The organism is Nocardioides sp. 31GB23 (assembly GCF_040012395.1).
GTDB classification, from domain to species: domain Bacteria; phylum Actinomycetota; class Actinomycetes; order Propionibacteriales; family Nocardioidaceae; genus Nocardioides; species Nocardioides salarius.
This window is the reverse complement of sequence record NZ_JBDYKJ010000037.1, coordinates 1-44,967: the sequence shown is the minus strand read 5'-3', so window position 1 is coordinate 44,967 and position 44,967 is coordinate 1. Positions and strand designations below refer to the sequence as shown.

47 protein-coding genes and 1 tRNA gene are annotated in these 44,967 nt (G+C 73.9%); 18 read left to right on the top strand and 30 right to left on the bottom strand.

Features of this window, described 5'->3' with window-relative positions; all coding sequences use genetic code 11:
* Window positions 1-881 (bottom strand): methyltransferase domain-containing protein (locus tag ABKW28_RS13330; RefSeq protein WP_348610380.1); only part of this gene is annotated, 881 nt, incomplete at its 3' end.
* 168 nt (window positions 882-1,049) lie between these two features.
* Window positions 1,050-1,421, bottom strand: a complete 372-nt coding sequence (locus ABKW28_RS13325) for a LysM peptidoglycan-binding domain-containing protein (protein ID WP_348610377.1) — start codon at window positions 1,419-1,421, stop codon at window positions 1,050-1,052.
* A 323-nt stretch (window positions 1,422-1,744) separates the two neighbouring features.
* On the opposite strand from ABKW28_RS13325, the gene lexA reads away from it, so the two are divergent.
* The 3 genes from lexA (at window position 1,745) to ABKW28_RS13310 (ending at window position 5,597) form a co-directional block, all read left to right on the top strand.
* Window positions 1,745-2,479 carry a transcriptional repressor LexA gene (lexA, locus tag ABKW28_RS13320; protein ID WP_341231710.1) on the top strand — a complete coding sequence of 245 codons (735 nt, stop codon included), beginning with the start codon at window positions 1,745-1,747 and terminating at the stop codon, window positions 2,477-2,479.
* Window positions 2,480-2,586: 107 nt separating this feature from the next.
* Complete coding sequence (locus tag ABKW28_RS13315) at window positions 2,587-4,284, top strand: alkaline phosphatase D family protein (protein ID WP_348610374.1); 1,698 nt, start codon at window positions 2,587-2,589, stop codon at window positions 4,282-4,284.
* Entirely contained in the window at window positions 4,284-5,597 is a 1,314-nt protein-coding gene (locus ABKW28_RS13310) for an alkaline phosphatase family protein (RefSeq protein ID WP_348610371.1), read from the top strand. The genes ABKW28_RS13315 and ABKW28_RS13310 overlap by 1 nt, the downstream gene beginning before the upstream one ends.
* A gap of 87 nt (window positions 5,598-5,684) precedes the next feature.
* On the opposite strand, the gene ABKW28_RS13305 is transcribed toward ABKW28_RS13310, so the two are convergent.
* The 5 genes from ABKW28_RS13305 to ABKW28_RS13285 form a co-directional block, all read right to left on the bottom strand.
* Window positions 5,685-6,308, bottom strand: a complete 624-nt coding sequence (locus tag ABKW28_RS13305; RefSeq protein ID WP_348610368.1) for a DUF305 domain-containing protein — start codon at window positions 6,306-6,308, stop codon at window positions 5,685-5,687.
* Window positions 6,309-6,398: 90 nt separating this feature from the next.
* Window positions 6,399-6,875 (bottom strand): DUF6153 family protein, encoded by a 477-nt coding sequence (locus ABKW28_RS13300; RefSeq protein WP_348610365.1) that lies wholly within the window; start codon window positions 6,873-6,875, stop codon window positions 6,399-6,401.
* A gap of 85 nt (window positions 6,876-6,960) precedes the next feature.
* Complete coding sequence (locus ABKW28_RS13295; protein WP_348610362.1) at window positions 6,961-7,614, bottom strand: hypothetical protein; 654 nt, start codon at window positions 7,612-7,614, stop codon at window positions 6,961-6,963.
* Entirely contained in the window at window positions 7,614-9,524 is a 1,911-nt protein-coding gene (locus ABKW28_RS13290) for an ATP-dependent DNA helicase (RefSeq protein WP_348610386.1), read from the bottom strand. The genes ABKW28_RS13295 and ABKW28_RS13290 overlap by 1 nt, the downstream gene beginning before the upstream one ends.
* Before the next feature lie 227 nt (window positions 9,525-9,751).
* Window positions 9,752-10,462, bottom strand: a complete 711-nt coding sequence (locus ABKW28_RS13285) for an SGNH/GDSL hydrolase family protein (protein ID WP_348610359.1) — start codon at window positions 10,460-10,462, stop codon at window positions 9,752-9,754.
* A gap of 155 nt (window positions 10,463-10,617) precedes the next feature.
* On the opposite strand from ABKW28_RS13285, the gene ABKW28_RS13280 reads away from it, so the two are divergent.
* Window positions 10,618-12,084 carry an alkaline phosphatase PhoX gene (locus tag ABKW28_RS13280; RefSeq protein ID WP_348610356.1) on the top strand — a complete coding sequence of 489 codons (1,467 nt, stop codon included), beginning with the start codon at window positions 10,618-10,620 and terminating at the stop codon, window positions 12,082-12,084.
* Window positions 12,085-12,108: 24 nt separating this feature from the next.
* On the opposite strand, the gene hflX is transcribed toward ABKW28_RS13280, so the two are convergent.
* Complete coding sequence (hflX, locus tag ABKW28_RS13275) at window positions 12,109-13,617, bottom strand: GTPase HflX (protein ID WP_348610354.1); 1,509 nt, start codon at window positions 13,615-13,617, stop codon at window positions 12,109-12,111.
* 83 nt (window positions 13,618-13,700) lie between these two features.
* Between hflX and ABKW28_RS13270 the strand changes: the two genes are divergently transcribed.
* A complete protein-coding gene (locus ABKW28_RS13270; RefSeq protein ID WP_348610351.1) occupies window positions 13,701-14,333 on the top strand; it encodes a nucleoside/nucleotide kinase family protein in 633 nt (210 codons plus the stop codon).
* A gap of 84 nt (window positions 14,334-14,417) precedes the next feature.
* Here ABKW28_RS13270 and ABKW28_RS13265 read toward each other — a convergent pair whose 3' ends face one another.
* From ABKW28_RS13265 to miaA, 7 genes are all read right to left on the bottom strand, one after another.
* On the bottom strand, window positions 14,418-15,098 hold the full coding sequence (locus tag ABKW28_RS13265) for an alpha/beta fold hydrolase (RefSeq protein ID WP_341231350.1): 681 nt from the start codon (window positions 15,096-15,098) through the stop codon (window positions 14,418-14,420).
* Window positions 15,099-15,171: 73 nt separating this feature from the next.
* Window positions 15,172-15,948, bottom strand: coding sequence for an SDR family NAD(P)-dependent oxidoreductase (locus ABKW28_RS13260; protein ID WP_193670126.1), 777 nt, complete (start codon window positions 15,946-15,948; stop codon window positions 15,172-15,174).
* A 106-nt stretch (window positions 15,949-16,054) separates the two neighbouring features.
* The gene (gene dapF, locus ABKW28_RS13255; RefSeq protein ID WP_348610348.1) at window positions 16,055-16,927 is read right to left on the bottom strand and encodes a diaminopimelate epimerase; all 873 of its coding nucleotides are present in this window, start codon (window positions 16,925-16,927) and stop codon (window positions 16,055-16,057) included.
* Window positions 16,924-17,574 (bottom strand): MSMEG_1061 family FMN-dependent PPOX-type flavoprotein, encoded by a 651-nt coding sequence (locus ABKW28_RS13250; RefSeq protein ID WP_348610345.1) that lies wholly within the window; start codon window positions 17,572-17,574, stop codon window positions 16,924-16,926. The genes dapF and ABKW28_RS13250 overlap by 4 nt, the downstream gene beginning before the upstream one ends.
* Before the next feature lie 23 nt (window positions 17,575-17,597).
* The gene (gene ggt, locus ABKW28_RS13245) at window positions 17,598-19,427 is read right to left on the bottom strand and encodes a gamma-glutamyltransferase (RefSeq protein ID WP_348610342.1); all 1,830 of its coding nucleotides are present in this window, start codon (window positions 19,425-19,427) and stop codon (window positions 17,598-17,600) included.
* Between the two features lie 96 nt (window positions 19,428-19,523).
* Window positions 19,524-20,066, bottom strand: coding sequence for a dihydrofolate reductase family protein (locus ABKW28_RS13240; RefSeq protein ID WP_348610339.1), 543 nt, complete (start codon window positions 20,064-20,066; stop codon window positions 19,524-19,526).
* Entirely contained in the window at window positions 20,063-21,046 is a 984-nt protein-coding gene (miaA, locus tag ABKW28_RS13235) for a tRNA (adenosine(37)-N6)-dimethylallyltransferase MiaA (RefSeq protein ID WP_348610336.1), read from the bottom strand. Before miaA ends, ABKW28_RS13240 begins: the two co-directional genes overlap by 4 nt.
* Before the next feature lie 47 nt (window positions 21,047-21,093).
* Here miaA and ABKW28_RS13230 point away from each other — a divergent pair, with 47 nt between their 5' ends.
* The 5 genes from ABKW28_RS13230 to ABKW28_RS13210 are packed head-to-tail and all read left to right on the top strand — an operon-like array spanning window position 21,094 to window position 22,625.
* The gene (locus ABKW28_RS13230; protein ID WP_193670130.1) at window positions 21,094-21,357 is read left to right on the top strand and encodes an antitoxin; all 264 of its coding nucleotides are present in this window, start codon (window positions 21,094-21,096) and stop codon (window positions 21,355-21,357) included.
* On the top strand, window positions 21,354-21,527 hold the full coding sequence (locus ABKW28_RS13225; protein ID WP_193670131.1) for a hypothetical protein: 174 nt from the start codon (window positions 21,354-21,356) through the stop codon (window positions 21,525-21,527). The genes ABKW28_RS13230 and ABKW28_RS13225 overlap by 4 nt, the downstream gene beginning before the upstream one ends.
* The gene (locus ABKW28_RS13220) at window positions 21,524-22,081 is read left to right on the top strand and encodes an NUDIX domain-containing protein (RefSeq protein WP_348610333.1); all 558 of its coding nucleotides are present in this window, start codon (window positions 21,524-21,526) and stop codon (window positions 22,079-22,081) included. The genes ABKW28_RS13225 and ABKW28_RS13220 overlap by 4 nt, the downstream gene beginning before the upstream one ends.
* Window positions 22,078-22,347 carry a hypothetical protein gene (locus ABKW28_RS13215; RefSeq protein ID WP_341228766.1) on the top strand — a complete coding sequence of 90 codons (270 nt, stop codon included), beginning with the start codon at window positions 22,078-22,080 and terminating at the stop codon, window positions 22,345-22,347. Before ABKW28_RS13220 ends, ABKW28_RS13215 begins: the two co-directional genes overlap by 4 nt.
* Window positions 22,344-22,625 (top strand): hypothetical protein, encoded by a 282-nt coding sequence (locus ABKW28_RS13210; protein WP_348610330.1) that lies wholly within the window; start codon window positions 22,344-22,346, stop codon window positions 22,623-22,625. Before ABKW28_RS13215 ends, ABKW28_RS13210 begins: the two co-directional genes overlap by 4 nt.
* 62 nt (window positions 22,626-22,687) lie before the next feature.
* Here ABKW28_RS13210 and ABKW28_RS13205 read toward each other — a convergent pair whose 3' ends face one another.
* A complete protein-coding gene (locus ABKW28_RS13205; protein WP_348610327.1) occupies window positions 22,688-23,587 on the bottom strand; it encodes a DUF559 domain-containing protein in 900 nt (299 codons plus the stop codon).
* Window positions 23,588-23,644: 57 nt separating this feature from the next.
* Window positions 23,645-25,150 (bottom strand): tRNA (N6-isopentenyl adenosine(37)-C2)-methylthiotransferase MiaB, encoded by a 1,506-nt coding sequence (miaB, locus tag ABKW28_RS13200; RefSeq protein ID WP_348610324.1) that lies wholly within the window; start codon window positions 25,148-25,150, stop codon window positions 23,645-23,647.
* Between miaB and ABKW28_RS13195 the strand changes: the two genes are divergently transcribed.
* The 5 genes from ABKW28_RS13195 to ABKW28_RS13175 all read left to right on the top strand — a co-directional run bounded on the left by ABKW28_RS13195 (window position 25,149) and on the right by ABKW28_RS13175 (window position 30,192).
* Window positions 25,149-26,816, top strand: coding sequence for a CehA/McbA family metallohydrolase (locus tag ABKW28_RS13195; RefSeq protein WP_348610316.1), 1,668 nt, complete (start codon window positions 25,149-25,151; stop codon window positions 26,814-26,816). The two genes, miaB and ABKW28_RS13195, sit on opposite strands and share 2 nt — an antisense overlap.
* Window positions 26,817-26,919: 103 nt before the next feature.
* A complete protein-coding gene (locus tag ABKW28_RS13190) occupies window positions 26,920-27,648 on the top strand; it encodes an amino acid ABC transporter ATP-binding protein (protein WP_193670205.1) in 729 nt (242 codons plus the stop codon).
* A gap of 61 nt (window positions 27,649-27,709) precedes the next feature.
* Window positions 27,710-28,588 carry a glutamate ABC transporter substrate-binding protein gene (locus tag ABKW28_RS13185; protein WP_348610313.1) on the top strand — a complete coding sequence of 293 codons (879 nt, stop codon included), beginning with the start codon at window positions 27,710-27,712 and terminating at the stop codon, window positions 28,586-28,588.
* An 81-nt stretch (window positions 28,589-28,669) separates the two neighbouring features.
* On the top strand, window positions 28,670-29,311 hold the full coding sequence (locus ABKW28_RS13180) for an amino acid ABC transporter permease (RefSeq protein ID WP_348610310.1): 642 nt from the start codon (window positions 28,670-28,672) through the stop codon (window positions 29,309-29,311).
* Window positions 29,308-30,192, top strand: coding sequence for an amino acid ABC transporter permease (locus ABKW28_RS13175; RefSeq protein WP_348610307.1), 885 nt, complete (start codon window positions 29,308-29,310; stop codon window positions 30,190-30,192). Before ABKW28_RS13180 ends, ABKW28_RS13175 begins: the two co-directional genes overlap by 4 nt.
* Before the next feature lie 27 nt (window positions 30,193-30,219).
* On the opposite strand, the gene ABKW28_RS13170 is transcribed toward ABKW28_RS13175, so the two are convergent.
* From ABKW28_RS13170 to ABKW28_RS13155, 4 genes are all read right to left on the bottom strand, one after another.
* Window positions 30,220-30,678 carry a hotdog fold domain-containing protein gene (locus ABKW28_RS13170; RefSeq protein WP_348610383.1) on the bottom strand — a complete coding sequence of 153 codons (459 nt, stop codon included), beginning with the start codon at window positions 30,676-30,678 and terminating at the stop codon, window positions 30,220-30,222.
* A 156-nt stretch (window positions 30,679-30,834) separates the two neighbouring features.
* Window positions 30,835-31,140: a metal-sensitive transcriptional regulator gene (locus ABKW28_RS13165; protein ID WP_348610304.1), complete on the bottom strand. Its 306-nt coding sequence runs from the start codon at window positions 31,138-31,140 to the stop codon at window positions 30,835-30,837.
* A 69-nt stretch (window positions 31,141-31,209) separates the two neighbouring features.
* Complete coding sequence (locus ABKW28_RS13160) at window positions 31,210-31,596, bottom strand: VOC family protein (RefSeq protein WP_348610301.1); 387 nt, start codon at window positions 31,594-31,596, stop codon at window positions 31,210-31,212.
* Window positions 31,596-32,402 carry a methyltransferase domain-containing protein gene (locus ABKW28_RS13155; RefSeq protein WP_348610299.1) on the bottom strand — a complete coding sequence of 269 codons (807 nt, stop codon included), beginning with the start codon at window positions 32,400-32,402 and terminating at the stop codon, window positions 31,596-31,598. The genes ABKW28_RS13160 and ABKW28_RS13155 overlap by 1 nt, the downstream gene beginning before the upstream one ends.
* A gap of 138 nt (window positions 32,403-32,540) precedes the next feature.
* Between ABKW28_RS13155 and ABKW28_RS13150 the strand changes: the two genes are divergently transcribed.
* Complete coding sequence (locus ABKW28_RS13150; protein WP_341228758.1) at window positions 32,541-33,026, top strand: MarR family transcriptional regulator; 486 nt, start codon at window positions 32,541-32,543, stop codon at window positions 33,024-33,026.
* A gap of 34 nt (window positions 33,027-33,060) precedes the next feature.
* On the opposite strand, the gene ABKW28_RS13145 is transcribed toward ABKW28_RS13150, so the two are convergent.
* The 9 genes from ABKW28_RS13145 to ABKW28_RS13105 all read right to left on the bottom strand — a co-directional run bounded on the left by ABKW28_RS13145 (window position 33,061) and on the right by ABKW28_RS13105 (window position 41,583).
* Window positions 33,061-34,854: an ABC-F family ATP-binding cassette domain-containing protein gene (locus tag ABKW28_RS13145; protein WP_348610296.1), complete on the bottom strand. Its 1,794-nt coding sequence runs from the start codon at window positions 34,852-34,854 to the stop codon at window positions 33,061-33,063.
* The gene (locus tag ABKW28_RS13140; protein WP_348610293.1) at window positions 34,854-35,762 is read right to left on the bottom strand and encodes a 4-(cytidine 5'-diphospho)-2-C-methyl-D-erythritol kinase; all 909 of its coding nucleotides are present in this window, start codon (window positions 35,760-35,762) and stop codon (window positions 34,854-34,856) included. The genes ABKW28_RS13145 and ABKW28_RS13140 overlap by 1 nt, the downstream gene beginning before the upstream one ends.
* On the bottom strand, window positions 35,759-36,661 hold the full coding sequence (gene rsmA, locus ABKW28_RS13135; protein WP_348610290.1) for a 16S rRNA (adenine(1518)-N(6)/adenine(1519)-N(6))-dimethyltransferase RsmA: 903 nt from the start codon (window positions 36,659-36,661) through the stop codon (window positions 35,759-35,761). The genes ABKW28_RS13140 and rsmA overlap by 4 nt, the downstream gene beginning before the upstream one ends.
* A 30-nt stretch (window positions 36,662-36,691) precedes the next feature.
* A complete protein-coding gene (locus ABKW28_RS13130) occupies window positions 36,692-37,843 on the bottom strand; it encodes a transglycosylase family protein (RefSeq protein WP_348610287.1) in 1,152 nt (383 codons plus the stop codon).
* A gap of 316 nt (window positions 37,844-38,159) precedes the next feature.
* On the bottom strand, window positions 38,160-39,053 hold the full coding sequence (locus tag ABKW28_RS13125; protein WP_348610284.1) for a TatD family hydrolase: 894 nt from the start codon (window positions 39,051-39,053) through the stop codon (window positions 38,160-38,162).
* A complete protein-coding gene (locus tag ABKW28_RS13120) occupies window positions 39,050-39,898 on the bottom strand; it encodes an alpha/beta fold hydrolase (protein ID WP_348610281.1) in 849 nt (282 codons plus the stop codon). Before ABKW28_RS13120 ends, ABKW28_RS13125 begins: the two co-directional genes overlap by 4 nt.
* Window positions 39,895-40,746 (bottom strand): 16S rRNA (cytidine(1402)-2'-O)-methyltransferase, encoded by an 852-nt coding sequence (gene rsmI / locus ABKW28_RS13115; protein ID WP_348610278.1) that lies wholly within the window; start codon window positions 40,744-40,746, stop codon window positions 39,895-39,897. Before rsmI ends, ABKW28_RS13120 begins: the two co-directional genes overlap by 4 nt.
* A gap of 1 nt (window position 40,747) precedes the next feature.
* Window positions 40,748-40,820: transfer RNA gene (locus ABKW28_RS13110), tRNA-Thr, on the bottom strand.
* Between the two features lie 49 nt (window positions 40,821-40,869).
* Window positions 40,870-41,583: an SDR family oxidoreductase gene (locus ABKW28_RS13105; protein ID WP_193670146.1), complete on the bottom strand. Its 714-nt coding sequence runs from the start codon at window positions 41,581-41,583 to the stop codon at window positions 40,870-40,872.
* Between the two features lie 75 nt (window positions 41,584-41,658).
* Between ABKW28_RS13105 and ABKW28_RS13100 the strand changes: the two genes are divergently transcribed.
* Both ABKW28_RS13100 and ABKW28_RS13095 read left to right on the top strand, forming a co-directional pair.
* Window positions 41,659-43,557, top strand: a complete 1,899-nt coding sequence (locus ABKW28_RS13100; RefSeq protein WP_348610275.1) for a glycoside hydrolase family 13 protein — start codon at window positions 41,659-41,661, stop codon at window positions 43,555-43,557.
* A 23-nt stretch (window positions 43,558-43,580) separates the two neighbouring features.
* Window positions 43,581-44,828, top strand: a complete 1,248-nt coding sequence (locus ABKW28_RS13095) for a DUF4032 domain-containing protein (protein ID WP_348610272.1) — start codon at window positions 43,581-43,583, stop codon at window positions 44,826-44,828.
* The last annotated feature ends 139 nt before the right edge of the window (window positions 44,829-44,967 follow it).

Genomic DNA, 44,967 nt, shown 5'->3' with positions numbered 1-44,967 from the left:
CCCCCCCCCCCCCCCCCCCCCCCCCCCCCCCCCCCCCCCCCCCCCCCCCCCCCCCCCCCCCCCCCCCCCCCCCCCGGTCGTGCCGGGCGCTGCGCGACGACCTGCCACAGCGCGCCGAGCCGGAGGAACGGCTCCTGGTCGCACAGCGCGAGCTCGAGGCGCTCCAGCGCCGCGAAGTAGACCGGGTCGGCCTTGAGGGTGTCGTCGGCGAGGTAGTCGTTGGCGACGCGAGCGGCGTACCGCCCGACCACCTCGAGCCCGGCGTCCACCAGGAGGCCCTCGACCTCCTCGGGGGGCACCGCCCGGGCGGTGGTGGCGAAGGTGGCCGACTCCATGTCGTCGCGCTCGAGCTGGTCGAGCGCCGCCTCCGGGCCCTCGCGCACCAGCCGGCCGAGCACCCGGGCGGCGGGGTTGGGCGCCATCACCGAGACCCGTCCGCCGGGGCGCGCCGCCCCCGCCAGACGTCGCACGTCGGCAGCGCCGGTCTCGGCGGGGCGGTAGTGCACCACGAAGTGGCACAGCACCAGGTCGAAGCCGCCGCCGACCGCGCCCAGGTCGTCGATGGACCCCTCGACGGTCACCAGCCACTCCCCCACCCCGGCCGACTCCGCACGCGAGCGGGCCTCGGCGAGCCAGGAGGCCGCGGGGTCCAGGACCGTCACCTGGTGACCCATCCGGGCCAGCGCGACCGCGTCGCGCCCGTCGCCGCCGCCCACGTCGAGCACCCGCAGCCCACCGTCGGTCCCACCCAGCGCCTGGGCCTGGCGGCGCAGCGTCTCGCGCACCACGCTGAACCGCAGCCGGCCCCACGGCGCCTCGCACCAGGCCTGCCACTGCGCCAGTCGTTCCTCGAACACGTCGTCGTCGCGAGCCGCACCCATGCCCCCACCCTGACCGAGGCGCACCCGGACATGGCGCGAGGGGCGGGCCCACTGCGGGCCCGCCCCTCGTCTTTCCCCTGGTTTCGCCGGCCGGGGTCGAGGCGACCGGCGAAAATCGTGGGCGGCCAGGTGGCCGCCGTGCCCGGACCTCACGCCCGGGCGTCCGGCTCAGCCGGCCGGGACGACCAGCCGCTGACCGGTGACCACCAGGCCACCGTCGAGGGAGTTGAGCCGCTGAATGCGCTCGATGACCTCACGCACGTCGCCGGCCTCGGCACGCTCGGCAGCGATCGCCCACAGCGTGTCGCCCGTGCCGACGGTGATCATCTCGGTCGCCGGGGTGGGACCGGACTCGCTGGTGGCCACCGAGCCGCCGGCCAGGACGACGCCCACCAGGGCGACGAGCAGCAGGCCGAGCGCCAGCACCACGAGCCGGCCGCGGCGGGTCAGCCGGACGGGGGCAGGGGTGGTGGCAGGGGTGGTGCGGGCCGGGCGCAGGCGGAGCTGGGCCGGGGTGGCGGTGAGGGTCATCGTGCTCATCTGGACCTCCTGGGGAAGGGGGTGGTCGGGTGGTCGATCGCTGCGAGGTGATGTCTACCGACGACCACCGACAGTCCCGCTCGAACCGGCCATCAGGCACCGGATCGACCAGGTGTTCGATCGAACACATGAGCGAGACTAGATCAGGTGTTCGACGCACGCAAGGGGTCTGGTGAACAATTGTTCGAGACGGTGAGGGCGGCCCGCAGCTCGCGACACGCAGTCGAACAGATGTTTGAAGTCGGACGCGTGCGGCGATAACGTGGCCCCACGACCATCCGAGCGGACTCCCCGGCTCGGGCCTCGCGCACGAAAGGCACACGATGGCGACCAAGGACGGCGGCCCCCGCAAGCGGGGCGTCGCAGAGCTGCCCGACGGGCCCCCCGACGCGACCGGCCTGACCCCGCGTCAGGTCAAGGTGCTGGCCTGCATCAAGGAGGCCATCGAGACCCGCGGCTACCCGCCGAGCATGCGCGAGATCGGCCAGGCCGTCGGCCTGACCAGCACGTCCAGCGTCTCCCACCAGCTCAAGGTGCTCGAGGAGAAGGGCTTCCTCAAGCGCGACCCCCACCGCCCCCGCGCCCTCGAGGTCTTCCTGCCCGAGCTGATGGCCCGGCGCAAGGCGATCTCCTCGGCCGACGAGAGCTCGGTCGACGAGACCGACATCGGTAACACCATGCCGGCGGCCTCCTACGTGCCGGTCGTGGGCCGGATCGCCGCCGGTGGCCCGATCCTGGCCGAGGAGCGCGTCGAGGCGGTCTTCCCGCTGCCGCAGCAGCTCGTCGGCGACGGCCAGCTGTTCCTGCTCGAGGTCTCCGGCGACTCGATGATCGACGCCGCGATCTGCGACGGCGACTACGTGGTGATCCGCCAGGAGCAGACCGCCAGCAACGGCCAGATGGTCGCCGCCCTGATCGGCGAGGAAGCCACCGTCAAGACCTTCCAGCGCAAGGACGGCAAGGTCTGGCTGCTGCCCCACAACGACGCCTACGAGCCCATCGACGGCACCCACGCCTCGATCCTGGGCGTCGTCACCGCCGTGCTCCGCAGCGTCTGAGCCCCACCACCGACCCGCCACCGACCCGCCGTCGAACCGACGGTGAACAGTGGGTGTCGACACCCCCGTCCGCGTCACGCGGGCGGGGTTTCGTCGTTGGATGAGGCGTGACCCCACCCCAGAGCCCGACCTCGACCTCGCTCGCCCGGCGTACCGTGCTGGCCGCCGGAGGCGCCGGCAGCGTCGCGATCGCCGCCGGCAGCGGCGCCCTGCCGGCCGCCCAGGCGGCCCGGGCCCGCCACGACGTCTTCGCCCACGGGGTCGCCTCGGGCGACCCGCTGCCGCGCGCGGTGCTCATCTGGACCCGGGTCACCCCCACCCGCGCCGCCACCCCGGGCTCCGGCAAGGGCCCGCGGCTGGGGGTGCGCTGGGAGGTCGCCACCGACCGCCGCTTCCGCGACGTGGTGCGCCGCGGCCGCTTCGTCACCAGCGCCGCGCGCGACCACACCGTCAAGCTCGACGTGCGCGGCCTGCGGCCCGCGACGACCTACTACTACCGCTTCACCGCTCGCGGCCAGCGCAGCCCCGTCGGCACCACCCGCACCGCCCCGGCCAAGCGCGCCACGCCAGCCAACCTGCGCTTCGGCGTGGTCTCCTGCGCCAACCTGCAGGCCGGCTGGTTCAGCGCCTACCGGCTGCTCGCCGAGCGCGACGACCTGCACGCGGTGCTGCACCTGGGCGACTACCTCTACGAGTACGCCCCCGGCCAGTACGGCATGGGCCAGGACAACGTCGACGTCCGCGCCCACGACCCGGCCCGCGAGATGGTCTCGCTGTCCGACTACCGCCGCCGGCACGCGCAGTACAAGACCGACCCCGACCTGCAGGCGCTGCACGCGAGGTACGCCTGGATCGTGACCTGGGACGACCACGAGGTCACCAACGACCAGTGGCGCAAGAACGCCGAGAACCACGACGACAGCGAGGGCGACTACCTCAAGCGGCGCGCCCGCGCCCACCGCGCGTACGACGAGTGGATGCCGGTGCGCATGGACGGCACCGCCTCGCTGGGCGACGGCGCGCGGCTCTACCGGCGGCTGCGCTTCGGCGACCTGGCCGAGATCAGCATGCTCGACCTGCGCACCTACCGCTCCCAGCAGGTCGCCACCCCGGTCGTCGACGCCGAGGTCAACGACCCGTTGCGCACCATCACCGGCAACCGGCAGATGGAGTGGCTCAAGGACTCCCTGACCCGGGGCGACCACGCCCCGCAGTGGAAGGTGATCGGCAACCCGGTGATGATCGCGCCCGTCACCTTCGCCGACCTGCCCAACGAGCTCATCGACCCCGTCAACAACGTCACCGGGCTGCTGCCGCAGGACGGCGCGCCGTACAACGTCGACCAGTGGGACGGCTACACCGCCGACCGGCGCGAGGTCTTCGCCCACATCCGCGACCACCAGGTCAAGGACGTGGTCTTCGTGACCGGCGACATCCACTCCGGCTGGGCCTGCGACCTGCCGCTGGACACCTCGGCCTACCCGGTGCTCGGCGACTCGGTCGGCGTCGAGCTCGTCTGCTCCTCGGTGACCTCCAACAACCTCAAGGACATCACCGGCCAGCCCGCGCTGACCCCGGTGGTGGAGGCCGCGATCCAGGCCAACAACCGCCACATCAAGTACCTGAACTTCGACGACCACGGCTTCTCGGTGCTCGACATCACCGCCGAGCGCACCCAGATGGACTGGTTCGTGATCGGCGCGCGCGACGACAAGCAGACCACCGCGACGCACGACGCGTCGTTCGAGACCCTCGCCGGCACCAGCACGGTGCGGCGCGTGGCGACCCCGGTCGGAGACCGCTGATGTGCGAGCCCAGCACGCCCCGCCGCACCGACGGCCAGGCACCCTTCGACCGTGGGCTCGGCGAGATCCGCGCCGGGCGGCGTACGGTCCTGACCGCCGCGGCCTCGGGCCTGGCGTTCTCGACGCTCGCCGGCATTGACCCGGCCGTGGCTGCCGGCCCCGCGACCCGCAAGCGCGCCTACGTGCTCGTCGTCGACGGCTGCCGGCCCGAGGAGATCGACAGCGGCCTGACGCCCAATCTGCTGGCGCTGCGCGAGGGCGGCGTGCACCACCCGCGGGCCACGTCGATGCCGGTGATGGAGACCATCCCCAACCACACGATGATGATGACCGGGGTGCGGCCCGACCGCAGCGGCGTGCCGGCCAATGCCGTCTACGACCGCGAGCTGGGCGACGTCCGCACCCTCGACCGGCCCTCCGACCTGCGCTTCCCCACCGTCATCGAACGCCTCAACCGGCGCGGACTGCGCACCGGCACGGTGCTGAGCAAGGAGTACCTCTACGGCATCTTCGGCGAGCGGGCCACGCACCGCTGGGAGCCGTTCCCGATCGTGCCGATCTCGGGGCACGCCCCTGACGAGTTCACGATGCGCGCGACGCTCGACATGGTCGAGACGTTCGACCCGCACCTGGTCTTCGTCAACCTCGGCGACGTCGACCGGCTCGGGCACACCGACCTCACCGGGCCCACCACCCTCGAGGTCGCGCGCCGGCTCGCGCTGGTCAACACCGACCGGCTCGTGGGCGACTTCGTGGCCGAGCTGAAGAGCTCGGGGCGCTGGGAGCACTCGATCGTCATCGTGCTGGCCGACCACTCGATGGACTGGTCCTACCCCGACCGCATCGTCTCGCTGCAGGGGCCGCTCTCCGAGGACCCGTTCCTGGCCGGGCGCTTCGCGATCGCCGACAACGGCGGCGCCGACCTCGTCTACTGGACCGGCCCGCGCGCCCAGCGCGACAAGGCCGTACGCCGCATCCGCCGCATCGCCTCCGACGTGCCCGGCGTGCTGAAGGCCTGGGACCGCCGCGCCGACTGGCTGCGCCTGGGCCCCGAGTCGGGCGACGTGGTGGTCTTCTGCCGGGCCGGCTGGCGCTTCAGCGACCCCGACGTCTTCTCCAACCCCATCCCCGGCAACCACGGCCACCCCGCGACCCGCGCCATCCCGTTCTTCATCGGCGGCGGGCACCGCTCGGTCACCCCCGGCACGGTCTCCCCACGCCACGCCCGCACCACCGACGTCGCCCCCACCGTCGGGGCGTTCTTCGGGCTCAAGCCGCCGCGGGGCGGGTACGACGGGCGCTCTCGGCTGTAGGCCGGCACAGCAGCGGGGCGAGCCGCGGGACGTCATACCTCCCGCGGCTCGCTGACGTCCCGCCCGTATGACGTCCCGCGGGGCCGGTCAGCCGAGGAGGCCGCGCATCGTCTCGATCTCGACGCCCTGGCTCTCCTCGATCTCGGCGGCGAGCTCGACGGCCGGCCGGTAGCGGCCGTCCTCCTGCTCGGTGCGGGCCATCTCGACCGCGCCCTCGTGGTGCTCGATCATCATCTCGAGCCACATCGTCTGGAAGTCACCGGCGCCGGCGTCCTGCAGGGCGTCCATGTCGGCGCCCGTCATCATGCCGGGCATGGCGTCGTCCATGCCCTCCATGGTCTCGGACATGTCACCGGAGCCGTGGCCGGCGTTGGCGTGGTCGAGCATGGTCGGCGGGACCTCCTCGTCCCAGTCGCCCAGCCAGTCGCTGAAGGTCTCGATCTCGGGGACCTGGGCGTCGCGGATGCCCTCGGCCAGCTGCGCGACCTCGGGGTCGAGGTCGCGCCCGCGGGTCAGGTCGACCATGGCCACCGCCTGGGCGTGGTGCTGGACCATGTCGCGCGCGAAGGCGACGTCGGCGTCGTTGTGCTCGGTGGCCGAGAGCTCGGTCGTGGTGGTGCCGGCCTCCTCGCCGCCGCAGGCGACCAGAGAGGTCGCGAGAGCGGTGACGAGCAGGCTCGCGCCCAGGGCGCGGGTGAAGCGGTGGGACATGGGTGTCTCCTGGTGTCAGGTGGTCCGGGGATCGTGCGGGGCGGCGGTGCCGCGCGGAGCCGACGTACGTCGGGCGCGGCGCGGCGCTGCTCAGCACCTGACGACGGAGAACTCCCACACCGCTGGTGGACCCGTGCCTCCCGGCCGGTCGCGGGAGGTGACCCTCAGGGCCAGCGCGGCGCGCAGCTCGGCCCACACCGGCGGTGCTCGGTGCCGCAGGCCGGCCAGGGCCAGGAGCATGCCGGCGGCGGCGGCCAGCATGGCGGCGCACAGCACCACCATCTCCGCGGCGCCGTGCTGGAGGCCGTGGCCCTCGTCCGCCGCGGCCTCGCTGCCGTGGTGGGCACCGTGCTCTGCAGCCGTCCCGGTCGAGTCAGCTGCCGGGGCGACGGAGGCCCCCGAGGCCGGGGCGCCGTGGCTGACGCCGACGCCGTGCAACCCGAGCGCGTGCATGCCCAGGATTCCGAGCACGAGGGCGGCGACGGCGACCAGCAGGCCGACACCCACGGGCGCGGTGCCACGGCTCCGGGCCACCTGGGCCGTCGGCGTCGAGCTCACCACCTGCACGCCCCCAGCCTACGAGCGGGTCCCCCGGACGTCATACGTCGCTGGGCTCGCTGACGTCCCGCCTGTATGACGTCCCGGCGAGGTCTCAGGCCTGGCCGGGCGGCGCTTGGACCGTCTCGCCGGTGATGGTCCACCACACTCTCGGGTGCGGGGTCACGATGGCGACCTCCAACCGGGTGGCGAGCCTGCTGGGTGGGACCTCGACCTGGACGACCCCCTCCTCGTCCACCCGCTGCATGGCCGGGAACACCAGGTCGACATCGATCCAGACGGTCGTGGCGGTTTCGACGATGTGTCGGACCTGCTCGTCGCTGATGCCGACGAACTCCGCACGCACGGGCTCGGTGCGCACCAACAGGCGCTCCTCGCGCAGCTGATCGGCCAGCGTCACGAACTGGTCGCAGACCTGGCACGAGCCGTTGCGCAGCTCGGGGTCGGCGATCGAGGTGCGCAGGGCGTAGGTCAGCTCCTCGGCCAGGTAGTCGGCGTACGCGCGGGCGTAGGCGACGTCAGGCTCGCCGTCGAGCGGGACGGCCGGAGCCACGGGCTCGCCGAGGTCGAGCTCCTCGAGCACCTCGACGGTCGGCCAGCCGCGCTGTTGGCTCGACGAGGCGGTTGATGGTGAGGTGCCTGCCGCGGTGGTGTCGCCGTTCTCGCCGCTCGCTCCCCCAGAGCAACCGGCCAGCAACCCCGCCAGCAGCAGCGCTGCGACGACGGCACCCGAGGTGGCGCGACGCATCACACGTCTTTCGCGGAGGAGGCGAGCCGCGCCAGCGCCTTGCGGACCACGGCGGGGTCGGTGGTGGTCCACATCGGCGGCAGGCTGGCCTTGAGGAACGAGCCGTAGCGCGCGGTCGCCAGCCGGGGGTCGAGGACGGCCACGACGCCGCGGTCGGAGGTGGTGCGGATCAGCCGGCCCGCGCCCTGGGCCATCAGCAGCGCCGCGTGGGTGGCCGCGACCTGCATGAAGCCGTTGCCGCCGGCCTTGTCGGCCGCCTTCTGCCGCGCGCTCATCAACGGGTCGTCGGGGCGCGGGAAGGGGATGCGGTCGATGAGCACCAGCTGGCAGGTGTCGCCGGGCACGTCGAGGCCCTGCCACAGCGAGAGGGTGCCGAAGAGCACCGTGTGGGGGTCCTCGACGAACTGCTTGGCCAGCTCGGGCAGCTGCGCGTCGCCCTGGGCCAGGATCGTCAGGTGCGGCAGCCGCTCGCGCACCGCCTCGGCCGCGGCCTCGGCGGCCCGCCGCGAGGAGAACAGCCCCAGCGCGCGGCCGTCGGCGGCGTCGACCAGCTCGACGATCTCGTCGAGCTGGGCCTTGACCAGCCCGTCGCGACCGGGCTGCGGCAGGTGCCGGGCGACGTAGAGGATCGACTGCTGGCCGTAGTCGAAGGGGCTGCCCACGTCGAGGCCGCGCCAGGGCAGCACCCCGTCGCCCGGCGCGATCTCGCGCCCGACCCCGACCCGTTCGGTGGGCTTGAGCCCGACGCTGGTGGCCACCGACGCGAAGTCGCCGCCGAGCATCAGGGTCGCCGAGGTCAGCACCACCGTCTTCTCGCTGAGCAGCTTGTCGCGCATCGGCCCCCACACCGCCAGCGGGGCGACGTGGAGCCGGGCAGGCATCCGCTCGCGGGCCTCGCCCAGCCACAGCACGTCGGACTCGAGGTCGGCGGCCATCCGCTCGGCGACCGCGAAGACGTCCTGCACCATGCCCTTGGACTGCTGCTTGCCCGGGTCGCCCTCGCCGTCCTTCGGGTTGTCCTTGGGGTACGCCGACACGCACGCGCGGGCCGCGTCGCGCACCAGCTGCAGCGCGTCGCCCAGGTGCACCGGCAGCCGCTCGAACCGGCCCGCGTCGGACTCGGCCATCGCGTCCCGCAGCGCGTCGGCCGCATCGGCCAGGTCGTCGGCCTCGGAGCCGTCGACGTGGCGCTGGGAGCGCTTGGCGGCGCGCTCGACGTCGAGCGCCGACAGCTCGTCGGTGGCGGCCTGGGTGACCCGCGCGGTCAGCTCGTGGGCCTCGTCGATCACCACGGCGTCGTACTCGGGGATCATCGGCACGCCCTCGATCGCGTCGATCGCGAGCAGCGAGTGGTTGGTGACGATCACGTGGGAGCGGTGCGCCTTCTCGCGCGCGACCTCGGCGAAGCACTCCTGGCCGAAGGGGCAGCGCGCGGCGCCGAGGCAGTCGCGGTGGCTGACGCTGACCTGGCGCCACTCACGGTCGGTGTGGCGCGGGGCCGAGTCGCGCTCGCCGGACCCGCCGTCCTCGGCCTGCTTCTCCGCCCAGGAGCGCAGCTCGAGGACCTTCTGGCCCATCGACCCCTCGGGCATCTGCACCAGCGCGCCCTGGTCGTCGGGCACGCCCTCGCGCACCCGGTGCAGGCAGGCGTAGTTGGAGCGGCCCTTGAGCACCGCGAAGGAGGTGTCGACGTCCTTGCCGGCGCTGGAGGACTCCACCGCCTTCATCAGCCGCGGGATGTCGCGCTCGACCAGCTGGTGCTGCAGCGCCAGGGTCGCGGTCGCCACCACGACGCGCTCGCGGTGCAGCAGCGAGGGCACCAGGTAGGCCAGCGACTTGCCGGTGCCGGTGCCGGCCTGCACCAGCAGGTGCTCCTCCTCCACGAACGCCCGCGCGACCGCCTCGGCCATCTGCACCTGCCCCGGCCGCTCGGCACCGCCCAGCGCGCTCACGGCCTCGCCGAGCAGGCGCGTCACCGGCCCGACCGGCGCGTCGCTGAGCAGCGGCGGGGTCGCGGCGTCGGTCGCGGCGTCGGTCGCGGCGGGTGAGGACGTCTCAGGCACCCGAGCACCCTAGCCGCGCCCGCCGACACCTCCCCGGGCCCGGGCCGGGGGCTGTGGAGGGCGGGTGCCGCGGGTCACGGACGCGCCGCGCCACGCACCCCCGCCGCCACCCAGTCGCCGAACGCGGCGTGCGCGGCGGGCGTGAGGTGCAGCCGGTCGTCGAGGTAGTCGAGGTCGACGTCGAGCGCCGAGAGGTAGGCGACGTCGTGGCGCGCGGACAGCTCGGCGAGCAGCGCGTCGACCCGCCCGACGTACGCCGCCCGCGACGGCGCGCCGGCGGGCCCGACGACGACCACCCGGTGGCCCGCGACGGTGGAGAGCAGGTCCTCGAAGCCGGTGGTGATCTCGTCGGCGGAGCGGTCCCAGTCGTTGAGGCCGCCCTCGACGACCACCAGCGTCTCGGCGGGCAGCGCGCCCAGCGCGACGGGCGCCCTGGTCGCGAAGGAGACGTCGCCGCAGCCCGAGGCGCGCGCCGAGAAGCCGGAGCCCGAGAAGCCCGCGACGTGCACCCGACCATCGAGCCGCGCGGGCCACGAGGCCGTCGGGTCGGCCAGGCCGAGACCGACGCTCCACGAGTCGCCCACGACGAGCACCGGTGCGCCGGTGCCGCTCACGGCCGCGGCACGGGCCTCGGCGTCGACGGCGAACCGCTCGCAGCGCTCGGCGTACGAGCCGGTGGCCCGCTCGGGGGCCAGCACCACGAGCACGGCCGCGAGCGCGACGAGCAGCGCGACGGGCGCGAGCAGGAGCAGACGCCGCCGCGGCACCGAGAGCGGACCGAGCACACCACCATGGTGCGCCCGCGCGCGCCCGGGCGCAGCGGTTCGGGGCGGGTCGTGACCCTCCCGTGCGGAGACCGTGACCTCCTCGGCGAGGGATGACGTGCAGTGTGACCTGGCTTACGTTGGACGGCACACCCAGCACAGCCCCAGGAGGCCCGATGTCCCTCGACCGCCGCGCCCTGATCCGCACCGGCGCCGCCGGTGCCGCCGCCGGCCCCTTCGCCGGGCTGGTCACGATGCCCGCCGAGGCCGGGCGCGGCCGACCACCCCGCTCGGTCGAGCTGGTGCCGGTGCGCGACCTGCGCGACGGCACGGTGCGCCTGCACCTGCCGCGCGGCTTCCGCTACCGCTCGTTCCACGACACCGAGGGCCCGGTGGTGCTCACCGACGGCACCGCGCTGCCGGGTCGCCACGACGGCATGGGCGCCTTCCGCGGCCCCCGCGGCACCACGGTCCTGGTGCGCAACCACGAGGTCAACAACCCCCAGCCCGCCTTCGGGCCCGGCGACCCGTACGACGAGATGGCCGGCGGGGGCACCACCACGGTCCAGGTCGACCGCCGCGGCGGGGTGCTCGGCTCGTTCACCAGCCTCAACGGCACGATGATGAACTGCTCGGGCGGGCAGATGCCGTGGGGCTCCTGGATCACCTGCGAGGAGACCGTCAACGGCCCCGACGTCGAGGCCGACTTCACCGGCACCTCCAACGTGCCGCTGACCCAGCCGCACGGCTACGTCTTCGAGGTGCCGGTCAGCCACCAGCCCGGCTCGGGCCAGTCGAGCCGCCGGCCGATCCGCTCGGCCGGCCGCTTCGCCCACGAGGCCGTCTCCTTCGACCCCCGCCGCGGCCACCTCTACCTCACCGAGGACGACTTCGGCTTCGCCTCCGGCTTCTACCGCTACCGCCCGCCGGCGCACCCGATGAAGGTCCGCGAGCTGCGCGACGGCGGGCGCCTGCAGATGCTCAAGGTCAAGGGCGTCGACAACGCCCACCTCGAGGCCCACCAGGAGCAGGGTGCGACCTACGACGTGGAGTGGGTCGACATCGCCGAGCCCGACGCCACCTACGACTACACGCCCGGCGAGCCGGCGCCGACCGAGCAGAGCACCGCGCTGACCCACGTGGCCAGCCAGGGCTGGGCCCGGGGCGCGGCGTACTTCTCCCGGCTCGAGGGCCAGGTCCACGACCGCGGCACCATCTACTTCACCTCCACCCAGGGCGGCGGCGCGGCGATGCCCGGCACCGAGGGCCCCTCGGGCTACGGCAACGGCTCGGGCCAGGTGTGGGCCTACGACACCCGGCGCCAGCAGCTGCGCTGCGTCTTCCAGTCGCCCGGCCCGATGGTGCTCGACCTGCCCGACAACATCACCACCTCCAAGCAGGGCACCCTGGTGGTGTGCGAGGACTCCAGCGGTGACAACTACCTGCGCGGGCTGACCCAGCGCGGCCGGATCTGGGACATCGCCCTCAACCGGCTGCGCAGCAGCAGCGGCGACGAGCGCTTCGGTGACGAGTTCGCCGGCTCCACGTTCAGCCACGACGGGCGCACGCTCTACGTCAACATCCAGTCGAGCCGGGGCATGACGTTCGCGATCTGGGGGCCGTGGGGCCGGATCGGCGTCTGACCCCGCGCCGGGCGCGCCCGGGGGCTACCCCCGGGCGCCGCCCTCGACGGCGCTGGGCTGCACGGCGTACGACGCGAGCTCGCCGGCCAGCGACTCGTTGGCGCGTCCGCGCACCAGCGAGCCGTCGGCGGTGTGCTCGATGCTGTCGATCTCGCCCTCCTGGTGCAGCCGGTTGACCAGGTCGCCGCGGCTGTAGGGCAGCAGCACCTCGATCTCGACCGCGGGGCGCGGCAGCTCGGACTCGATCACCGCGAGCGCCTCGGCGATGCCCTCACCGGTCCTGGCCGAGACCACGACCGAGTGCGGCTCGCGGGCCTGCAGCCGCGAGATCACCAGCGGATCGGCGGCATCGGCCTTGTTGATCACCACGAGCTCGGGGATCTTGGCCGCGTCGACCTCGGCGAGCACCTCGCGCACCGCGCTGAGCTGGCCCTCGGGGTCGGGGTGCGAGCCGTCGACGACGTGCAGGATCAGGTCGGCGGCGGCCACCTCCTCCAGCGTCGAGCGGAACGCCTCGACGAGCTGGTGGGGCAGGTGGCGCACGAAGCCGACGGTGTCGCTCATCGTGTAGACCCGGCCGTCGGCGGTCGTCGTACGCCGCGTCGTGGGGTCGAGGGTCGCGAAGAGGGAGTCCTCGACCAGCACCCCGGCGCTGGTGAGCCGGTTGAGCAGGCTGGACTTGCCGGCGTTGGTGTAGCCGGCGATCGCCACCGAGGGCACCTCGTTGCGGGCGCGGCCCGAGCGCTTGGCCTCGCGGGTGACCTTCATCTGCTTCAGGTCGGCGCGCAGCTTGGCGATCTTGGTGTTGATGCGGCGGCGGTCGGTCTCGATCTTGGTCTCACCGGGTCCACGGCCGCCGATGCCGGCGCCGCCGGCCACCCGGCCACCGGCCTGGCGCGACAGGTTGCCGCCCCAGCCGCGCAGGCGCTGCTTCATGTAGGACAGCTGGGCCAGCTCGACCTGGGCCTGGCCCTCGCGCGACTTGGCGTGCTGGGCGAAGATGTCGAGGATCAGCGCGGTCCGGTCGACGACCTTGACCTTGACCTTGTCCTCGAGGTTGCGCAGCTGGCTCGGGGCGAGCTCACCGTCGCAGATCACGGTGTCGGCGCCGGTGGCGGCGACGATCTCGGCGAGCCCCTCGACCTTGCCGCGGCCGATGTAGGTCGCGGGGTCGGGCTTCTGGCGGCGCTGGTAGAGCGCCTCGAGCACCTCGGAGCCGGCGGTCTCGGCGAGCAGGGCGAGCTCGGCCATCGAGTTCTCGGCGTCCTGCACGCTGCCCTCGGTCCACACGCCCACCAGCACCACGCGCTCGAGGCGCAGCTGGCGGTACTCGACCTCGGTGATGTCCTCGAGCTCGGTGCGCAGGCTCGCGACGCGGCGCAGCTGGTGGCGCTCCGCGAGCTCCATCGCGCCGACCGTGGGGTCGTCCTCGGGGTCCGGTTCGTCGGCGTAGCCGGACTCGACGTCGTCGTCGTCCCACGCGTCGGTGGCCTCGAGCTCGTCGTCGAGTGAGAAGTCAGGTGCGTTCGTCATATGCCTCCAGGGTATGCCGGGTTCAACGCCGGCACGAACGACTTTCATCCCACCGGGTGGCGCAGGGGTGGCAGCATGGCGGCGTGGTCCGCCGACTCAGCGCCCCCGACCCCGCCGCCCTGGCCGGCGAGGCCCGCGGACGGGTGCTCGGCCTGACCGGCTCCCCCGGCGTCGGGAAGTCCACGTGGGCCGCGGCGCTGGTCGAGGCCTGGGGCGAGTCCTCTGGCGGTTCCCGGAGCGCGGTGCTGGTGCCGATGGACGGCTTCCACCTCGCCGACGTCGAGCTGCGCCGGCGCGGGCTGCTGGAGCGCAAGGGCGCGCCCGAGACCTTCGACGCCGAGGGGTACGCCGCCCTGCTGGGCCGGGTGCGCCGGCGCGAGCCGCTGGTGATGGCGCCCGCCTTCGAGCGCGACCTCGAGCAGCCGCTGGCCGGGGCGCTGGCGGTGCCGGGCACGGCCGACCAGGTGGTGACCGAGGGCAACTACCTGCTGCTCGACGAGCCCCGCTGGCGCGCGGTGCGCGAGCAGCTCGACACCGTCTGGCACCTGCACGTCGACGACGACCTGCGCCGCGAGCGGCTCGTGGCCCGCCACGTCGAGTTCGGCAAGACCCCCGACCAGGCCCGCGCCTGGGTCGCACGCGTCGACGACGCCAACGCCGCGCTCGTCGAGGCCGCCGCGCAGCGGGCCGACCTGGTCGTCGACCTCACCCCCTGACGCGAGCCGGCGCCACTTCACCGCGAGCCGGCGCCAGTTCCTGGAATTCACGCCGGCTCGTGCGGAACTCGCGCCGGCTCGCGGTCAGGCGGTGACCCAGGACTCACCGGCCAGCACCGAGGCGACCGGCCCGGAGACCTCGACACCGTCGGCGCCGAGCAGGCTGGCGGCGCTGAACTGGGCGGCGTACGCGTCGAAGGAGCGGCCGTGGCGCAGCATCGCGTGCTTGCCGTCGGGGATGCGGATGAAGCCGACGCCGGTGTGGGCCGCGATGCGGCGCGCGACGGTCTCGGCGCGGCCCGCCGGGGCGATGCGGTCGCGCATGCCGTGCACCACCAGCACGCTGCGACCCGGCATCGGCACCCCGTCGGTCGGGTAGACCCACGGGTTGAGCGCCACGACCGAGCGCACCGGGTCGAGCCCGCCGGCGAGCAGGGCGGCCCGCCCGCCGAGCGAGTGCCCGACGAGGCCGACCGGGCGGTCGCCGTACCGCTCGCGCACCTGCTCGAGCGCCCAGGCGACGTCGTCGACCGGCGTGTGGTGGGTGTCCCAGCCGCGTCGGGTGTTGAGCAGGCGGTGCACCGCGAGGCGGCCGCGACCGGCGCGGGCGACGGCCTTGGCGACCGGGATCATCCGCAGCACCGAGAGCTGCGTGGGGCTGACCCCGGGGCTGTCCTGGCGGTCGGCGCCGCCGTGCAGCACGAGCACGACCGCGCTCGGGTCGGCGGGGGTGACGGTGTCGATCAGACGGGGGGCGAGGTCCACGCGTCGAGTGTTGCAAATGCGTCGTGCCCCTGAGGGTGACCCGGGGGCCACGCCCAGGGGCACGAGACGACTTCTACTTGGGGGGCATCCGGATGCCGCCGTCGACGCGGATGACCTCGGCGTTCATGTAGGAGTTGGTGATGGTCTCGACCACCATCGAGGCCAGCTCGTCGGGGTTGCCGAGCCGCTTGGGGAACAGCACGCTCTCGCCCAGCTTGGCCTTGAACGCCTCGGCCTGCTCGCCCTCGCCGTAGATCGGGGTGTCGATCAAGCCCGGCGCGATGGTGTTGAGCCGGATGCCGGCCGCCGACAGGTCGCGCGCGACCGGCAGCGTCATGCCCACGACGCCGCCCTTGGAGGAGGAGTACGCCGCCTGGCCGATCTGGCCGTCGAAGGCCGCGACCGAGGTCAGGTTGGCGATCGCGCCGCGGCAACCGTCGGCGTCGGGCTCGTTGCGGCTCATCGCGGTGGCCGCGAGGCGGGTCACGTCGAAGGTGCCAATCAGGTTGATCGCGATCACCTTCGTGTACGCCGCCAGGTCGTGCGCCGAGTCGAAGTCGCCGTCGCGCCCGATGGTGCGCTGGGCCCAGCCGATGCCGGCCGAGTTCACGACCGCGCGCAGCGGCGCGATCTCGGCGGCGGCCTCGACGGCGGCCTTGATCTGGTCGGTGTTCGTCACGTCGACCTGGGCGAAGACGCCGCCGATCTCGGCGGCCAGGGCCTCGCCCTTCTCGGCCTGCAGGTCGGCGATGACCACGGTCGCGCCCTTGGCGGCGAGCTGGCGGGCGGCGGCGGCGCCGATGCCCGACGCGCCGCCGGTGACGATGGCAGATGCTCCGGAGATGTCCATGGCGCGCAACCTATCGTCCGGCCCCGACCGCCTCGCGCGGGAGTGACTGGTCGGTGGTGCACCACTGACCGGTCGATGGTGCAGAAGTGACTGCTCGGCCCGCGGGCTACAGGTCGGTGGTGCCGCGGGCCACGACCACCGCGGGGCCGGTCATCAGCACGTGGCCGGCCGCGTCGAGGGCGATGGTGAGGGTGCCGCCCGGCAGGTCCACCCGGTACGCCGCCCCCGCGGCGCCCTCGACCCCCTCGGCACCGAGCGCCCCGTCGGCCTCGGCCGCGGCCACCATCACCGCGCAGGCGCCGGTGCCGCAGGAGGACGTCTCGCCCGAGCCGCGCTCGTGCACCCGCATCGCGACGTGCCGCGGGCCGCGGCGCACCACGAACTCGACGTTGACCCCGTCGGGGTAGACCCCGGCGTCGTGGCCGGGCGCCTCGAGCAGCGACCCGGCGTCGTCGAGGGAGTCGACGAAGGCGACGGCGTGCGGGTTGCCCATGTCGACGTGGCGCGCGGGCCAGGCGCGCTCCCCCACCGACACCTCGGTGCGACCGACCAGGCGGGGCGCGCCCATGTCGACGGTGAGGCCGTCCTCCGGGGCGCCGCCGGCGGGGGTGACGACCTTGACGCCGTCACGGGTGCCGACCGGGATCGGCGTACCGGCCTCGACCAGGCCCTCCTGCAGCAGGTGCAGGGCGAAGACCCGCACGCCGTTGCCGCACATCTCCGAGACCGACCCGTCGGCGTTGCGGTAGTCCATGAACCACTCGACGCCCTCGGCGAGCGCCGCGGCGTCGGGGTCGGTGGCGGCCAGCGCGGTGGTGCGCACCACGCGCAGCACCCCGTCGCCGCCGATGCCGGCGCGGCGGTCGCAGAGGGCGCGCACCCGCTCGACGTCGAGGGCGCCGTGCACGGAGCCGTCGTGGTCGGGCAGCAGCACGAAGTCGTTGCGGGTGCCGTGGCCCTTGAGGAAGGGGTAGGTCATCGGTAGAGCCCTTCGGCGTAGCCGGGTCCGTAGTACTCGTCGAGCTCGGCCACGCTGCGTCCGCTCGGCTCCACCTCGGCGGCCACCACGGCACGCCGGGGCACCCGCGCCTCGGGGTCCCAGCTCTTCGGCTCCCACAGCCGGGAGCGCAGGAACGCCTTGGAGCAGTGGAAGAAGACCTCCTCGACGTCGACGACGAGCGCCAGGAGCGGCCGGTGCCCGCGCACCACCAGCTCGTCGAGGAAGGCGGCCTCGCGCACCAGCCTCGCCCGTCCGTTGACCCGCAGCGTGTCGCCGCGCCCGGGGATCACGAACTCGATCCCGACGTGGGGGTTGGCCAGCACGTTGCGGTAGCCGTCGGCCCGCCGGTTGCCGGGGCGCTCGGCGATCGCGATCGTCGTCTCGTCGAGCACGTGCACCAGGCTCCCGGCCGGGTCGCCCTTGGGCGAGACGTCGCAGCGGCCCTCCGCGTCGGCGGTGGCCAGCACGCAGAACGGCGAGGCGGCCAGCCAGTCGCGGTCGACGTCGAGCAGCGCGTGCCGCACCTTGTCGCGGGCCCGCTGCGCCGGCTCGCCCAGCAGCTCGACGAGCTCGTCGACGTCGGCGACCTCGCGCCAGGCGCTGCGGTCGAGGGGTGCGCTGCTCACGCCGCCACGGTACGCCGCCGCGCTCAGGGCCGCGGCTCGAGCACCCGCGCGTCACCCCCGCCCCGCCGCTGCGGCTCGGCCACGGCGGTCAGCAGCCGACCGGGCCCGAAGCCGATCGCGGTCGCGGCCCCGATCTCGGCGGCGCTGGTGAACGCGTCACCGGCCGGGCGCAGCTCGTGGCCCAGGGCGCGCAGCCCCTCGCCGTACGCGTCGATGAACGCGGGCTCGGCGGTGACCGCGGCGGTGTTGCGCTGCGAGCCGCGCGGGTCGGCGACCGCGGCCGGCAGGTCGAGCCCGCGGTCGAGGTGGTCGACGAGCAGCTGCAGCACCGTGGTGATGATCGTCGAGCCGCCGGGCGAACCGAGCGCGAGCACGGGCGTGCCGTCGGGCTCGGTGACGATGGTCGGCGACATCGAGCTGCGCGGGCGCTTGCCCGGCTCGATGCGGTTGGGGTCGTCGGCGTCGTAGGTGAGGCTGAAGTCGGTCAGCTCGTTGTTGAGCAGGAACCCGCGCCCGGGCACCACGATGCCCGACCCGCCGGTCTGCTCGATGGTCAGCGTGTAGGACACGACGTCGCCCCAGCGGTCGGCGACGGTCAGGTGGGTGGTCTCGACGTTCTCGGTGTCCTGGGCCGTGGCGCCCCGCGGGCGCGGACCCTCGTCGCAGGCCCCGTCGGCCTCGTCGACGTCACCGGCGGCGATCGGCTTGGTGGCGGCCTGAGCGGGGTCGACGAGGCAGGCGCGCTCGGCGGCGTACGTCGCGGAGAGCAGCTGCTCGTCGGGCACGTCGACGAACGCGCGGTCGCCCAGGTACGCCGCCCGGTCGGCGAAGGCGAGCGCGCTCGCCTCGAGCAGGTGGTGCAGCACCTGGGTCTCGCTCATCGCGTCGAGGTCGAAGGTGTCGAGGATCTGCAGGGTCTCGCCCACGGTGCTGCCGCCGCTGGAGGAGCCGCCCATCCCGTGCACCCGCAGGCCGCGGTAGTCGGCGGTGACCGGGTCGGGCTGCAGGGTGCGGTAGCGGCGCAGGTCGCGCGGGCGCATGTGGCCGGCCGGCACCGGCAGGTCGGTGTCGCGCACCACCGGTGGCTTGCGGGTGGTCCTGGCGATCCGGGCCGCGAGCCGGCCGCGGTAGAAGGGGCCGGTGCCCTTGCGCCCGACCAGCTCGTAGAGGCGTGCCAGGTCGGGGTTCTCGAAGACGCTGCCGACCGCGGGCGGCTCCCCGCCGGGCAGGAAGAGCCGTCGCGAGCTGCGGAAGGCCGCGAACCGCTCGGCGTTGTCGGCCGTCTGGTCGTGGAAGGTCTGGTCGACCACGAACCCGCGGCGCGCGAGCGTGGCGGCCGGCGCCAGCGAGCGGCGCAGGGAGCGGGTGCCCCACTCGCGCAGCGCCGTCTCCCAGGTGGCCAGGGTGCCGGGCACGCCGACCGACACGCCGCTGGTGACCAGCTCGGGGGTGAACGGGTAGGGCTCGCCCGTCTCGGGGTCGATGAACGCGTCGCGCGGCATCGCCGCGGGCGCGGTCTCGCGGCCGTCGATGGTCGAGACCTCGCCGGTGCGGCCGTCGAGGTGCACCAGGTAGCCGCCACCGCCGACCCCGGCGGAGTAGGGCTCGGTCACCCCGAGCGCGGCGGCGGTGGCGACGGCGGCGTCGACCGCGTTGCCGCCCCGGCGCAGCACGCGCAGGCCGATGCGGGTGGCCTCGGGGTCGACCGAGGTCACGGCGCCGCCGGTGCCGACGGCGGTGGGGAACTTGTCGGGCGGGCGGGTCTCGCCGGCGCCCGCGGGAGCGGCAGCGGCGAGCAGCGAGAGAGGGAGCAGGGTGGCGGTCGTGGCCGCGAGCAGGCGGGTGGGGCGCATCGTTCCTCCGAGCAGGACGAGCAGGACGAGGGGGCCTCCACGGTGCGCCCCTCCCCCCTCGGCGTCAATGCCCGCCAGGGGTGCGGTGCGGGTCCCTCAGCCCGTGGGGCGCACGACGTCGTAGCGGGCGCACGCGAAGTCGCCGTTGCGCGCCAGGTCGACCAGGCGCAGGTCGAACGCCTCGGTGAGCAGCGGTCGCCCGGAGCCCAGCGCGACGGGCGCGATCGACACGATGACCTCGTCGAGCAGCCCCGCGGCCGCGACCTGCGAGGCCAGCCCGCCGCCGCCGACCACCCACACGCCGCTGCCGCCCGCGGCCGCGAGCACCTCGGGCCACACCTCGGCCACGTCGCCGCTGGCGAAGCGCAGGTCGGCGCCCTCGATGCGCGGCAGGTCACGGTGGGTGAAGACCCAGCAGGGCTGCTCGTAGGGCCACCCGCCGGCGACGTCGTCGTGGGTGCGCACCCACTCGTAGGTCGTCGACCCCATCAGCAGCGCGCCGATGCCGGAGATGAACGCGGGGTAGCCCATCGGGCCGTCGTCGTCGATCTGCTGGCGGAAGAGCCAGTCGAGGGCGTCGTGCTCGTCGGCGATGAACCCGTCGAGCGTCGAGGCCACGTAGTAGGTCGTGCGGGTCATGGACCGATGCTGCCACCGACCGCCGACACGCGCTCGACGGCGGCCAGCGCGAGGTCGACGCGCGCCGGGTCGTCGTGGTCGACCCACACGATGCGCGGGTCCTTGCGGAACCAGGAGTCCTGGCGCCGCGCGAAGCGCCGGGTCGCCACCACGGTGCGCTCACGGGCCTCGTCGAGGCCCAGCTCGCCGCCGACGTACGCCGCCACCTCGCGGTAGCCGATGGCGCGCGAGGCGGTGCGCCCCCGGGCCAGGCCCGCCGCCAGCAGCCGCTCGACCTCGGCGACGAAGCCGTCGGCGAACATCTGCTCCACGCGCTGCTCGATGCGCGCGTCGAGGGTCGGCCGGTCGATGTCGACGCCGATCTGCACGGTGCGCGGGTCGGTGTAGACCAGGCGCGGCAGGGAGGCGCTGAAGGGTCGCCCGGTCAGCTCGACCACCTCGAGGGCGCGCACCACGCGGCGGGTGTTCTCGGGCTCGATGCGCGCGGCCGCCTCGGGGTCGAGCGTCGTGAGCCGGTCGTGCAGCGCGGCGCTGCCGTGCTCGTCGGCCTCGGCCTCGAGCCCGGCGCGCAGCGCCTCGTCGGTGCCAGGGAACTCGAACTGGTCGAGCACCGCGCGGGTGTAGAGCGCCGACCCGCCCACCAGCACCGGCGCCCGGCCGCGCCCGCGCAGCTCGGCGATGCAGCCGCGCGCCTGCTCCTGGAACTGAGCCACGTTGGCCGGCTCGCCCACCTCGAGCAGGTCGAGCAGGTGGTGCGGCACGCCGCGCCGCTCGGCGAGGGGCAGCTTGGCGGTGCCGACGTCCATGCCGCGGTAGAGCTGCATCGCGTCGGTGTTGACCACCTCCCCGCCGAGCCGCTCGGCCAGGTCGAGGGAGAGCCCGCTCTTGCCCGACGCGGTCGCGCCGACGACCGCGACCACCACGGGCACGGAGGCGGGGTCGTTCCCCATCCCCTCGGGCGTCCCGGCCGACTGCGACATGTGACTAGTGTGGCAACGACCCCAGCCGCACCGACCAGGAGGCCGAGATGGGTTTCTTCGACAAGCGCAACATCGACAAGCTGCGCGGCAAGGTGACCGACGCCGTCGACAAGCACGGCGACAAGATCTCGGACGGGATCGACAAGGCCGCCGCGGCCGCCGACAAGCGCACCGGCGGCAAGCACAGCGACAAGATCGCCAAGGGCGTCTCGAAGGCCAAGGACGGCCTCGACCGGCTCGACGGCAAGAACGACGACATCCCGCCCGACAACCCGCCCACCACCTACCCCCGGACGGAGGACACGCCGTGACCGCACCCGTGCCCGAGGAACGCCACGAGAGCCCGCTGCCCACCGAGGAGGACCCGCCCGGCGAGCACGAGGGCGAGCTGCCCGGCGACGACGCCGAGCGTCCGGTCGACCCGGCCCCGGCCGAGCACGAGCGCAACGCCGAGACCTCCGAGGACCAGCCCAGCCAGTGACCAGCCCCGTCAGCACTGTCAGCACCGACACCGACCCGCACCACGGGCGGTTTGTGGTGGTGCCCGCCGCCTACGTCTTCCTGCTCCGCCAGGGCGAGACGGGGGTCGAGGTGCTGCTCCAGCTGCGCCGCGGCACCGGCTACATGGACGGGCACTGGGCCGCGGCCGCCGCCGGCCACGTCGAGCGCGGCGAGACGGCGTACGACGCGGCGCACCGCGAGGCGCGCGAGGAGATCGGGGTCGGCGACCTCGACCTCGAGTTCGTCACCGCCATGCACCGCACCCGCGGTGGTGAGCCGATCGACGAGCGCATCGACTTCTTCTTCACCGCCTCGACCTGGAGCGGCGAGCCGCGCGTGGTCGAGCCGGAGAAGTCCGCCGGGCTGCGCTGGTGCGCCCTCGACGGGCTCGACGCGCTGCCCAACCCGGTGGTCCCCCACGAGCTGGCGGTGTTGGAGAGCCTCCGGCGGGGTACGACCAGTCCCTACAGCACCTTCGGCTTCGACGCTGCCACGCGCACCGCCGAGGCCCCCGAGGAAGGACGCAGCAGATGAACGACGAGAACAGCAACGACGAGGCGACAGACCTCGGTCCGATGCCGACACCGCAGGCCGAGGAGCCCCAGCTGGTGCCCGGCGGGGTCGACGCGTTCGGGGAGCTCTCACCCGAGCCGGTCGTCCCCGACCTCTCCGCGAGCGCCAACCCCGCCACGGAGGACGCCCCCGCCGAGACGAGCGAGGGCGAGGACACCAGCACCAAGGCCACCGACGCCGAGGCCGACGCCGAGGCCGTGGAGCCGAGCGACGAGGCCCCGGTATGAGCCGGCCCACCGACCCCCGCACCGGTCGCGAGCCCGACGACCCGCGCCACTCCAACGACGAGCTCGCCGGCGACATGGGCGTCAGCAGCGAGCGCGAGGGCCCCACCGGCTCGAGCCGGCAGGCGACCGACGGCGTCAAGGACACCTCGCTCTCCGACGAGCACGGCGTCCCCGACCCCGACAAGCCCGAGAAGACCCGGGGCGGCGAGGAGCCACAGCCCGAGGGGATCACCCCGAAGGCCGGCTACTCCTCCATCGACCCCCGCAGCAAGGACTGACCCCCGGCCCCGTCGTAGTCGAACGGGCACAACGCGGGCCCCTGCCCGAGCGGGCCGCGGCACTACGCGGTGCGGCAGCCCGGGCACCTCTGTTGTGCCCGTTCGACTACGACCGCCCTCAGCACAGCGGCTACCCGGTCCGCGTGCAGCATCACCTCTTCCCACGAGAAGCGCAGCACCAGCCACCCCGCCGCCACGAAGGCGTTGTAGCGACGCGCGTCGCGATGCAGGGCTGCGCGGTCCCCGTGCCACTCGAACGAGTCGGCCTCCAGCGCGACCTTGAGCCGCTCGTCCACCAGGTCGGGGCGCCCCAGCCAGTTCGGGTCCCGCACCGGGACCTGGGCACGGACGACCAGGCCCTCGACCGAGAGGCAGATGGCTCGCAGGGCCGACTCGAACGGGTTCGCAGCCGCAGCGTCGGCCCGTTCCGCCACGCGTCGGACCTGCCGCCCGCCGGGGCCCCGGACGTCGGGCGCAAGCGTGCGTAGTCGCTCCCGGCCGAAACCGTCGCGCAGCGCCGAGTCGGCGACGGCGAGCGCCTCGGGGAACGGCAGCGTGCGCAGGCAGTCGACCAGCGTGCGCTCCTGCGAGGTGCATCCGTCGACCACCTCGGAGCGGTGCAGGTCGGCCAGTCGCAGCGCGATCCCGTCACGGTGGGCGACGGTGACGTTGCGGTTGCGCGGCACCGTGACCTCGGGCCGCTCAGGCGGAGTCGCCACCGCCCACCCGTGCAGCAACGCGGCGCTGCGGTGCGAGACCACCCCGCTGACCCGGTGTGCCGCTGCCCGGGCCTCGTCGGCGGCGGGCAGGGCGTAGCGGCCCCGGGCCAGCGCCACCACCTCGCCCGTGGCGATCGCGGCGTCGACGGCTCGCCGGGAGCAGGCACGCACCAGCGCCGCTCGCGTGGCCACCCCACCCAGCGTCGTCAGGACCTCCGCCACGGGGAGGCACTCGTCGTCCACCCGACGAGCATGCGGCGGCGCGGCGCTCGGTGCACCTGCTCCTCCACAGGGGAGGTGTCAGCGGCAGGCGGGGGCGTCGGGCAGCGGGGCGGGCACGCCGACGGTGGGCATGCCCAGGCCGACGCCGGCGGGGGTCGGCGCGGAGGTGCGGGCCTGCCACGCGTCGCCCGAGCGGGTACGCCGCACGGAGACCACGCGGTCGGCGACCAGGTGGTGCGGGGCGGCGTAGGTGACCTCGACGGTGACCATGTCACCGGGGCGCACCTCCTCGTCCGGCGCGACGAAGTGCACCAGGCGGTTGTCGGGCGCGCGGCCGGAGAGCCGCAGCGTCTCGGCGTCCTTGCGGCCCTCGCCCTCGGCGACCATCAGCTCGAGCGTGCGCCCGACGTTCTTCTTGTTCTCGGCCCAGGCGATCTCGTTGACCAGGTCGACGAGGCGTCCGTAGCGGTCCTTGACGACCTCGGGCGGGACCTGGTCGGGCAGCGTCGCGGCGGGGGTGCCGGGGCGCTTGGAGTACTGGAAGGTGAAGGCGGAGGAGAACCGCGACTCGGCGACCACGCGCAGCGTCTCGGCGAAGTCGTCCTCGGTCTCGCCGGGGAAGCCGACGATGATGTCGGTGGTGATGGCGGCCTCGGGGATCGCCGCGCGCACCCGCTCGATGATGCCGAGGTACTTGGTGGAGCGGTAGGAGCGACGCATGTCCTTGAGCACCTTGTCGGAGCCCGACTGCAGCGGCATGTGCAGGCTCGGCATCACGTTGGGCGTCTCGGCCATCGCCTCGATGACGTCGTCGGTGAACTCGGCCGGGTGCGGGCTGGTGAAGCGCACCCGCTCGAGGCCCTCGATGTCGCCGCAGGCCCGCAGCAGCTTGGAGAAGGCCTGCCGGTCGCCGAACTCCACGCCGTAGGCGTTGACGTTCTGGCCCAGCAGGGTCACCTCGGAGACGCCCTCGGCGACCAGCGCGCGGATCTCGGCGAGGATGTCGCCGGGTCGGCGGTCCTTCTCCTTGCCGCGCAGCGCCGGGACGATGCAGAAGGTGCAGGTGTTGTTGCACCCGACCGAGATCGAGACCCACGCGGCGTACGCCGACTCGCGCTTGGTGGGCAGCGTCGAGGGGAAGACGTCGAGGGACTCCAGGATCTCGACCTGGGCCTCCTCCTGCACCCGCGCCCGCTCGAGCAGCACCGGCAGCGAGCCGATGTTGTGGGTGCCGAAGACCACGTCGACGTACGGCGCCCGGTCGGTGATCGTGGCGCGGTCCTTCTGGGCCAGGCAGCCGCCGACGGCGATCTGCATGCCGGGTCGCGCGGCCTTGATCGGCGCGAGGTGCGAGAGGTTGCCGTAGAGCTTGTTGTCGGCGTTCTCACGCACGGCGCAGGTGTTGAAGACGACGACGTCGGCCTGGTCGCCCGCCTCGGCGCCCTGCTTGTCGAACGGCGCGTAGCCCGCGTCCTCCAGCAGCCCGGTCAGGCGCTCGGAGTCGTGGACGTTCATCTGGCACCCGTAGGTCTTGACCTCGTAGGTGCGGGGCGCGGCCTCGGGCGGGGCGGTGGTGGCAGTCATGACCGTCCCAGGGTACGGCGGCGCGGTGGGACCGCCCGAATCCGTCGTCCCGGCCATCACCCGCCCCCGGGCTGCTCGTTGGAGCGGTGTGTGCGACCACTCCTCCTCCCCCGCTCCCACGAGCCGACGCACCGTCCTGGGCGCGGGCCTGGCCGGCGCGTCGGCCGTCCTGGTGCCGCCGACCGGGGCCACCGCTGCTGACGGGGACACCGCGGCGGGGCTGGTCTACCGCGGCCGGTTCACCGGCGTCGGCGACCCCGACTGGCACTACCTGCCGGTCGAGGTGCCTCGCGGCACCACCCGCATCGACGTGCGCTACGACTACGACAGGCTCGAGACCGGCGCCGGTGTCTCCCTCAACATCATCGACATCGGCATCTTCGACGCCTCCGGCAAGGACCTCGGCGACGCGGCCGGCTTCCGCGGCTGGTCGGGCGGGGCCCGTGACTCCTTCAGCATCAGCCGCAGCCGGGCCACCCCCGGCTACCTGCCCGGCCCGATCACCGCCGGCACCTGGCACGTCGTGCTCGGCCCCTTCACCGTCGTGCCGCCGGGCGTCGAGTGGAGCGTCACCGTGACCCTGCACCGCGGGTCCCGGGGTCGGCGCTTCCGCCCCCGCCCCGCGCCCCGACGGGTCCGCGGCACCGGCCCGGGCTGGTACCGCGGCGACCTGCACACCCACACCGTGCACTCGGACGGCCGGCACACCCAGCGCAGCCTGCTGGCGCTGGCCCGCGACGCCGGGCTCGACTTCCTGGCCTCCACCGAGCACAACACGACCTCCGCGCACCTGACCTGGGGCCGCCACGTGCCCGACGACTTCCTGGTCATCCCCGGCGAGGAGGTCACCACCCGTGCCGGGCACTGCCTCACCCTCGGCCAACCCGCCGGTGCCTGGATCGACTGGCGCTACCGGCCCGAGGACGACCAGCTGGCCCGCTTCACCGACCGGGTGCGCAGCCTGGGCGGGCTGGCGGTGGCCGCGCACCCGTTCGCGCCGACGGCCGGCTCGACCTGGCAGTACGGCTACGACGACGTCGACGCGGTCGAGCTGTGGAACGGGCCGTGGACCCTCGACGACCAGACCGCGCTGGCCCGGTGGCACGCGCTGCTGGTGGCCGGTCGCTTCGTGCCGGCCGTCGGCTCCTCCGACAGCCACCACGACGGCCAGCAGGTGGGCCGCGCCCAGACCGTGGTGCACGCCGAGCAGCTCTCGGTGGGTGCGGTCGTGCGCGGGCTGCGCCGCGGGCGGGCCTGGCTGGCGGAGTCCTCGCAGGTCGAGCTCGACTTCCGGGCGAGCCTCGCCGGACGCACGGCCGGGTGCGGCGAGAGCCTGGGCGCCGCCGCGACCGACCTGGTCGACGTACGCCTCGAGGTGGGCGGGGTGCCCGGCTGCCTGGCGCAGCTCTGGGGCCCGCTGGGTCCGCTGGCGGGGGCGGCGAGCGACGACGAGGGCCGCGCCGAGGTGTCGCTGCAGGTGCCCGCGGGGGTGGCCCCCTTCGTGCGCGCCGAGGTACGCCGCACCGACGGGGCGCCCGTGCTCGACCCGCTGGCGGGGGTGCCGGCGGCGCCGGTCGTGGCCCTGACCAACCCCGTGTTCCTGGCGGCGGCCCCGACTGCGACGGCCGCTGGACAGCGAAAACGCAATGAAGATGTGACCACCTGAGAGCAGCCTGAGCGTGGCACCGACCGGCCGGGTGTGGCTAGGGTCGTCTGTCATGACCGCTGAGCAGACGTCGTCGGAACCCAGCGCCGCCACCGGAGAACCGCTGGTCGTGCTCGACCACGTCGACAAGTGGTTCGGCGACCTGCACGTGCTGCAGGACATCGACCTCACCGTCCACCGCGGTGAGGTCGTCGTGGTGATCGGCCCGTCGGGCTCCGGCAAGTCCACGTTGTGCCGGGCGATCAACCGGCTCGAGACGATCGACAAGGGCGAGATCTCCCTCGACGGCCAGCCGCTGCCCGCGGAGGGCAAGGCGCTCGCGGCGCTGCGGGCCGAGGTCGGGATGGTCTTCCAGAGCTTCAACCTCTTCGCCCACAAGACGATCCTCGAGAACGTCACGCTCGGGCCGATCAAGGTGCGCGGCATCAAGAAGGCCGAGGCCGACAAGCGCGCGATGGAGCTGCTCGACCGCGTCGGCATCGCCCACCAGGCCAAGAAGTACCCCGCCCAGCTCTCCGGCGGCCAGCAGCAGCGCGTGGCCATCGCCCGCGCCCTGGCGATGGACCCCAAGGTGATGCTCTTCGACGAGCCGACCTCGGCGCTGGACCCCGAGATGATCAAGGAGGTCCTCGACGTCATGGTCGACCTCGCCGAGCGGGGCATGACCATGGTCGTGGTCACCCACGAGATGGGATTCGCGCGCACCGCCGCCGACCGGGTCGTCTTCATGGCCGACGGCGCGATCGTGGAGGAGAACACCCCCGAGGAGTTCTTCACCAACCCGCGCAGCGAGCGCGCCCAGGACTTCCTCAGCAAGATCCTCAAGCACTGAGCCAGCACTGATCCAGCAGCACCCCGCACCACTCAGTTCCGCCGACAAAGGAGATAGAACGATGCGTCTGACCAAGTTCACGGCAGCCTTCGCGGGCGTCGTCCTCGCCGGATCCCTGGCCGCCTGTGGCGGTGACAGCGAGAGCGAGCCGGAGGTCGTCACCGACGCCGAGTTCGAGGCCGGCACCACCATGGCCGAGCTCTCCGAGGCCGGCTCGATGACCGTCGGCACCAAGTTCGACCAGCCCGGCTTCGGCCTCCTGGGCCTCGAGGACACCCCCGAGGGCTTCGACGTCGAGGTCGCCAAGATCATCGCCGGCGCCATGGGCATCGCGCCCGAGGACATCGAGTGGAAGCAGGCCTCCTCCGACATCCGCGAGCAGGTGATCGAGGACGGCGACGTCGACATGGTCGTGGCGACCTACACGATCAACGAGGAGCGCGCCGAGCGGATCACCTTCGCCGGGCCGTACTACGAGGCCGGCCAGCAGCTGATGGTCACCGCCGACAACGACTCCATCGAGGGCCCCGAGGACATCGCGGACAACCCCGACATGAAGGTCTGCTCGGTCACCGGCTCGACCCCCTCCGAGCAGATCAAGGAGTACCTGGCCTCCGACGACCAGCTGGTGCTCTTCGACATCTACGACAAGTGCGCCGACGCCCTGGGCAACGGCCAGGTCGACATCGTCACCACCGACAACGTGATCCTGCTCGGCTTCGTGGACGAGAGCGGCGGCGACTTCAAGCTCGTCGGCGAGCAGTTCACCGAGGAGCCCTACGGCATCGGCATCGAGAAGGGTGACACCGAGTTCTGCGAGTTCATCAACGAGACGCTGGCCGCCAACGAGGACGCCTACACCGCGGCCTGGGAGGCCACCGCGGGCGAGGTCGAGGGCACCGAGACCCCCGAGCTCCCCGAGCCCGCCCCGTGCGCCTGACGCTCCACTGAAGCACCCCTGACCGGTGGGGGCGCGGCCCGCGCCCCCACCGGCTCATCGAGAGGACCCACCGTGGAACCGGTGATCGACAACCTGGACCTGTACTGGTCGGGGTTCCTGCGCTCGCTGAGCATCATCGGCTGGAGCCTCGTGGGCTCGCTGCTGCTCGGCACCCTGATCGCCGCGTTCCGGGTCTCCCCGGTCGCCTCGCTGCGGGCCTTCGGCTCCGCGTGGGTCACCGTGGTGCGCAACTGCCCGCTGACGATCGTGCTGTTCTTCATGGCCTTCGGCCTGCCGGAGCTCGGCATCAACACCAGCTTCTACGTCTTCGGCGTCACCGGGCTGATCATCTACACCTCCGCGTTCGTCTGCGAGGCGATCCGCTCGGGCATCAACTCCGTCTCGGCCGGCCAGGCGGAGGCCGCCCGGGCCATCGGCCTGCCCTTCACCCAGACCCTGACCCAGGTCGTGCTGCCCCAGGCGCTGCGCGCCACGGTGCCGCCGCTGGGCAGCGTGCAGATCGCGATGTTCAAGAACTCCGCGGTCGTCGGCGCGTTCGGCGTCGGCGGCGACCTGTGGAGCGCCGGGCGCAACCTCACCAGCGCCCAGGGCTACTCCTACATCCCGGTGCTCACCGGCGTCGCGATCGGCTACCTCGTCATCACCCTGACCGGCGGCGCGCTGCTGGCGGTCATCGAGCGGAAGGTGGCGATCGCACGATGAGCCAGACCTCGGTCCTCTACGACGCTCCCGGCCCCCGCGCCGTTCGCCGCGCGCGGATCGGGACGGCGGTGGCGGTCCTCGCCTTCCTCGGCCTCGCCGTCCTCGTGGTGCTGCGCCTGGCCGACCGCGGCCAGTTCGACGCCGACCTGTGGAACCCCTGGATCAACCCCTCCGACGACACCTTCAGCCAGGTCTGGACGCTGGTCGGCCGCGGCCTCGCGGCCACGCTCATCGCGGCGTCCCTGGCCATCGTGCTCTCGCTGCTGGTCGGCGTGCTGCTCGGGGTGGCGCGGATGATGCTCGGCCGCGGCTGGCGGGTGCCGGTCGTGGCCTGGATCGAGCTGTTCCGCGGGCTGCCGGTGGTCGTCACGATCGTCTTCGTGTGGCGCGCGATGGTCGAGATCGGGATCGACGTCTCGGTGCTGCCCGGCGAGCCGGCGCTGTGGTACCTGGTCATCGGCCTGACGCTCTACAACTCGGTGATCATCGCGGAGATCCTGCGCGCCGGCGTCGGCTCGCTGCCCAGCGGGCAGCGCGAGGCCGCCCTGGCCGTCGGTCTGACCAACGGCCAGGCGATGCGCTCGATCCTGCTGCCGCAGGCCTTCCGCGTGATGCTGCCGGCGCTGATCAGCCAGCTGGTGGTGGTCCTCAAGGACACCTCGCTGGTGGCCGTCATCGGGCTGGGCTACCTCGAGCTGCTGCGCCGCGGCAACCAGATCTCGCAGAACCTCGACAACCCGATCCAGTCGCTGCTGATCGTCGGTGCGATCTTCATCCTGATCAACTACGGGCTCTCCAAGCTCGCCGAGTACGTCGAGCGGCGGATGGGGCGCGCGAGCGGTTCGACCGCGCAGGTCGGCTCCGCGGTGGGCGGGGCCTGAGCGCTCGCGCCGCTGCCGGCGTACGCCTCAGGCCTTGGGGGTGACCCAGAGCCGGATGACGCCCTCGACCACGACCGTGCCGTCGTCGCGGACCCCGCGCACGCGCACGGCGAGGTCGGGGTCGTCGGAGGTCCACTGCTCGGGGTCGGTCTCGGCGATGCAGGTGATGTCGCTGGTGGCCTTGGCGGTGTAGGCCACCTCCATCCCCTTGGGGATCCAGCGCTTGTCGGCGGGCACGCTCGCCTCGGCCAGCGCCCCCATCACGGCCTCGAGGCCGTTGCACAGCGCGATGGCGTGCACGGTGCCGATGTGGTTGTGCACCCGGCGGCGCTTGGGCAGCACCAGCTCGGCGTGGTTCGGCTCGATGACGGTGAAGCGCGGGCGGATGGTCGCGAAGTACGGCGCCTTCTGCGCGAAGGCGACGCTGAAGACGCGCGCGCCGACCGTGGCGCCGACGACGGGCAGGGAGGTGGCGCGCTGCCACAGGGCGAGGACAGGGTCATGGGGCTCAGATTACCGCTCGGTAACTTCGGGTGTGGGCCGGGGCTTGTCAGGGGGCTCCTGCGCTTGTCGGGTGTTGCAACACCTGACAAGCGCAGGAGTCCCCGGCCGGCCGGGGACTCATGCAGGCGCCGGGCGGACTCAGGCCAGGGAGAGGAACCAGCGCTCGAGGCGGTCGAGGTCCTCGGGCTGCAGGGTCTCGCCCTCGGCGACCTGGCGGCGCAGGTCGGCGGAGATGATGGCGAAGCCGGCCCGGTCCAGCGCCCGGGAGACGGCCTTGAGCTGCACGACCACGTCGGAGACGTCTCGCGACTCCTCCAGCATCCGCAGCACCCCGCCGAGCTGGCCCTGGGCCCGCTTGACCCGGTTCTTGACGGCGGTCATGTCGACGGAGGCGACCGCCGCCGGTTCAGCCGGCTCAGCGGTCAGGCTGGTGGTCGCACTCATGAGCAGGCCCCTCTGGCTGGTGCGCCCCGGTCGGGGCGTCGTGTGCACAACGCCGCAGGTCGGGCCGGGTTACGCCGGCGCCAGCAGCTCCACGCGGTTGCGGTGGGCGTCGCGCACGTGCGCCCGCTCGTGGCCCTCGAAGGTGCGCCGCTCGGTCAGGTCGACGTCGAAGCCCAGCCCGGCCAGCCGGTCGGTGAGCGCGTCCAGCGCCGCCACCGAGTCCAGCACCAGCGCGGGGTGCGCCTTGCGCGCCGGGGCGAACGGCTCCTCGACGCCCACGTGCACCTCGGCGCCCACCGCGCCGGCGGCGTCGTACGAGCGGAACCAGGCGCCGCCGCGGGCCCGCAGCGCCACCGGCTTGTCGACCTCGACCATGCCGACCCCCTCGACCCAGAAGCGACGGGCGGCCTGCTCGCCACCGGGCGGGCAGGAGACCTGCACGTGGTGAAGCCGCATCACCGCGCCCCCTCCGACTGGTGGGCCGGCTTGTGGGCGACCACGAAGACGCGCCGGAAGGGCAGCACCACCCCGGCCGGCCCGGGCGGGTAGGCCTCGCGCAGCCGGCGGCGCAGCTCGTCCTCGAAGCCCGGCCGCAGCTCGTCGGGCAGCGCCTGCAGCGTGGGGCGCGCGCCGGTGGCGCTGACCCAGGTGAAGACCGGGTCCTCGCCGGTGAGCACGTGCAGGTAGGTGGTCTCCCAGGCGTCGACCTGCGCCCCGAGACGCGCCAGCGCGTCGAGGTACGTCGCCGGGTCGTGGCCCGCGGGCACCGCCGCACCCCGCGTGTGCTCGGCGTACGCCGCCTGCGCGGCCAGCTCGGTGCGCAGCGTGTGGCTGGGCTGGTCGAAGTTGCCCGGCACCTGCACCGCCAGCCACCCGCCCGGACCGACCCGCTCGAGCAGCGCCGGCAGGAGGTCGAGGTGGGCGGGCACCCACTGCAGGGTGGCGTTGGAGACCAGCACGTCGACCGGCTCTCCCCCGGCCTCGAGCCACTCGCGCAGGTCGGCCCGCTCGAAGTCGACCCCAGCGACCTCGCCGACGTCGCGCCGGGCCGTCTCGACCATCTCCCGACTCGAGTCGAGGCCGACCACCCGGGCCCCGGGCCAACGGGTGGCCAGCAGGGCGGTGAGGTTGCCGGGGCCGCAGCCCAGGTCGACGACGGTGCGGGGGGCCGCGGCCCCGACCCGCGCCACCAGCTCGACGAAGGGGCGGCCGCGCTCGTCGGCGTACGTCAGGTAGCGCTGGGGGTCCCAGGTGTGGTCCATGCCTGCTCCAAGTCTCTTGACGTCAAGATACTTCGATCCTGCTCCGCATTTATCTTGATGTCAAGAGACTCGCTCCGGGTCGAGGCCCGCACCAGGTCTCTTGACGTCGAGAATCTCGACAGGCGCTAGGCTGCCCCCATGCGGGACGAGGTCGACGAGCTGGTGGAGGCGTGGGCGCGCGAGCGCTCCGACCTCGACCTGGGCCCTGTCGAGGTGTTCAGCCGGATCAGCCGGCTCTCGCGCCACCTCGACCTGGCCCGCCGCGCGGCGTTCAGCGCCGAGGGCATCGAGTCGTGGGAGTTCGACGTGCTGGCGGCGCTGCGCCGGGCCGGCACGCCGTACGAGCTCTCCCCCGGCCGGCTGCTGCGCGAGACCCTGGTGACCAGCGGCACGATGACCAACCGCGTCGACCGGCTGGTCGCCCGCGGGCTCGTGGAGCGGCTGCCCGACCCCGCCGACCGGCGCGGCGTCAAGGTGCGCCTGACCCCCGAGGGCAAGAGCGCCGTCGACAGTGCGTTCACCGCCCTGCTCGAGGCCGAGCGCGGCTTCCTCGCCGACCTCCCTGACGCCGACCGCGAGCGCCTGGGCGACCTGCTGCGCACCCTGCTCACGCCCTTCAGCTGACCTCGCCACGGCCGCGCAGAACCGACGGCAGGGCCTACTCCAGCAGCTCGGAGGCCTCGAGCCACTCCATCTCGAGCTCGTCCTTCTCGGCGGCGAGGGTGCTGAGCTCGGCGCCGAGGGTGGCGACCTTGGCGTGGTCGGAGGCGTGCTCGAGCACCTGGGCGTTGAGCTCGGCCTCGCGGGCGTCGAGGCGCTTGATGGCCTTCTCGACCCGGGTGACGGCCTTGCGGGCGGCGCGCTCCTCGGCCGAGCCGGGCTTCGCCCGCTTCGAGGTCGGTACGTCACCGCCGCCGGCCCCCGCGCCCGCCCCGGCGCCCGCGCCGGTGGGGGCCATGCCCTGGGCGCGGCGCTCGAGGTACTCGTCGACGCCGCGGGGCAGCATCGAGACCTGCCCGTCGCCGAGCAGCGCCCAGACCGAGTCGGTGACCCGCTCGAGGAAGTAGCGGTCGTGGGAGACCACGACGAGGGTGCCGGGCCAGGCGTCGAGGAAGTCCTCGAGCACCTGCAGGGTGTCGATGTCGAGGTCGTTGGTCGGCTCGTCGAGGAGCAGCACGTTGGGCTCCTCGAGCAGCAGCATCAGCAGCTGGAAGCGGCGCCGCTCGCCACCGGAGAGCTCGCCGATGCGCGCGGTGAGCTTGTCGCCGGTGAACCCGAAGCGCTCCAGCATCGAGGTGGCGCTGATCTCGCCGCCGTCGGTCTTCACGACCCGGCGGTAGGACTCCACCATCGGCAGCACCCGCGCGTTGGGGTCGAGGTCGTCGAGCTGCTGGGTCAGGTGCCGCATCGCGACGGTGCGCCCGCGCTTGACCTTGCCGGCGGTGGGCTCCAGGTCGCCGGAGAGCAGCGAGAGCACCGAGGTCTTGCCGGCGCCGTTGACGCCGACCAGCCCGACCCGGTCGCCGGGGCCCAGGCGCCAGGTGGCGCCGGTGAGCAGGGAGCGCTCGCCGCGCTGCAGGTCGACGTCCTCGACGTCGAGGACCTGCTTGCCCAGCCGCTGGGTGGCGAACTTCTGCAGCTCGAGCCGGTCGCGCGGCGGGGGCACGTCCTCGATGAGGGCGTTGGCGGCCTCGATGCGGAACTTCGGCTTGGCGGTGCGGGCCGGGGCGCCGCGGCGCAGCCAGGCCAGCTCCTTCTTGGCCAGGTTGGCGCGCCGCGCCTCCGAGGCCGAGGCCTGGCGGGCGCGCTCGGCCTTGGCCAGCACGTAGGCGGCGTACCCGCCCTCGTAGGCGTCGACGACGCCGTCGTGGACCTCCCAGGTCCACTGGCACACCTCGTCGAGGAACCAGCGGTCGTGGGTCACCACCACCATCGCGGAGGCCCGCTTCTTGAGGTGCCCGGCCAGCCAGGCGACCGCCTCGACGTCGAGGTGGTTGGTGGGCTCGTCGAGCACGATGAGGTCGTGGTCGCCGAGCAGCAGCGCGGCCAGCGAGCAGCGCCGGCGCTCCCCGCCGGAGAGCCCGAGCACCGGCCGGTCGAGCGAGACGCCGGCGAGCAGCTCCTCGACGACCTCGCGGGTCTTCTGGTCGGCCGCCCACTCGTGGTCCTCGAGGCCACCGAGCACGGCCTCGCGCACGGTGTGGGTGTCGACCAGCTCGTCGCCCTGGTGCAGGTAGCCCACGTGCAGGCCGCGGCTCATCGAGACCCGTCCGGAGTCGGGCTCCTCGAGGCCGGTCATCACCTCCAGCAGCGTGGTCTTGCCGTCGCCGTTGCGGCCCACGATGCCGATGCGCATCCCCTCGCCGACGCCGAGGGAGACCTCGGTCAGCAGCGGGCGCACGCCGTAGGACTTGGAGACCTTCTCGAGGTTCAGCAGGTTAGCGGCGGCCATCAGACGTATTCCACCACGTGCGCGCCGGCGACCGGCGCCGGGACCACCGACGTACGCCGGTGCCCGCGCTCGGCGAGCTCGGCGTCGACCGCCTCGGCCTGGTGCCGGTCGCCGCACAGCAGCAGCACGCTGGGCCCGGAGCCCGAGAGCAGCGCGGCGTGCGCGCCGGCGGCCAGGGCGTCGTCGAAGGTGGCGCCCAGCTCGGGTCGCAGCCGCAGGGCGGGCTCCTGGAGGTCGTTGCGCAGCAGGCGGGCCAGCCGCTCGACGTCGCCGTCGAGCAGCGCGTCGTGCAGCGCGGCGGGGATCTCGGGGGCCGGTACGTCGCGCCCGGCGTGCAGCTCGTCGAAGGCGCGGTAGACGCCGGGGGTGGCCAGGCCGGCGTCGTTCTCGACCACCACCCACCACCACGAGCCGTTGTCGGCGACCGGGGTGACCAGCTCGCCGTGCCCGCTGCCGACCGCGGTGCCGCCGAGCAGCGCGAACGGCACGTCGCTGCCCAGCCCGGCGGCCAGGCGCAGCAGCTCGTCGTCGGGGGTCTGCAGGTCCCAGAGCCGGTCGAGGGCGACCAGGGTGGCCGCGGCGTCGGCGGAGCCGCCGGCCATCCCGCCGGCCACCGGGATGCCCTTGCGGATCTCGACCTTGGCGGCCCGGTCGAGGCCGTGGTGGGCGGCCAGGGCGCGCCCGGCTCGCAGCGCGATGTTGTCGTCGTCGGCGGGCACCTCGGCGAGGTCGATGCGCCCGTCGCCGCGCAGGTGCACCGACCACTCGAGCTGGTCGGAGACGGTGACGTCGTCGTAGAGCCCGACGGCCTGGTAGAGGGTGGCGAGGGGGTGGAAGCCGTCCTCGCCCAGGGGCCCGACGCCGAGGTGGAGGTTGATCTTGGCGGGGGCCCGGACGGTGGTGCTCATCCGGCAGCCTCCTGGGGGTCCTGGGGGTCCTGGGGCAGCTGGTCGTCCAGCGCCTCGGCGATGCGCACGTAGTCCTCCACCGTCAGGGTCTCGCCGCGGGCCAGCGGCGGGACCCCAGCCTGCTCGAGGGCGGCGTCGACCCGCTCGGCCGGGGCCAGCGAGCGCAACACGCCGCGCAGCGCCTTGCGGCGCTGGGCGAAGGCGGCGTCGACGACCGCGAAGACCTGCTCGCGGGTCGCGGTCGTGGCCGGCGGCTCGCGGCGTGTCCAGGCCACCAAGCCCGAGTCGACGTTGGGCGCGGGCCAGAAGACGTTGCGCCCGATCGCGCCGGCGCGGCGCACGTCGGCGTACCAGGCGGCCTTGACCGACGGGACGCCGTACACCTTGGAGCCGGGGCGGGCGGCGAGCCGGTCGGCGACTTCGCTCTGCACCATCACCAGGCCGCGCTCGAGGGAGGGCAGCAGGGCGAGGAGGTGCAGCAGCACCGGCACCGAGACGTTGTAGGGCAGGTTGGCCACCAGCGCGGTCGGCGGCGGGCCGGGCACCTCGGTGATGCGCATGGCGTCGCCCAGCACCACCTCGAAACGCTCGGCCTGCGCGGGAGCGTGCTCGGCGATGGTGCGCGGCAGCCGCCCGGCGAGCAGCTCGTCGAGCTCGATGGCCACCACCCGCCCGGCCACCTCGAGCAGCGCGAGGGTCAGCGAGCCCAGGCCGGGGCCGACCTCGACGACGACGTCGCTGCCGGTCACGCCCGACTCGCGCACGATGCGGCGCACGGTGTTGGGGTCGATGACGAAGTTCTGGCCGCGCTGCTTGGTGGGGCGCAGGTCGAGCTCGGCGGCGAGCAGACGCACCTCCGCCGACCCGAGGAGTCTCGGGCCGGCGGAGGTGTCAGTCATGTGGCCCAGCGTAGGTGCGGGGCGGACGCGTCAGCGGGGCAGGCCCAGCTTGGCCGAGCAGGACGGCCAGGCGCCGTACCCGCCGCGGGCGTCGCGCAGGCGGGTGGCCACGGCGATCTGGGTCTCGCGGCTGCTGGTGTGGGGGTAGCCCGCACCGCCGTAGGCGCGCCAGGTCTGCAGGTTGAACTGCAGCCCGCCGTAGTAGCCGTTGCCGGTGTTGATGGCCCAGTTGCCGCCCGACTCGCACTGCGCGAGGCTGTCCCAGACCGAGCTGCCGGCCGCGAAGTTCGCGGCGGGGGCGGGCTCGGAGGGGCGCTCCTTGGTGCCGACCTCGACGACGCGGTCGACGGGCTGGCGGGTGACGGTGGCCTTGACGAGCTTGCGCGCCACGACCTGGCCGTTGCGGATGGTGACCTGGTACGTCGCCTCGCGGGCGCCGGCCTTGCCCTCGCGGGCCACCTGCTCCTCGTCCTCGAACATCGAGGCGTCGCTGCGCTCGACGGTGCCGAAGGCGACGGACTCGGTGACCTTGCGGGTGTCCTTCTTGATGTCGGTGAAGACGATCTTGTCGCCGTCCTCGACGCGCTTGGCGAAGCCGGGCTTGGCCTGGTCGAGCTTGTGCACCTTGACGCCGAGCTCGTCGAGGGCGTCCTCGACGGTGGCGGCGGTCAGCGTCTTCCTGACCGGCTTCTTGCCGGCGATGACGAAGGTGAGCTTCTTGGCGGTCACGACCTCCAGCGAGGCACCGGAGCGGTCGAGGTCGCCGCCGCGGCTCAGGGACAGGTCGGCGCCGTCGAAGCCGCGGCCGATCTGCTCGAGCGCGGAGTCGACGTCGGTCGCGGTGACCCAGTGCGTCTCGGTCTCGCCGTCGACGGTCAGCTCGAGGGGCCGGCCGTAGCGCACGCTGATCTCGCTGCCGTCCTCGATCGGGTCGCCCAGCGACGGGGCGACCTGGTCGTGCTCGCCGATCTCGATGCCCTCGTCGTCCAGGACGTCGCCGACGGTCGCGGCGCGGGCGCTGATCTCGCGCTCCTCACCGTCGACGGTCAGGGTGACGGTGTCGGCCATCGCGGTGTAGCCGAGGGTCGTGCCGGCCACGGCGAGCACCACCACGGCGGTCAACGAGACCATCCAGGCGCGGCTGCGGGCCACGGTCGAGGCAAGGTTGCTGATACGTCGCACAGTTCTCCAGGGTCGTGCTCCCCGGGTCTCGACCCCCACCGGCTCCCGTCGGCACAGCACCTCTACGCTGGTGGTGCTGGAGTGACGGGTGTGCCGGGCGGCGACGTCGTACGAGCCACCTGCGGCACCGGAGGGACCATGGCGATCCCGGCTGTCAGTACTCCACCACAGCAGAGGCCCCGGCGTCCGCCAAGTCCTCGCCCCCCGACGTGAGCAGGCTCTCGTCGGCGTGATCACCCCTCCTCACCGGTCGTCTGCGCAGGTCACCGGGGCGATTCAGGCACCCACGACCCCGTGGTCGGCGCCGGCACGGCTTTTACCCTCGGGCCGGCGCGCCGGCACCCCAGGTGCCGCCGAAGGCGGCCTCGGTGGCGGCGTCGATGCCCGCGCACAGCGCCTCGAGGTCGGCCCCGCGCACCTCGGCCATGGTGCGCACCGTCAGCGGCACCAGGTAGGAGGCGTTGGTGCGCCCACGGTGCGGGTGCGGGGTCAGGTACGGCGCGTCGGTCTCGACCAGCAGCCGGTCACCGGGCACCAGCGCCAGCGCCTCGCGCAGGGGGTCGGCGTTCTTGAAGGTCACGGTGCCCGCGAAGGACAGGTGGGCGCCGCGGTCGAGGCAGCGCCGCGCGAAGTCGGCGTCGCCGGAGAAGCAGTGCATCACCCAGCGCTCGGGGGCGCCCTCCTCGTCGAGGACGGCCAGGACCTCCTCGTGGGCGTCGCGGTCGTGGATGACCAGGGTCTTGTCGAGCCGCTTGGCGATGTCGACGTGGCGGCGGAAGGACTCCACCTGCGCGGCCCGCCCCTCCTCGCCGGTGCGGAAGTGGTCGAGGCCGGTCTCCCCCACCGCGCGCACCCCGGGGTGGGCGCCGGCGAGCTGCTCGATCTCGGCCAGCGCCGCGTCGAGCTGCCCCGCGGCGGCCAGGCGCGGCGCCTCGTTGGGGTGCAGCGCGACGCCGGCGACCAGGGCGTCGTACGCCGCCGCCGCCTCGACCGCCCAGCGCGCGCCGGGCAGGTCGCAGCCGATCTGCACGACGCGGGTGACCCCCACCGCGGCGGCCGCGGCCAGGGCGTCCTCCACGGGGAGCGCGGCCTCGTCGCCGCGGCCCATGTCGAGGTGGCAGTGGTTGTCGACGACGGGGTGCGGCAGCGGCGCCGGCACCGGCGGCAGGTCGTCGCGCGGCGGGGTGGACCCCAGGCCCGGCGCGCTCACGTGCCGCTGATCCGCTCGAGGACCGCCTCGGCCGCGGCGTCGGGCGCCTGGCCGGGGATCCAGTGGGTGACGCCGCGCAGCACGACGAGCTCGTAGGGCGCGTCGACGTAGTGCTCGGTGGCCTCGACGCCGCTGCGGTCGAGGAAGGAGTCGCCGTCGGACCAGACCATCGTGGTCGGCACGGTGACGTGGCGCGGCACCTGGCGGCGGTCGAGCAGACCCAGGGCGCGGTACCACATCAGCCCGCCGCGCAGCGCGCCGTGCTCGACGATGCCGGTGCGGAACTGCTCGACCTCGGCGGGGCTCATCCCGCCGCGGCGCAGGATGCGCGCGGCCAACCCCGGCCGGGCCAGCACCCGCTCGGCCAGGCCGCGGACCTGGAAGACGCCGACGTACCAGGAGCGCAGCGGCTGCAGGGAGCCGCGCATGGAGCGGGCGAAGGCGGCGGGGTGGGGCACCGAGAAGGCGGTCAGGGTGCGCAGCAGCTCGGGGCGGGTCTGGGCCAGCGACCAGGCCACGATCGCGCCCCAGTCGTGCCCGACCAGGTGCACCGGCCCGCCGACCCGCTCGACGAGGGCGGCCACGTCGGCGGTGAGCAGCGCGAGGCGGTGGTCGCGGCGGCGCGGGGGCCGCGCGCCCGGGGAGTAGCCGCGCTGGTCGGGGGCCAGGGTGCGGAAGCCCTGGGCGTGCAGCCGGGCGGCGACCTGGTGCCAGCTCGAGGCGCGCTCGGGGAAGCCGTGCAGCAGCACGACCACGTCGCCGTCGAGGGGACCCTCGTCGATGACGTCGAAGACCAGGCCGTCGTGGGTGTAGGAGGGGATCCGCTCCAGCGTGCGCCCGCTCACCGCACGTGCACCAGCTGGTAGACCTCGCGCTTGGGCACCCCGGCGAGCCGGGCCACCTCCGCGATCGCTTCCTTGCGCGTCATGCCCTGATCCTCGCGCTCGGCGACGGCGGCGACGAGGGCGGGGGGCTCGGTGGAGATCGCGGCGCCGGGGGCGGCGCCGGTGACCACGATGGTGACCTCGCCGCGCACCCCCTCGGCGGCCCAGGCGACCAGCTCGCCCAGCGGACCGCGGCGCACCTCCTCGTGGGTCTTGGTCAGCTCGCGGCACACCGCGGCCACCCGGTCCTCGCCCCACGAGGTCGCCATCGCGGCCAGCGCGGCCTCGGTGCGGTGCGGGGCCTCGAAGAAGACCATCGTGCGCTCCTCGTCACGCAGGGAGTCGAGGCGCCGCGAGCGCTCGCCGGCCTTGCGGGGCAGGAAGCCCTCGAAGCAGAACCGGTCGACCGGCAGCCCGCTGACCGCGAGCGCCGTCAGCACCGCGCTGGGCCCGGGCACCGCGGTGACCCGCACCCCGGCCTCGGCGGCCGCGACCACCAGCCGGTAGCCGGGGTCGGAGACGCTGGGCATCCCGGCGTCGGTCACCAGCACCACCCGCTCGCCGGCCAGCAGCGCCTCGAGCAGCGTGGGCGTGCGGGCCTGCTCGTTGCCCTCGAAGTACGAGACCACGCGCCCGCCCAGCTCGATGCCCAGGTCGGTGGTCAGGCGGCGCAGCCGGCGGGTGTCCTCGGCGGCGACCACGTCGGCGCCGGACAGCTCGGCCGCCAGGCGGGGTGGTGCGTCGCCGGCCTGGCCGATGGGGGTGGCGGCCAGCACCAGCACGCCGTACGGGACGGGATGCTCGCTCACGAGCCGGTGACAGGGGTCGAACCTGCGACATCCTCTTTACAAGAGAGGTGCTCTGCCAACTGAGCTACACCGGCGGGGGCGCCCAGCCTAGCCAGGCCGGGCCGTGCGCGAGCCGAGCGGGGCTCAGCTCATGCCGCCGTCGTGGGCCACGACCGCGCCGGTCATCATCCGCGCGTCGGCGGAGGCCAGGTAGACGACGGTCGAGGCGATCTCGTCGGGGGTCGACGCGCCGCCGGGCAGCATCGCCAGCAGCCGGTCGGAGACGCGCGGGTCGAGGTCGGCGGGGTAGGTCTCGGCCACCTTGGCCACCAGCGGGGTGTCGACGGTGCCGGGGCACACGGCGTTGACGCGGATGCCGTCGGGCGAGAGCTCGAGGGCCAGCGAGCGGGTGAGCTGGGTCAGCCCGCCCTTGGCCACGGCGTACGCCGCCGCGTAGGGCTGCGGGACCCGCCCGGCCACCGACGAGACGTTGACGACGCAGCCCCGGCTGGCGCGCAGGTGCGGCAGCGCGGCCTGGACCAGGAAGAACGGGCCGCGCACGTCGACGGCCTGGACCCGGTCGAAGACCTCCTCGGTGACGGTCTCGAAGCGGCCGAACTGCACGATGCCGGCGACGTTGGCCAGCACGTCGATGCCGCCGGCCTCGGCGCAGCGGGCGATCGCGGCGTCGACGGCGGCCTTGTCGGCGACGTCGCACTCCACGAAGGTGACCCCCTCGGGCACGCTCGTGGCGATGTCGAGGCCGAAGACGGTGTCACCCAGGGCGCGGAACCTCTCGGCGGTGGCGAACCCGATGCCGGAGGCGGCTCCGGTGACGACGACGACGCGGCTGCTCATGCCCGCAACCTAGAACACGTTCTAGTTCGACGGCAAGGGTGCCGCTCTTCCCGCCGGGCCTGGGAGCATGGCGCCATGGACGCCCCCCTCCTGCACGAGCCGCACCACGACGGCTCCGCGCTCTACCTCGACCCCGAGACCCCCGCCCCCGGCTGGCCGGTCAGGGTGCGGCTGCGCACCTGGGTCGGCGACGACGTCGAGGCGGTCTGGCTGCGCACGACGTACGACGCCGAGCCGGTCTTCCACCGCTGCGCCGAGGTGACCCGCGACGAGACCGGCGACGCCCCCGCCGAGCACGGCTCGGTGTGGTGGGAGGGCGAGCTGCCGGTGCACAACCCGGTGACCCACTACCGCTTCCTGCTCGCCGGCCCGGGCGGGCGCCAGCGCTGGCTCACCGCCGCGGGCGTCGTCGAGCACGACGCCCCCGACACCTTCGACTTCCGCGTCTCCAGCCACCCCGCGCCGCCGGAGTGGGGCCGCGAGGCCGTGGTCTACCAGGTCTTCCCCGACCGGTTCGCGCGCTCCGCGGCCGCCGACGAGCGCGAGACACCGCCCTGGGCGGTGCCGGCCGACTGGGACGACGAGGTGGTCTTCGAGGGCTCCGACCCGCGCACTCCCCTGCAGCTCTTCGGCGGCGACCTCGACGGGGTGACCGAGCACCTCGACCACGTGGCCGCCCTCGGCGTGAGCGTGCTCTACACGACGCCGGTCTTCCCCGGGGAGTCCAACCACCGCTACAACGCCTCCACCTTCGACGGCGTCGACCCGCTGCTCGGCGGCGACGACGCCTACGCCCGCCTCTCGACCGCGGTGCACGAGCGCGGGCTGCGCCTGCTCGGCGACCTGACCACGAACCACACCGGCGACACCCACGAGTGGTTCCGCGCCGCGCTCGCCGACCCCGAGGGGCCCGGGCGCGGCTGGTACTGCTTCCGCGCCGACGGCTCCTACGAGTGCTGGATGGGCCACCACACCCTGCCCAAGCTCGACCACACCGACCCGGGGCTGCGCGAGGCGATGACCGAGGGGCCCGACAGCGTCGTGGCGCGCTGGCTGCGGGCGCCGTACGACGTCGACGGCTGGCGCATCGACGTGGCCAACATGACCGGGCGGCTCGGCGCCACCGACGTGGCCCACGACGTGGCGCGCACCGTGCGCGCGACCGTGCAGGCCCAGCGGCCCGACGCGCTGGTGATCGGCGAGCACAACCACGACGCCTCGAGCGACCTCGACGGCGACGGGTGGCACGGCACCATGAACTACTCCGGCTTCTCGTGGCCGGTGTGGTCGTGGCTGCGCGACGAGGCCTCGCCGGCGCGCGCCTTCGGCCGACCGCTGCCGGTGCCGCGGCGCGGCGGCGCGCTGGTGGCGCGCACGATGCGCGAGTGGACCGCGCGGCACGGCTGGCGGGCCACCACCTGGTCGTGGAACATCCTGGGCTCCCACGACTCCGCCCGCATCCGCACCCTGGTCGGCTCCCCCGAGCAGCAGCGCGTCGCCGCCGGGCTGCAGTTCACCCTGCCCGGCGTGCCGATGCTCTTCGCCGGCGACGAGATCGGGCTCGAGGGCGTCAACGGCGAGGACGCGCGCCGCCCGATGCCCTGGGACTCCCCCGAGATCTGGGACCGGCAGACGATGGGCACCTACGCCGCGCTCGCACGGATGCGCGCCGAGCACCCCGCGCTCGTGCGCGGCGGGCTGCGCTGGGCCCACGCCGACGACGACACGATGGTCTTCGTGCGCGAGCACCCCGCCGGCTCGGTGCTGGTCTGCGCCCGGCGCGCGCCCGGCGAGGCGATCACCCTGCCCGCCGCCGCGCTGGCGCTGCCGGCGCTCGACGGCGCCCCGGCCCGCCCGGTCGGCGACCCCGCGCCGCTGCTGGCCACCGAGGGCGCGCCGGCACCACTCGTCGTACGCGACGGGGAGCTGGAGGTGCCCGCCGGCGGGCCCGGCGTGACGCTGTGGCGGCTCTGAGCGGGCGGGCCTAGGCTCACCGGATGGCCCTGCGCATCGTCGCCAGCCGACCCGACCCCGCGATCATCACCCTGCCCTGGGCGACGCCGCTCGAGGAGTGGGGCGAGGAGCACGTGGTGCCGCTGCCGCGCGGGCTCTCGCGCCACGTGGTGCGCATCGTGCGGCTGCGCGAGCGGGTGTACGCCGTCAAGGAGACCGTCGAGCCGATCGCGTTCCGCGAGTACCGGCTGCTGCGCGACCTGCAGCGGATGGGGATGCCGGCGGTGGTGCCGCAGGGCGTGGTCGCCGGACGGGTCGACGCCGACGGCGAGGAGCTGCCGGCCGCGCTGATCACCGAGCACCTGCGCTTCTCGCTGCCCTACCGCAGCCTCTTCAGCCACGGCGCCGGGCGCGAGGACCTGCCGCGGCTCGTCGACGCGCTGGTGGTGCTGCTGGTGCGCCTGCACCTGGCCGACTTCTACTGGGGCGACGTGTCGCTGTCGAACGTGCTGTTCCGGCGCAGCGCCGACGGGTTCGCGGCGTACCTCGTCGACGCCGAGACCGGTGAGCTGCGCCCCAGCCTGTCGCGCCAGATGCGCGAGCACGACGTCACCGTGGCCACCGAGAACGTCTTCGCCGAGCTGCTCGACCTGCAGGCCAGCCTGCCCGAGGGCGGCTCCGTGGCCCGCGCCATCGAGCCGCACGACGTCGTCGAGCTGCTCCAGCGCCGCTACGACGAGCTGTGGAGCGAGCTGACCGGGCACGAGGAGTTCTCCGCCGGCGAGCTGTGGCGCATCGAGCGCCGCCTCGAGCGGCTCAACGACCTCGGCTTCGACGTCGACGAGCTCGACATCGTCACCGACTACGACGGCGACCAGGTGCGGATCCAGCCCAAGGTCGTCGAGGCCGGCCACCACCGCCGCGAGCTGCAGTCGCTGACCGGCCTCGACGTCGAGGACGCCCAGGCGCGGCGCCTGCTCAACGACCTGGCCGCCTTCACCGCCCACCACGACCTGGGCCGCGAGGACCGCCAGCTGGTCGCCAACCGGTGGCTGACGAAGATCTACGAGCCGCTGGTCGCGCTGATCCCCGACGAGGCCCGCGGCAAGCTCGAGCCGGCGCAGTTCTTCCACGAGGTGCTGGTGCACCGGTGGTACCTCTCCGAGCGCGCCGGTCGCCCCGTCGACATCTTCGACACCGCCCGCGACTACATCGACACCGTGCTGGGCTCCAAGCCCGACGAGGCGCTGGCCGCCGACGAACCCGCCGACCCGGCGCAGATCTCACCCTGACCCGGCCCAGATCTCCCGCCGACCCGGCGCAAATCTCACCCTGACCCGGCCCAGATCTCCTGCCTGGGTTCTAGGAAGTGATGCAACACCTCAGATGACTGAGGAGCTGCGTTATGGCACGTCCGATGAGGCCCAGGGA

Excerpts from the sequence above, each read along its gene's own strand:
- ABKW28_RS13325 (WP_348610377.1), bottom strand. The coding sequence starts at position 1,421 with ATGAGCACGATGACCCTCACCGCCACCCCGGCCCAGCTCCGCCTGCGC.
- lexA (WP_341231710.1), top strand. The coding sequence starts at position 1,745 with ATGGCGACCAAGGACGGCGGCCCCCGCAAGCGGGGCGTCGCAGAGCTG.
- ABKW28_RS13310 (WP_348610371.1), top strand. The coding sequence starts at position 4,284 with ATGTGCGAGCCCAGCACGCCCCGCCGCACCGACGGCCAGGCACCCTTC.
- ABKW28_RS13305 (WP_348610368.1), bottom strand. The coding sequence starts at position 6,308 with ATGTCCCACCGCTTCACCCGCGCCCTGGGCGCGAGCCTGCTCGTCACC.
- ABKW28_RS13295 (WP_348610362.1), bottom strand. The coding sequence starts at position 7,614 with ATGCGTCGCGCCACCTCGGGTGCCGTCGTCGCAGCGCTGCTGCTGGCG.
- ABKW28_RS13290 (WP_348610386.1), bottom strand. The coding sequence starts at position 9,524 with ATGGCCGAGGCGGTCGCGCGGGCGTTCGTGGAGGAGGAGCACCTGCTG.
- ABKW28_RS13280 (WP_348610356.1), top strand. The coding sequence starts at position 10,618 with ATGTCCCTCGACCGCCGCGCCCTGATCCGCACCGGCGCCGCCGGTGCC.
- hflX (WP_348610354.1), bottom strand. The coding sequence starts at position 13,617 with ATGACGAACGCACCTGACTTCTCACTCGACGACGAGCTCGAGGCCACC.
- ABKW28_RS13260 (WP_193670126.1), bottom strand. The coding sequence starts at position 15,948 with ATGGACATCTCCGGAGCATCTGCCATCGTCACCGGCGGCGCGTCGGGC.
- dapF (WP_348610348.1), bottom strand. The coding sequence starts at position 16,927 with ATGACCTACCCCTTCCTCAAGGGCCACGGCACCCGCAACGACTTCGTG.
- ggt (WP_348610342.1), bottom strand. The coding sequence starts at position 19,427 with ATGCGCCCCACCCGCCTGCTCGCGGCCACGACCGCCACCCTGCTCCCT.
- ABKW28_RS13240 (WP_348610339.1), bottom strand. The coding sequence starts at position 20,066 with ATGACCCGCACGACCTACTACGTGGCCTCGACGCTCGACGGGTTCATC.
- miaA (WP_348610336.1), bottom strand. The coding sequence starts at position 21,046 with ATGTCGCAGTCGGCCGGGACGCCCGAGGGGATGGGGAACGACCCCGCC.
- ABKW28_RS13230 (WP_193670130.1), top strand. The coding sequence starts at position 21,094 with ATGGGTTTCTTCGACAAGCGCAACATCGACAAGCTGCGCGGCAAGGTG.
- ABKW28_RS13215 (WP_341228766.1), top strand. The coding sequence starts at position 22,078 with ATGAACGACGAGAACAGCAACGACGAGGCGACAGACCTCGGTCCGATG.
- ABKW28_RS13210 (WP_348610330.1), top strand. The coding sequence starts at position 22,344 with ATGAGCCGGCCCACCGACCCCCGCACCGGTCGCGAGCCCGACGACCCG.
- ABKW28_RS13195 (WP_348610316.1), top strand. The coding sequence starts at position 25,149 with ATGACCGTCCCAGGGTACGGCGGCGCGGTGGGACCGCCCGAATCCGTC.
- miaB (WP_348610324.1), bottom strand. The coding sequence starts at position 25,150 with ATGACTGCCACCACCGCCCCGCCCGAGGCCGCGCCCCGCACCTACGAG.
- ABKW28_RS13185 (WP_348610313.1), top strand. The coding sequence starts at position 27,710 with ATGCGTCTGACCAAGTTCACGGCAGCCTTCGCGGGCGTCGTCCTCGCC.
- ABKW28_RS13175 (WP_348610307.1), top strand. The coding sequence starts at position 29,308 with ATGAGCCAGACCTCGGTCCTCTACGACGCTCCCGGCCCCCGCGCCGTT.
- ABKW28_RS13165 (WP_348610304.1), bottom strand. The coding sequence starts at position 31,140 with ATGAGTGCGACCACCAGCCTGACCGCTGAGCCGGCTGAACCGGCGGCG.
- ABKW28_RS13160 (WP_348610301.1), bottom strand. The coding sequence starts at position 31,596 with ATGCGGCTTCACCACGTGCAGGTCTCCTGCCCGCCCGGTGGCGAGCAG.
- ABKW28_RS13155 (WP_348610299.1), bottom strand. The coding sequence starts at position 32,402 with ATGGACCACACCTGGGACCCCCAGCGCTACCTGACGTACGCCGACGAG.
- ABKW28_RS13150 (WP_341228758.1), top strand. The coding sequence starts at position 32,541 with ATGCGGGACGAGGTCGACGAGCTGGTGGAGGCGTGGGCGCGCGAGCGC.
- ABKW28_RS13145 (WP_348610296.1), bottom strand. The coding sequence starts at position 34,854 with ATGGCCGCCGCTAACCTGCTGAACCTCGAGAAGGTCTCCAAGTCCTAC.
- ABKW28_RS13140 (WP_348610293.1), bottom strand. The coding sequence starts at position 35,762 with ATGAGCACCACCGTCCGGGCCCCCGCCAAGATCAACCTCCACCTCGGC.
- rsmA (WP_348610290.1), bottom strand. The coding sequence starts at position 36,661 with ATGACTGACACCTCCGCCGGCCCGAGACTCCTCGGGTCGGCGGAGGTG.
- ABKW28_RS13105 (WP_193670146.1), bottom strand. The coding sequence starts at position 41,583 with ATGAGCAGCCGCGTCGTCGTCGTCACCGGAGCCGCCTCCGGCATCGGG.
- ABKW28_RS13100 (WP_348610275.1), top strand. The coding sequence starts at position 41,659 with ATGGACGCCCCCCTCCTGCACGAGCCGCACCACGACGGCTCCGCGCTC.
- ABKW28_RS13095 (WP_348610272.1), top strand. The coding sequence starts at position 43,581 with ATGGCCCTGCGCATCGTCGCCAGCCGACCCGACCCCGCGATCATCACC.